Raw genomic sequence first — 57,671 nt, forward strand, 5'->3', positions numbered from 1 at the left:
AATAAAAAACGCCAGCAAAATGCTGGCGTTTTTATCAACTCGTATACTTATTAAAGGTTTTCTTTAAAAAGCTTATGAATACGTCGGTATTCATCTAACCAACTTGATGGTTGTCTAAAACCATGAGGCTCAACTGGATAGATTGCAGTTTCAAATCCTGTTTTCTCAAGTTCAATTAATCTTTGTACTAATCTAACAACATCTTGGAAGAATACATTGTCATCAAGCATCGGCGCATTAATTAGCAACTCATTTTTCAATCCCTGAGCAAAGTACATTGGAGAGCTTCTTTCATAAGCTATTGGGTCTATATCTGGGTGGTTCAAAATATTTGAAGTATAGCCATGATTGTAATACGCCCAGTCTGTAACAGGTCTAATTGCGGCACCGGCCTTAAACAAATCAGGTTGTGTAAACAAGGCCATAAATGTCATAAAGCCACCGTAAGAACCACCATAAGTTCCAACTGCTTCTTTATCAACATTGGTGTGTTCTACCATCCACTTAACCCCATCGGCTAAATCTTCAATTTCAGGCTTACCCATATGACGATAAATAGCTGTACGCCAATCTCTGCCATATCCTTTAGAAGCCCGATAATCCATGTCCATCACAACATAGCCTTCATTTGCTAATAATGAGTGGAACATAAACTCTCTAAAATAGTACGACCAACCCATATGGGCATTTTGCGTATAACCAGCACCGTGATTAAAAATCACTGCTTTACGCTTTTTGCCCGTTTCGCCCTCAACATAATCTGCGGGGTAATATACTCTAGAGTAAACAGGCTCATCACCATGGCTTGACGGTATAGCAACAATTTTGGGAGCAATCAGCTTTTTATTTAAAAATGCATCAGACACGGTATTTGTTAAACGTTTTGCAGCTGTATTGGGCTGAATATCTGTTACATATAATTCTTCTGGCATCATGACTTTTGAATGAGTCAGCAATAGCTTTTGCTCATTAGGACTTAAGCTGTAGTCTGTTACACCATCTAGGTTAGTTAACTGCTCACGTTCCCCTGTTTGTGTATTAACACGATATATTTCATAAATACCAGGGTGCTTAACGTTTGCTTTAAAATATATATGCTTGTCGTTTTTTGCTAAGGTCAAGTTTGAAACGACAAATTTACCATCAGTTAGCTGTGTCGATTTACCATTGAGGGGTTTGCTGTATACATGACTATAGCCACTTTGCTCAGACAAATAATAAAGCGTATTTGAGTGATTGAACCAACCAAAATTATTGTGGGTGTAATTAATCCAAGCATCGTCATGCAAACGATGTTGAGATACGAGCTTATTGTTGTCAAAGTCAACCGTGGCTACCCACCTATCTTTGTTATCCCACGCTTCTAGCATTAACGCCACTTCAGTGCCAGCACTATTCCATTGAACTGGATCTAGCCCCCAAGGTGGCATTAAATTAATGTCACGTGGTGATTTTTTTGATTTATAAGTTTCACCTTTTCGCTGTGCATTCTCTTTTTTGACCGCCGCCAATACGTCCTCATCAAAACCAGGTAATGTATTGTAAGCAAGCTCAGTTTGCTGCTGTGATGAAATATCAATAAATATCACGGTTGATGAATGGCTTTTAGCATCAGCAACCTTACGTCTGGCTGGAACCAATTCAATATGACCATCTTGACTGACATAATTAGGCATAATGTCACCGTCATCGCGCCAAGAACGAGTATCGCTTATTACTGCAATTAACTTATCTCCTGCTGGAGATAAGCTTGCCTCGATGAGCTGTTTGCCTTTTCCTAAATAAAAATGTGTATGAGCAATCGTACTGTTTTGCGACTGTAGAGCTTCTTGTCTTGACTGCGCATCAGCTTTATTTTTGTGCTGCAATGCAACAAACTCAATCAGCTTATGTTGCTCCTTGGCAATATAGCTGCTGGGCTCCTGTAACCCTAATGGCTTATCACTTAAGTGTAGTTTTGCAATTTCATGTGTACGCCCAGTTGATGGGCTCACTTTATAAAAAGTGTTATCTACTCGATACGCCAGTTCACCAGAGTTTAAAAACTGTAAGCTATGTTCACTTTTTGAACTATGGGTTAATTGGGTTATGCTGGATGTTTCTATTTCCTTTATAAAGATATTACCTTCAAAAGTATAAGCTTGATATTTGCCATCTTTTGAGTAAATCGCATTTTCAGCACCTATGGTATGAAGCTGACTAAGTATTACTTTGGCTGGTGCTGAAGTTTCGCTTACCTTGAAGGTATCACGTAATTCATTGCCAATTTGCTTTTGATTAAAAATAACAGCTTGGCTATTAGATGCCCAAAATGCGCTCTCTGGTTTGCGACTGATCCAATCTGGATGGGCCATTGCCTGCTCCATCGTAATTTTTTCACCACCAAAATCAACTGGTGTTTGCACAATGGGTTGAACCAGACTTTGCGTTTCTACTTTATTTTTTTTCAACTGACTGGTTGTTTGACAGCCCGTTAGTAATAGGCTCGATGCCACAGCAATTGAGAGGATAGATTGTTTGATCATAGCGATTCTTATGGGTTGTTGTATTGATAGCATTAAAGCAAATGTAGGCACACATATCGATAATTTTAAGATTAATCACCGAGTTTTAAGATAAAAAAAGGCCAGTAAATAATACTGGCCAAATACTCTCTGCGCTCACATAGTCGCTGATGGACAACGATTATGAAATGAGGCCTATCCACGCCTCAAAATATAAGACCGTGACAAATTAGAACAGTTCAATATAATTTTAAATTAATTTATCTAAAATAAGTAACAGCAGTACGCTACTTACAATGATCCACAATAACATCGCCATCGCAAAAGGACGCCACCCAGTTTGTTTTATAATTGCTTTTGAAACGCATGCACCTATTAAAAATAAAGTCGCCACAAGAATATGCTTCGCGCCAAAGTAGAGGTTTTGCCAAACCGAATCTAATTCAGGTAAAAAGCTATTGCACATAGCTGCTAATAAAAACCCAAATATAAACAAAGGAATACTGGTTCGCTCTTCGCTACGCCAAAATACCCCTGCTGCGGCAGTATACGGAATAATCCACATTGCACGTGTTAATTTAATCGTAGTGGCAATCCCAACTGCAACGGGGCTATATGCCGCTGATGCTGCAACCACACTGCTGGTATCATGAATCGCCAGTGCCGCCCATGTTGCAAATTGCTCATCGCTTAATGCCAACATACGACCAATCATTGGAAATAACACCAAGCCAATCGCATTGAGAGAGAAAACAACTGCCAATGCAACCGCAATCTCATGCTGTTTAGCTTTGATCACAGGTGCCATCGCTGCAATCGCACTGCCACCACAAATCGCGGTACCAAAAGAGATAAGCACACCAGTATTTCGATTTAGACGAAAAGCTTGAGTAAGTAACTCACCGAGTCCAATTATAGCTGTGATACTGACAATGGTAAGTACAATAGAACTTCGGCCTACTTCAATCACATCCATTATATTGACATTGAACCCTAACCCAATCACGGCAACTTTTAATAACCATTTGCTCAATGTGCTACTGTACTGTTGATATGGGTTACCAAAGAACCAAGCAAATAAGATTCCAAAAGCCAGTGCCAATGTCGCGCTTATCAAAGGCGTAAAGCTCACAACAAATAGACTAATAAAGGCAAGTTTAATTTTTTGCTGTGCTACCATTTTTTGCAGTTCCAATGCATAAAAAAGCCGAGCTAAGCTCGGCCTTTTAGGTTAAGCGTCTTTGAGACTTTGTGCTGTACTTGCAACCCCAGGGTAATCACGTTCACAAAGAAAGTGCGTTAATTTCTCTAAACGACTTCCTAACTGTGGTAAATCGTTTGCGGACACATTTATGTGACCCATCTTACGACCAGGTTTCGCAGCTTTAGCATACCAATGAGTTGTTGTGTCGCAGATACTGAGCACCTCATTTGGTATTGACGCTTGGCCTAGCACATTAATCATCGCTGTTGGTCTTAGTAATGCGGTTGAACCAAGGGGAAGACCTGCGACGGCACGCATATGATTTTCAAATTGGCTAACATGGCAACCTTGTTGCGTCCAATGCCCTGAGTTATGTACCCGTGGTGCAATTTCGTTTACCAGCAACTTACCTTTAACATCAAAAAACTCTATAGCCAGTACACCCACATAGTTAAGTTCATTAGCCAAGGCGTTAAATGCATCTTGCGCTTGTTGCTCAATTGCTGGCTTTGCTTTACCGGCGATTGATAATGTTAACACTCCATCGGTATGCTGATTTTCTGTTAATGAATAAGTTTTACATTGACCATTTTTATCACGCACTCCAATAATCGACACTTCTCTATCAAACGGGATCATTTGCTCAGCAATGATAGTATGAGGCAAAATATCTGTACCTGATTCTAAAAACGCTGCCATTTCTGACCAAATTTGTTCGATGTCATCTTTGCTTTTTACTCGCCATTGACCTTTGCCATCGTAACCCGCTTGGCAAGTTTTAACTACCATAGGCATACCTAAGTGCTCGATTGCACTTAGAAAATGACTTTTCTGTGTAATGAGTTGATAAGGTGCGCATGCAACTTTAGCTTTATCTAGCAAGCTTTTTTCAAGCGAGCGGTCGCCACCTATTGCTATTGCTTGTGCGCCTGGATAAAACTTACCACTTTGCGAACACAAAGAAAGTATATCGTGTGGAATATGTTCAAACTCAGCTGTAATAGCATGACTTCGCTCAATTGCTTGTTCAAGCGAAAACGGCTCAACGTTAAACGTTACTGGATTGATCACCTGCTTTGAACCCACGTCATATGCAAGCACGTGTAAGTCTAAATGAGTTGCAGATAAGCTCATCATGCGAGCAAGCTGCCCTGCCCCTAAAACTAGAATATTCATATTACTGCGCTGGATTTGGGTTAGCTAATATTGTCTCGGTTTGTTCTTTACGAAACGCTTCAACTTTGGCAAAAATCTCCGGTTGTTGACAACCTAAGATCTGTGCAGCCAATAAACCAGCATTTGCAGCACCTGCATCACCGATTGCCAATGTACCTACAGCAACACCTTTTGGCATTTGGCAAATTGATAACAATGAGTCAACGCCATTAAGTGTTTTTGATTTAACAGGCACACCTAGTACAGGTAAACTTGTGAAGGCAGCCGCCATACCCGGTAAGTGTGCGGCACCGCCAGCACCTGCAATAATGACTTTAATACCACGTTCTGCTGCACTTGATGCGTAATCGGCAAGCAATTGAGGAGTACGGTGCGCAGACACAACCTTTGTTTCATACGCGATGCCAAATCTGTCCAACATCTCTGCTGCGTGTGTCATTGTAGGCCAGTCTGACTTTGAACCCATGATAATGCCAACCGTCATAATAAATCCTCGGTGTTAAAATTAAACGATACGTTAGAGACTCATTGATTTGAGAAATAATAGGGGTAGCCAAATCAACATAATTTTTGCGCAGTATTATACCTAAAAAGTCGGCTAATACCATTATTTTCAGGCTTTGCAGGCCTAGAAACATAACCGTCAAAACGTTTCATAATACAACTTAAATTGCTAATGACGGATAAAAACAAAAACCGCGCATTGTGCGCGGCCTTTACTCAATTTTCTTTATTTAGCTTGTTCTTGCGTTGCTAAATATTCATCATAGCTGCCTCTGAAGTCGATCACCTTACCGTCTTTAATCTCCCAAACTCGAGTCGCCAATGAAGATACAAACTGTCTATCATGTGATACGAAAAACAAGGTGCCCTCGTACTGCTCAAGTGCTAAGTTTAATGCTTCAATAGACTCCATATCCATATGGTTTGTTGGCTCATCCATAAGTAAAATATTATGCTTATGCATCATTAGCTTACCAAAAAGCATACGGCCTTGTTCACCACCAGATAGTACTTTTACAGGCTTTTTGATGTCGTTTTGAGAGAACAACATACGACCAAGGAAGCTACGCACAACTTGCTCATCATCACCTTGTTGTTGCCACTGCTCCATCCATTCAAAAACATTAATATCTTTTTCAAAATCATCAGCATGATCTTGTGCATAATAGCCAATGTTGACGTTTTCAGACCACTTAAAATTACCGCTTTTAGGAGCTAAACAACCAGCAAATGTGTGCAATAACGTGGTTTTACCAACCCCGTTTTCACCAATTATGGCAATGCGTTCGCCAACTTCCACTAATCCTTCAAGGCCTGAGAACAATGTACTTTCATACCCTTGGGCAAGTGCATTCATCTCAAGCGCGTTTCTAAATAACTGCTTTGATTGTTCAAATCGAATAAATGGCGTTTGGCGAGATGATGCCTTTACTTCATCTAGTTGAATTTTATCCATTTGTTTAGCACGAGATGTCGCTTGCTTTGCTTTTGATGCATTAGCAGAAAAACGCGAAACAAATTGTTGTAGTTCAGCAATCTGCGCCTTTTTCTTGGCATTTTCACTTAATAGCTTTTCACGCGCTTGGGTCGCAGCGAACATATACTCATCGTAATTACCAGGATAAACTCGAAGCTCACCATAATCTATATCAGCCATATGCGTACATACGGAGTTAAGAAAATGACGGTCATGCGAGATAATTAACATAGTACATTCTCGCTGATTCAAAACATCTTCTAGCCACTTGATGGTATAGATATCCAAGTTGTTAGTAGGCTCATCAAGCAGCATAATATCTGGGTTTGCAAACAAAACCTGTGCTAATAATACACGAAGCTTAAAACCAGGCGCAATTTCTGACATTGGACCATAATGTTGCTCTGTTGGTATACCAACACCTATAAGCAACTCACCCGCTTTTGAATCGGCAGAGTAGCCATCCATTTCAGCAAACTCGGTTTCTAAGTCAGCGACTTTCATACCATCTTCTTCACTCATCTCAGGCAAAGAATAAATACGGTCACGTTCAGCTTTAACTTCCCACAGTTCTTTATGGCCCATGATAACAGTATCGATTACACTAAATTCTTCGTATGCAAACTGGTCCTGGTTTAGCTTAGCTACACGTGTATTGGGCGAAACACTGACATTTCCAGTGCTTGGCTCAAGCTCACCACTTAAAATTTTCATGAATGTAGATTTGCCACACCCATTTGCACCGATTAGGCCATAGCGATTACCGTCGCCAAATTTAACTGATATATTTTCAAAAAGGGGTTTTGCACCAAACTGCATGGTGACATTAGCTGCGCTTAAAATAATGGGCTCCTAGGAAAGTTCTATTGAGCATGCTGAAATAGGCAGCAAGCCCTAAACCTAAAAACCCAATTTTAAACTAATCTGACTAGTAAAACTATGTTAGTTCTGCAGGTTTATGAGATGTTTGCGTCTGTGCGGCTAACTTCATGTGTTTAAAGAACTCTTTTGGACCCATAATCAACATTAATACACACAACCCACCGGGGATCAAAGCACATTTCAAAACTGGCCCAAGTATAAAGCTGTAAAAATAGATAAAAGGTAGAAACAATACATATCCTAGTACATTCATAAAAACACTCCATATATCAAAAGCACCCAAAATTGAGCGCGCTCATTATTAAATATGAGCGCGCTCAATTTCAAGTAGTATGTGTGTTTTTCTTCCATTATGCTAGACTCTTTTGCTCTAACTCACTGGTGAGATTATGAATAAAAAATCATCAACAAAACAAAAAATACTTGATGCAAGCTGGCAATTGTTTACCGAGTATGGCTATGCCAACACCACTACACGACAAATATCTAAATTAGCCGGCGTTGCTACAGGGACCGTTTTTTCTCATTTCCCTACTAAATTAGATATTTTGAAAATGGCAATGCACGAACAAATAGAGCAAGTTCTTGTTGAAGCAGCCGAAAGTGAAAAATTACATACGCCACGCCTTAGACTTAGGCATTATGCTAAATTCTTATATGAATTTTACTTAAACAATAGAGAATTCAGTAAAGAGTTACTTTCAGGTATTATTTGGCAACAGGCTTATTTTTCCGATCAGTTAGAATCTTTTAAGCACACACTTTTTGCAGGTCAACCTTATGATGTGCATAAAGCAGATATTATGATGGATTGCTACTTCATGACCCTGCTTATTGGATTAAACGATGAAACGTCGAATGTAGATTCACTAGTACGATTGCTGAGTAACAAGCTGCAATCCATTCAATAGTATGATGTGTTCCGGCTGTGTTATTAATGTTAAAGAGCTATTGTTTTAACATATTTATTGTCAAGGTGCTTTATAAAACCCAATTGAGCTAGCAATTTTATTGAACGTGCGTTTTGCGGTTGTACCTGCGCTATCAAACGAACACTACTTTTCACATCAATTAGCTGCGCTATGTTATTTAAAATACAATTAATTGCTTCGCGCATAAACCCTTGATACCAATACGCACTTCCCAACTCAAAACCAATAAACACATCACCTAATTTACAGTCAAAGTCATATAAACCAATACTACCTTTCATAGTCCCATTGTGACTATTTATACTTAACCTTTGCCCTAAGCCAAGATAGCTTTGCTCCAAATCCCACTGGATCAAAGCCCTTACTTCTGATTTTGAGATTTTATAGCCATAATCATTAAATTTAGCCACTAATGGGTCATTTAAAATTAAATGTAGTGAGTTCATATCACGGTAGGTTATTGGCTTGAGTAACAACCTAGGTGTGTAAAGTCGCATATATGCAGGCTCTCAATTGGCAATTTGCAAAAATAGTATAAACTAGCATGTAAAATTAAGTCTAATCTGGAGTTGAGTATGTCAGACGAGTTTAAAGTTATTCCCCCAACGACGAAAGTACTGTGCCCTGAATTAGGTGAAGGCTGGACTTTAACTGGAATAACGGGCATGCAAGAACAAACATCAGTGATGTTCAGTGGTGTACGACATACCATTGCAGCTAAAAAAATAGTTGAGGAGCTATTGCCCAATTACCTAAAGCAACAAGCAATAGCAGAATAAGCCGTCCTTGGACGGCTAAATCCGTCGTTTTAGCTTTGCAGATTAATACCAAATAAGTCTGTTAAAGCTGCATATATTTGCAGCTTAGCTTGCTCTTCACCAAACGGCGCTACAGCCAGTAAAGGGGCCTCTAGGCGTTTACGCAAGCTATTTAAATTGTCATCAAAATTAGCCATATTTGGGTCTATTTGGTTGGCTACCCAACCAACGCATTTAACACCTTGTGCTTTTAAAGTTTGGCTGGTCAATATTGCGTGATTCAAGCAGCCTAACTTCATACCAACAACTAAAATCACAGGCAACTGCTCTGTTTTAACCCAATCATATAGATATTGTGAATCATTAATGGGTAAAGCCCAGCCACCAGCACCTTCAATCAAAGTAAACTCTGCGCCCAATGTTGCTAACTGGTGATAGTATTGACTTAATTTCTCTAATGTAATCTCAACACCGGCTTGCTGCGCTGCAATATGTGGCGCAATAGGCGGCTCAAAACAAATTGGGTTGATTTGCTCATATTTTCCATGCACAGAAGACGATTCCATTAATGTTAATGCATCATCATTAACCAACTGCCCAAACGCCTCCTCAGCGCCAGCGGCGATAGGTTTAAAGCCAATCGCTTTGCGTTTATGCTGGGTCAAAAATTTAAGTAACAATGCCGTTACGTAGGTTTTACCAACCTCTGTATCTGTGCCAGTAATAAAAAATGCGCTCATAATTTAATTAGATCCATAATGGCTACTTCATAGCTTACTAACGCTTGGTTATTTTCTAAGGGGTAGCCTGATAATAGCTTTTCATAGCGTTTTTTGCCCATCAAACCAAACTGCTTGTTGTTTTGGTTTTGTATTTGATTAGCACCAATGTTTTTAACCGACTTCAATGCCTGTTGTGGGTTTTCAAAGCTATCTTTTAAGCATACTTGTTTAGATAGATTAATACCAAACCCTGCATCTTTAGCAAACTGTTCAAGTTCGTGCAGAGCCAAAAAGCTATTTACATGACAACGATTATCTAAACTTCGCCACGCCTGAGATATTTCTTTTAAGGAACCATCAAGCACTGATGAGATAACAACCTGAGCATCAGGCTTACACACGCGAGCTAGCTCTTTGAATAGCTGTGCCGGTGCACTACTCCATTGAATCGCAAAGTTTGAGAATATGCAAGAGACACTGGCACTTTGCAGTGGTAGTTTATCCATGTCAGCACACACCCGCCAAGTATCACTTTGTCCTTGTTGTAACATGCCATGACTTAAATCGATATGTAACACACTTGCTGCATGTTTTATCAACTGTCCACGATGCAATAGTGGTCCAGCGCCTAAATCAAGTAAACAGTCTTGTCCATTTTCTAACAATAAAAATAAACGGCTAGCTACTTGCTGTTGAACACGGGCGTGGGTTTTATACTGCTTAGCAGCTTTAGAGAATCGCTCTGCTGTATTTTGCTTTACCATCGAATTTGAGAGGCCGACATTTTTTGCTATTGCATTCATAATTGCACCTCAAGCTGCTGTACTAAATTATGAATATCTTGTGCTTGATGAGCCGCTGTTATAGTGATCCTAAGCCTTGCTGTATTAGCAGGCACCGTTGGGGGGCGAATCGCACTTAACCAAATTCCACTTTGTTGTAATTTACTTTGTACCTGCAATACATTTTCAGCACTTGCCAGTACCACGGGTTGAATTGGCGTATTTGATGGCATCACAGCAATATTCGCAGCATCAGATAATTGCTTAAACAAAGCTATATTTGTGCGCAACTGTGCACGCTGGTCATGGGCTTTTAATAACCGCTCTAATTGAAAGCTGGCAGCGTTTACCATCAATGGTGACATCGCTGTTGAGTAAATATAATCGCGATTATATTGCAGCATATAATCAATCAGCGTTTTACTACCAAGTACTGCAGCTCCTTGGCTTGCCATTGCTTTACCAAAAGTGACAACTAAAATATCCGGTTTATTTTGATGTAATTGACACGAACCTAAACCATCTTTACCCAACACACCAAACGCATGTGCATCATCTAACATTAACCAAGCATCGTGTTGTTTTTTAAGGGTATAGAGCTGCTCAAGTGGCGCTGAATCGCCATCCATTGAAAATACCCCTTCACTAATGATTAGTTTATTTACTGCAGCAGACTTTTCCAGCCTTGCGCGCAAATGGCCCATATCATTATGATTGAAACGAATATGTTTAGCGCTACTTTGCAACGCACCATCAATTAAACTGGCATGATTCAGTTTATCTTGAAAGATAGCGCAGCTTTTTGCTGAGCTGGCATCATTAAACAATGCTTTTAAAATACTTGAGTTTGCACTAAATCCCGTACTAAATAACAAAGCAGATTGATAGCCGAGCAAATTACATAAACGCGCTTCAAATTGCCTATGAATAGCCTGATAACCCGTTACTAAAGCTGAACTTGTGCTACCGGTAGCAGCCGATTGCATATCCAACTGGGTATCAGCCAACCCAAGGTAATCATTACTGGCAAAATTTAGATAGGTTTTACCTGCAATTTCAATAAAACGCGCATTGCCATTTTGTACACAAACTCGGTGCCTAAACAATGCTTGTTGCTTGCGCGTATTTAAGCTTTCTTGTAGATACTCAAAAGCCATTAATTTGCTTCGTAAAATAGCTCTGAGGTTGCCTTGTCAGCGATAGCAGATGACAGTGATGCTTCGTAAGCTTCATCAGAGTAATCGTGACGCTCTTCAGGCTTCATACCTAACTTTTTAAGTAAGTTCATATCCGCATCAGCTTCAGGGTTTTCTGTAGTAAGTAACTTGTCACCATAGAAAATTGAGTTGGCACCGGCAAAAAAGCACATAGACTGCATCTGTTCATTCATTGCTGTACGTCCAGCAGATAGTCGAACATAGCTCAATGGCATCATAATTCGTGCCACAGCAATAGTGCGCACAAATTCAAAGTGGTCTAAGTCTTCAACATCTTCAAGTGGTGTGCCCTTCACTTTTACCAACATATTAATTGGCACACTTTCCGGTTGTTGAGGCAAATTTGCTAATTGCATTAACAAACCAAATCTATCAGCTGCCTGCTCACCCATGCCAACAATACCACCGGAACATACTTTCATACCTGCATCGCGCACATTGTCGATAGTATCGAGCCTATCTTGATAGGTTCTTGTGGTAATTATCTGCTGATAGTATTCAGGCGAAGTATCTAAGTTATGATTATAATAATCCAACCCTGCATCTGACAAAGCATGGGCTTTATCATTGTCTAGCATACCCAAAGTCATGCAAGTTTCTAAGCCAAGCTCCTTTACTTCTTTAACCATTTTTGAGATATAAGGCATGTCTCTGTCTTTAGGGTCTGACCACGCAGCACCCATACAAAAACGAGTCGCGCCTTTTTGTTTTGCTAAACGTGCTTGCTCTACCACTTTTTCAACTTCCATTAAACGCTCTCGTTCAAGATCCGTTTTATAATGTCCTGATTGCGGACAATATTTACAATCTTCTGGACAAGCACCCGTTTTGATGGAGAGCAAAGTTGAAATCTGCACTTCATTGGGTTTAAAGTTCTCACGGTGAATACTGGCCGCCTTAAATAGCAAGTCATTAAACGGCATTTCAAACAATGCTCTTACTTCTTCATGTGTCCAATCGTGACGAACTGTAGCCATATTCTATTCTCTTTTTTATATGATTCTGCTCAAAAATAATGCAGTTAACTTGACGTTGATTGGCTTAGTCTACTTCCTGATGTAGTATTGTCAACGCCAACCAGTTACCCGGGGTTTACCAGTGACCAAAAATAACACTATTGATAAAAATTTTGACAAGAAACATATCTGGCATCCATATACCTCTATGCTCAACCCTCTTCCATCATACGGTGTGACTCATACAGACAAAAACAAAATCCACCTTGATACAGGCGAAATATTGATTGATGGTATGGCATCTTGGTGGAGCGCAATTCACGGGTATAATCATCCAACTCTTATATCGGCGATTCATCAGCAATCTAATACCATGAGCCATGTCATGTTTGGCGGGATTACCCACGCCCCTGCTGTAGAACTTTGTAAAAAGCTAATTACTATTACACCTGAAACACTAGACAGAGTCTTTCTTGCCGATAGCGGTTCAGTGAGTGTTGAAGTGTCGATAAAAATGGCATTACAGTATTGGATTAGTAAAAACGAGCATGGCAAAAACAAGCTTATGACTGCAAATAAAGGCTACCATGGTGATACCTTTGCCGCGATGAGTGTATGCGATCCTATTAATTCAATGCACAGCATGTACCGAGGATTTTTGCCTGAACATATTTTTGTGGATGCGCCAAAGGCTAAATTTGGAGACACTATTGATCAAGATGAACTCGAAACACTCGAAAGTGCCTTTGCTGCTCATCACCAACAGGTCGCAGCATTTATCATTGAGCCAATAGTCCAAAATGCCGGTGGTATGAATTTTTATAATCCAGCTTATTTATCCAAGCTAAGACAACTGTGCGATAAATATGATGTATTACTCATTCTCGATGAAATTGCAACAGGCTTTGGCCGAACCGGAAAACTATTTGCCTGTGAACATGCCAATATTGCCCCTGATATCATGTGTATTGGTAAAGCATTGACCGGTGGCACGATGACTCTATCGGCAACCTTAACCAATGAAAAAGTTGCCATCGGGCTCAGTGAAGGCGAAGCTGGCGTGCTGATGCATGGCCCCACATTTATGGGTAACCCCCTCGCATGTGCTGTTGCATGCGCAAGCATTGACCTACTTTTTGAAAATGACTGGCAAGCTCAAATTAAACGCATAAACACGGCGATGGGAGCACTTAAGCGTTGTGAAAGCTTAAATGCCGTTAATAATGTGCGGATACTGGGCGCAATTGGCGTTGTTGAAATAAACGCCACCGTCGATGTAGCAAAAATACAGCGGTTTTTTATCACTAAAGGCGTTTGGATCAGGCCATTCGGTAGGCTCATTTATATTATGCCACCTTACGTTACTTCAAATGACGACATAGAGCTTTTGGCTGATGCAATATATCAAGCGATAGACCAACAAGCATATTAATAGCCTGCTGAGTGAATTTGCTCAGCATTTTATTAATATTTTATGTCATTGTTGCCAATTCAACTACAAAGGTCGTCATTTTGAAACAAAACCTGTTATAATTTGTCGCTTTTGCAATATTAGTTAGTAAAGTTACGAGGAATTATGCAACAAACCGTTCAGTTACAGCCTGCACAGGCATATCAAGCGCCAAGGTTTACCGTTTATCAACACCGTCAAATTGATAAAATCGAACAACTCGATAAACTTCCTGAGCATTTGCGCTTTGAGATGAAGGTCGTTGCTAATGTTTTTCCATTTCGCGTTAATAACTTTGTTATTGAAGAGCTAATAGATTGGCACAAAGTACCAAATGATCCTGTCTTTCAGCTTACCTTTCCACAACGCGGAATGCTTGACGATGAGTCATATGAGCAAATGGCCACCTTATTAAAGAGTGAGCATACGCCTGAAGAGGTATTTAACTTAGCAACTGAAATTCGCCACAAGCTTAACCCTCATCCTGCCGGTCAAATGGAAAAGAATGTACCCGAGTATGATGGTGAGCGAGTTGAGGGCATTCAGCACAAATACAAAGAGACCGTATTGTTTTTCCCATCTCAAGGGCAATACTGTCACTCTTATTGTACTTTCTGTTTTAGATGGGCACAGTTTGTAGGTAAAGCAACCCGTTTTAACAACAATGATGAAGACCTACTACATAATTACTTAGCTGAGCACAAAGAAGTCACTGACTTGCTGATGACCGGTGGTGACCCGATGGTGATGCGCACAGTTAAGCTGCGTAAGTATTTAGAAGCACTAAAAGAGCCGCGTTTTGATCATATTAAAACCATTCGTATCGGCACTAAATCCCTCACTTTTTGGCCATTTAGATACGTCACAGATCCAGATGCAAAGGAACTCTTAATACTTATTAAAGAACTTGTGGATGCAGGTAAACATGTTTCAATCATGGCGCATATTAACCACAAACAAGAGTTACGTACTGATATCACCAAAGAAGCCATTCGTCTTATTCGTAAAACGGGTGCTCAGATCAGAACGCAAGCACCTTTGCTCAATAATATTAATACAGACCCACTTATGTGGAGTGAGATGTGGAAAGAGCAAACGCAAATGGGCATGATCCCTTATTACATGTTTATCGAGCGTGATACAGGCGCTAAACGCTACTTTGAATTACCACTTTATAAAACATGGGAAATTTTCCGTGAAGCCTATAAAAACGTATCAGGTGTTAGCCGAACGGTACGTGGCCCTTCAATGAGCGCAGGCCCAGGTAAAGTTGAGGTTTCAGGTGTGACCGAAATTCATGGCGAAAAGGTATTTGCACTGCGCTTTATTCAAGCACGCAACCCTGACTGGGTTCAACGCCCATTCTTTGCTAAGTTTGATGAACATGCTATGTGGCTAAATGATTTAAAACCGGCCTTTGGCGAAGAAAAATTTTTCTGGGAAGATGAATATAATACCATGTAATAAATAGTCACCGTAGCCATTGATACTACTGTGACTATTTAACTTTGATTGGCCAGTTAATAAGGTATTAACTTATACCTGTGCAATTGGCCTTATCATCGTTTGTGAAGCCTGTTGTATTGTTAAAGTTCTATCAAATCCGATAAATAATACCACCGCATTTTCATCCTTAATTACAATTTAATTATAATAATGGCTTATAACGTTACTTTAAAAAACTTTCTATCAATAGAACAATCACTGAACCTAATTACACAAATTTTTAATTACTCACCAATACCGAATAAATACACAACCAAGCACTAAAAAGGTCAAAAACAGCCATAACTTGATATAGCGCCACTTAGTTTGTGCATTGTGTAAACATTGCTCAGGATTGTGCGGGTCAATGTATATAAAAGTTGCCTTTTTTGCTAAAAATGACTCGTATAAACTCGGCCTAAAAGCAGTTTGACAACAATGTTTCTCACCTTGATAAGTAAATTCAATCAATATACTTGACTGTGCTAATACCTCGAGTGATCCAACTGTATGCTGCTTAACTCTTGTTATACCTTCAACTTGAACTTGTCGCCATGTACGCTTTTTTATTTTATATCTTAAAAGTACATATATATTTATTATTAACAGCAGGGCTAAAGTGCCATAAATAATCACTAACAGTTCAGCCTATATACAAGCCCAGCCGATAGTAAATCACTAAGCGCCATGCCAACTGACTTAAATAAAGTAATTTGTTCTTTATCTCTTACGTAGTTTAATTGGTTCATTTCACTGAGTTGCGCGACCACATTGCGCGCATCAAATTCACCCTCAGAAATTGGGATCAGTAACTCTCCAGCTTCGTTTAGTACATTCACTTTACTATCTACGAACACGGCTGAGCGCGTGATTGTGGCACTGTCACACTCTCTGGCATTTTTATGGTGATTACCAATTAAATCGATATGTGCGCCCGGTGAAAGCCAAGCTCCGTCAAACAAAGGCGTTGCTGAACCGGTTGCGCAACTCACAATATCTGCGCTTGCTAGTGTTTGTTCATCAGAGACACCCAAAAAAAACTCAACATCTTTGTATTGTGTTGATAAACAGCTGCACAGTTGCTCTGCTTTTTTAGTATTTCTGGCAATAATTGTTACTTTTTCAATCGGCCTAACACTTATATGCGCTTTAATCATATATTCGGCTAAATTGCCTGAACCAAAAAAAACCAAATGTCGCGCATCTGTTCGAGACAAATACTGGCTTGCAAGTGCCGATACAGCAGCGGTGCGCCAAAGCGTTACACTAGAACCATCGATAAGTGCTAAAGGTTCACCAAAGTCGCGTTTAAATAGCATTAGCTTTGAATATAAACTTTTATAGCCTAGTTCAGCATTATTAGGGAAATATGTAAATGCTTTCACTGCAATATATTGCTCGTTCCAAGCGGGCAATACAGCAAAAGCATCATGAGTTTTAGAGTCAAGTTCATAAACATGTCGTGGGGGCGTGCCTGCTGGCATAGAAAAGCCAAGTTTAAGTGACTCAATAAGTGTTTTGAAACTTAAGCATCGATGTACTTGCTCTTCGGTTATAACTTGCATTTATTTTCCTTATTACAATAAAAATATGTTGCTGTTTTTAGGTAATACCAATTGAGTTAAATAAATGACCAGACGTTGCGACAGATAAATGACTTAGTTACCAGACAAAAATTTCGGTATGTAATTATTCTACATAAGTAATTTTTAACGTAGTTTATAAGGCATTTAGCTCACTAGAATGATTAATATTTTAATAAAATTGATATAACTGACCTTTTATGCTCTTAGTGCACGTAGCTATTCAGCAATACAAATAATGAATAACAATTGATCATGCTTAAACTCATAACTGATTTCATAGCACATTTGTACAGTGACTTAACCGCTTCATATCTTGTGGCTCTAATGCTGATAAATTAGATACTATACCGTCCTAAAGGTTGATTTTCTCAAACTCTATACATAATTCTGCCTTGGTGCGACTCATAGGTTGCTTGTTCATTATATCGGTATTCAGTGGTTAAAAAGTTTCCTGAAACGGTCACTATTAGATAAGCGGGATTACTATAAAAACCGCACAAGTAGCGGATATTATTAACACCTAGAATGATAATACTTTGAAGGCCACATTTATTAATGGATAAATGAAAAGCCTTAAATTTAGAAAGGTAGATAAAGTCCATAGATACGTTATGTTATTGCCTTTAGTATTAGAACAATAACATAACGCAAAAATAAATTGCATACAATATTAAATATTCAAAATCTAATTTTCACCCTGCTCAATCTTAATTAGCAATTGTTTAATATCATCCTTAGCACCCGTAATATGCTTTTTCAAAAACACACAAGCCTGTTCAACTTCTTTACGTTTGCATAGTTCCAGTAATGTTCGATGCTCTTCAGGTGCTGTTTTGATGCCACCCGCCAATAAAATATGCATTCGAACATAACGCTCTGAATTTTTACTATATACATCAACTAATTCAGCCGTTTGTGGCCGCTGTGCTTTACTGTAAAGCTTGGAGTGAAATTGGGCATTAAGCTTGCCTGTTGCTGATTGTGTATCACCTGCTTCGGTTGCTTCTTCAAGGTCAAATAGAATCGCTTCGGCTTCAAGCAAATCCCTTGGAGTTAAGTTATTAATTGAGTGACTTAAAAGTTCAGCTTCCAACAAGGCTCGCAAATCAAATATTTCATCTATTTGCTCGGCACTCAACTGCGTTGCTGTCGCACCTTTGTGTGCCTCAAAATTCACTAACCCTTCAGACTCTAATTGCAATAAAGCTTCTCTAACAGGGATACGACTCACATTAAGTTCGTCAGCAAGTGCTGCCTGACGCAAAGGCTCGCCTGCCTTTATTTCTCCAGATAGAATTTTTTCTCTTATCGCTTCCGCAACTAATTGCGTGCGCGTTTTATGCTCAATTGCCATAACGGTCTCTAAAATTGCATTTGGAATACATTATACATACACAGCTGATTTTCGCCATGTTTATCACGATATTGACACTATTACTTTACCCATATTCTCATTATTGTGTAGCATTGCATGTGCTTGTTCAATTTCGCTGAATGCGAAAGACTTATGTATAGGAATGCGCATGGTTTCAGTAAAAAGCTGTGTACCAAAACGCGAAATAAAATCAGCCACTAGCAGTCGTTTGTATTCAAGTGCTCTATTTCGCAATGTTGAGCCATGTAAATGAACACGTTTTGAGAGTACTTTTGCCATATCCAGTTCACTGTAACGACCACCGAGCATTGCCAGCACAATGCAATGGCAGTCCATGGCTGCAACTTTAATATTTTTATCAACATATTCGCCTGAAATTGGGTCGATAATCACATTTGCATACAAACCTCGGGATTTCATCACTTGTGAAAAACACTGCCTATTGTAATTAATCACTAAATCTGCACCAAGCTGCTTGGCATATTGACACTTTATTTCGCTACTTTGGGTAGCAATCACATATGCACCTAATGCTTTACCTAAACGAATGGCCGCACTGCCAACTCCTGACGCTCCACCATGCACTAAAAGAACGTTATCGGCACACAGTTGACCGGTTCGCACAACGGCATCGAAAGCCGTTAGGTAAACTTCTGCAAAACTTGCTGCAGCTTCAAAAGTCACATCATCAGGTATTAGCATAAGCTGTTGTGCATCAATACACACATATTCAGCATAAGCGCCGCCTTGCGTTAATCCAAACACCCTTTTATTGAGCCACTGACATTGTGATGGCGCAGCACATTCAACGACAATACCAGCAGCCTCTAAGCCAAGGATCAGGCTGTCATGTTCAGGTGGCGGATATTTACCTTGCTTTTGTAATAAGTCAGCTCGGTTTACACCAAAAGCTGCAACTTTAATGAGCACTTCATGGCTTTTGGGTTGTGCCATAGCGGTTTTTTCGATAGTCAACACGCCATTATCAGCATAATTGATATAGTTCATCAATTTCAATTGCTTACTCTTTCCCATATTTCTGCTTCAACAAGCTTGCCATTTTCATGTAATGTATGATGCCATAATTGACCTTCTATTTTATAGCTAAATGCCATTGTTTTACCCTGTAAAGAAGGAACATTTCCATACGCGAAGGTCTCATAGAAATATTTATCATCAAGTTTGTAAGGCCCACCCCCAGCATATAAAAAATCACCGTCTTTTTGTGTTATGTAGCTAAAGTGCGTTGGCGAAATTACTTTCACTGAACTTAAACTTGGTGCTTTCGCACTTACATAACCACTCTGGGTTGCATATTTACCCTCCACAAACTGCCAAGTACCTAGTAATGGATTTGCCTCACTTTGTGTGCAATACAGTAGTATGACTAATAAAATACTTTCTTTTTTCATTATTTTTCTCATCATGTTTATGTACTTAATTAAAATTGAGTAAATCATAAATAGCCAAACAACTCACTTGAGTTAATTTCAACAATTACAGTAACGTGTGTAATTGTTTTGATTTTTTACGGTCTACTATAAAACACAGCGAACAATGAAGTAGAAATATATGTACATGTACGGTTTACTTGTTTTGATTTTAAGCATAACAATCAAAACCTCTCTTGCATTTGAAGTAACATATGTAAACTTAGAAAAACTAAATACTCCTCAACAGAATAAAGTAAAAAACTGGGTTGCTCATGGCATAAACAGTACCTTTAAAACACTTGGGCCACTCACACAGCAAACTCTGCCCGTTATCTTAAAACCGCGTTATTTTGCTTTTGAGCCAGTGCCATGGGCAAGTGTAAAACGAGGTATTGATGATAATATTTATGATGCTATTGAATTACATTTTCACCGTTATGCCAGCGAAAAAGCATTAATATATGACTGGAGTCTGTATCATGAACTTTCGCACCTATATCATCCTTTATTTGCCTATAAAGACTTTTGGCTAAGTGAAGGCCTAGCAACTTACTTGCAAAATATCATTATGTTAGAAAACGGCATCATTAATCATAATGAATTTAAAGCCCGGCTTAAAGCAGGATTAAAACGAGGCCAGCAACAAACAAATAGAATAAAAGGCCCTTTGAATCAAGTAGCTAACAACATGTGGGCACTAGGGGCGCAACAGCGTGTATATTGGAGTGGTGTGGCTTTTTTTATCCATGCACAGTTAGAACTAAAAAAACACACAGGTAAATACAAAACAATTGCCGATGTAATACGACAATATCAGCAATGCTGTAAACGCAGCACTCATTCAGCAAAACAATTTCTCGCGCAATTAGATAAGCTCTCTAAAAGTGCGGTATTCTCCACACTTTATCACCAGTATTCATACCGCATGGATTTTCCGAATATAAGTACTAAACAACTCAATCAACTGCTATTTTAGTGTGATGATAAACGCCACATTAGTGACCTTTTATGGGTATAAAGTCTAAGTATACATGTCGTCCAGAGCTTGTTTCTTTACTTGAATAGTACCAGCTATATTGTGATGTTAAACGCTGAGTCAGTTCAAGACCAAGTCCAAAGCCAAGTTCGTTTGATTCATATATAGGCGCGGTATCAACGTTAGTGATCGTTACCTCATGACCTGACTGATTTATGATGACAAGTCCGTGGTTAGTATGCACGAATGCGTTTCTAATAATATTACTCAAAACTATACGGCATACTGTTTCAGGTAATGGATAAATACACTTATCGGTATTAATACGAACTTCGACTTGCTTATCTTTGACGAGATAATCTAGTTCAGATGCAACCTCTTTAACTAGCTTTGCTAAACAAAGATCTGTAACGGTAACCGCCATTGTGTCGTCACGGTTAAGCCAAAGTAAAGTTTCAGTGAGTGCCCCCATTGTTAGTACAGCACGCTCGATACGCTCTAGGCCCAATAATTGTTTTTCTTTTACAAAATCACCATTTACCAACTTCAATAACAAATCCGTATTGGAGCGGATAACTGCAATTGGCGTGTGCAATTCATGGCTTGCATAAGCCAAAAATTTTTGTTCTCGCTCTACGCTTTGCTGAACGCAATGCAAGCTGTCACTGACCATTTGTGCAATTGAGTTTAACTCACTAAAGCGAAAATCAGGAATAACCTGATTTAAGTTATTTCTCTCAAGTTGCCCCGCCCAAACTTTTAAACGCTCTACCGGTCTTGTTACTTTTTTCAGAACTACCATTAAAATCACCACAAAAGCTAAAATTGATAAAATAGCAATGACTATAATTATAACAAAATGAGGAACTTCAGGAGCGAGCATGAGCATTCGTTCATCAGGTATAAATATGCTTGATACATATACAGTCTGTGTTTTATTTCGTACTTTAATGACAAAAAAGCCTGCTTTTGGTGGTGTAAACCAAGTTCCACCTACCATGTGCTTCTTTAGTGTATTGAGTGGCAGATCTGTTTTATTAAAATGACTTTTGATATTTTCAGGCAAATCTTGCCACTGAGACGCAATAACATATTGCTGGCTTTTAATTGGCGTACCATTGGTGACCGTATATTGCTGTGCTTGTGCATACATGCCTCCTTGCATAGCTACATCCATTCCCGTTGTAAAGTACTGCATACTTAATGCCGACAGCAACACAATACTACTGGTGCCTGTAAGCAGCATTGCCATTAATACATATATACGTAAACTAATTCGTATCTTCATTACTGTTCATTTGCTTAATGGCAAACCCTTTTGACGCAACTGTATGGACTAATTTTTGACTATGTTCTGCATCTACTTGTTTTCTAATATAAAACATATGCACTTTTAAGCTATTACTATCTGGTGGGTCTTCTGCCCACACAGCTTGAATGAGCTTTTTACGTGATACCACATTTGGGCTTTCACGCATAAGTGCCTCTAGAATTTTTGTACCTATAGGAGACAAGCTCAATAATTCACCCGCTCGATAAGCTTCTTGTTGTTTAACATCCAATTGCAAATCGCCCACTGTCAACTTAGCAACTTGCCCACTCTTTCGCTTTGCTAAAACTTGGGTTCGTATGGTTAATTCTTGCATCGCAAAAGGCTTAACCATGTAGTCATCGGCTCCTTTTTCAAACCCTATTAGCTTATCTTCTAATGTGTCTTTTGCAGTTAACATTAATATGGGTGTATCAATGCCTTTATGCCTGACTTGCTCGCATACCTGCAATCCATTAACTCGTGGTAAATTCAAATCAAGAATGATCACATCATAGCTGTGCCTTAAAACTAAATTTAACGCAAGCACACCGTCACTGGCATGGTCACAGTGCACATTTTCAAGTGCAAAATAATCTATCACGGTTGCTGCTAGGTCACGGTCATCTTCAACTAATAAAATAGTTAGATTATTATGTGCCATCCCGTTGCTCCTTACTCATCGCCTGTGTACATTCAACTTCGTTTGGCTCTCTTTTACGCCAGATACGTTTTATGCTTCGATTAAAAAAGCACGTGATATCTTGTTGTATTAATAATAGCGTGGGTATCAGTAATAAAGTAATGAATGACGCAAACAAGATGCCATAACCTAACGCTGCTGCTGCTGGTATTAAAAACTGAGCTTGTAACGATGTCTCACTTAATAGCGGAAATAAGCCTGCAAAAGTTGTTACTGACGTCAATATTATAGCTCGAAGCCTAGATTGGCCAGCTTCTATAATTGCTTCTTTTATATCGTACTTTCCTATTTTCATCAGTTGATTATAGCGCGATACAAACAACAAACTATCGTTCACGACAACACCACTTAACGCTAAAATACCATTTAAAGACAATATACTTAACGTAAGCCCATTAAACCAATGTCCCAAAATGGCACCTACCACACCAAACGGAATTACAGCCATTATTATCATTGGTTGTACATAGGACTTAAGCGGTATAGCCAACAACGCATAAATTGCAAATAAGGCGAGCGCAAACATCTGTATCATTGAACTGCCTGTTTCTTGTTGTTGCTGTGCCTCCCCTGCAAACTCAACCTTAACGTCAGGGTAACGTTCTGTAAGCTCTATCAAAGTCGACTGACGCAAACGCGTAATGATGTCGCGAGGTGATATAACGTTTTTATCTATCACAGCACTAATATATATCGAGCGCTTACCAGCAATACGCGTAATTTCAGCACTTTGGTATTGGGTATGTACATTAGCTATATCACTTAATGGCAAAGTAATTCCAGACGGCGTTCTAACAAAAGCAGCTTTAATATCAGCGAGAGTTTTACGTTTGTTTTTTGGGTAGCGCACTCTGACTTTGATTTCATTGCCACCGCGCTGAAAGCGCTGAACCACATCCCCTCCAAAACTATTGAGGACCTGAGTGGAAAGGGCCCTAGTATCTAAACCAAGTTCGCGGCCTTGTTCATTAAGCTCAAAATAGTACTGTGATTCCCCCAAATCCATATTATGATCTATCCCGCTGGTGCCTTCTATGGATTGTACTATATCAAGTAAATAGGCTCCCGCTGCATATAGAGAAACAACGTTATTCGAGTTAAGTTGCATGTTAAAGTTATCAATCATGCCACGTTTGGCTAATATTTTAGTCTTCTTGACCCCCTCAAGTGTACCAACATGGTTACGCCACAATTGTGCAAACTCACTGGCATTAAAATCATTTTGCTTATTGAGTTCTAAAGTAACAGAACCTTGTGATGCTCCTTCGGCCAAAACTTGTATACTGCTTATATATGAATTATTAGTCACGTCATCTTGTAACTGATATTTTTTACGAAGCTGACTGTCTACTTTTATCGCTAACAGCTCCAACACTTGAAGATTTTGATATGCTTGCCCTGAACTTGCATCACTATACATTGTAATGCTGGCACTAACTGTATCACCTTGAACATCAGGAAAGAATGCAACCCTTACAGCGCCGCTAAACGGCAAAAATAGAACCCCCACCATCACACTTAAAAATATACCTGTGATCTTGATATAATTGTTCAGTGCGTATTTTAATGTGGGAAGATAAATTCTGTCGTTAAATTGATTCAGTAATGTGTCTGCATATTTTCTAATCTGCTGCCAAGCGCCTAGTTTTGAAGGTTTGGACGTATCCAAATATGCTAAATGAGAGGGTAAAATAAGTTTTGACTCAATTAAAGATAACACTAAGGCTATTGCAACGATAGTACCAAACTGAGCATATACTTGACCTAATCGTCCCTGTACGTTACTCAGTGCAGTAAATGCCACCACCGTTGTTAACACACCAAACATAGTCGCGGTTGCAACCCTTTGAGTGCCTAAAACCGTATTGCTAATGTGATCTCCATTGTGTGATCTTGTGTGGTAAATACTCTCACCAATTACAACTGCATCATCAACCACGATACCTAGTGCCATAATAAAGCCAAAAGTTGTCATTTCATTAAGACTAAGGTCAGCGAAACTCTCCGTCATAAAAAATAATGTGCCACAAAACACAAATGGCAATCCCATCGCAACCCAAAATGCAACTCGCAAATTTAAAAACAATGCAAGTATAAAAAATACCAAGGCGACACCTGTCAATGCATTTTTTACAAGTAGCGATAACCGCTCAGTGATGAGTGTACTTTTATCTAACCAACTCGTGATCATAAGCCCTTTGGGCAAATATGACTCTGCCTGCCATTTTTCTACCACACGATTTGCTTGCTCAACAATATCAACTACGTCTCCATTGTCATCCATAACAAGTTCTATTGCAGCCGCATTATAGCCATTGTAACGAGATAAGTTGTATGAGCTGTCTGCAGCCTCAAACTTAACAACTGCAATGTCGTTAAGTTTTATTTCCCCTCCCATTTTGAAACTTTTAATAACGATAGCTTTGAAGTCAGCAACATCATAAGCTTGCTCTGAAACTTTAAGTCTGACTGATTTATCTTCATCATAGAGGCTAGTACCTATCTCATATGATGACTCTCGATTTATTGCCTCTACAATGTCATTTATACTAATGTTATAAGCTTGTAATTTTGCTTCATCTACTTCTATAGACATCTCCCACTGTGGTTTTGCTTTTATTTCTAGATCTTTAATTGCACTTTGCGACATCAGCGCTTCTTTCAGACGGATAGCCCAAGTATCAAGTAGTTGACGGTCTACATCGCCATACAATTGTAACCATAAAGCATGCTCTTGACGTGTGGCTTTAGTTATAACTGGGGGCTCAGAGCGTTTTGGTAAGTTGTTAATTGCATCTACCTGAGATTTTATATCTTGATAAAGCGCCTCTATATCATAACCATTTTCCATCTCGATATTAACATAAGCACCTTGTGCATTAGAGGTTGTGGTTATGCGCTTGATACCTGCAACACTCTGCAGCGCATTTTCGATTTTAATGGCTACTCCCTGTTCAGCCTGTACAGGTTCACCACTTTCAAACACTACAGACACTGATACCGTATCTGGTTCTAAGCTAGGGAATGCCTCTTTGCGTAAACTATTTATTGACAACAACCCCATGGCAATAACAGCTAAAAAAAGTAGGTTTGCCGCTACGGGGTTGTAAACAAACCAAGCAATTACACCTTTATCAGAGTCTGTTCCATTCATAGTAATGTTCCTTTAATTGCCAACACCTGCATCCCTTGCTTAAAGTGACTAAGGGGGCGTTTAACAATTTTTACAGGGCTGTCATTGATGGATTTAATATAGATATAGCCGTTCTGTGCAAACTCATTTTTTATCGTCTGTTTTTTCAACTTGCTTTTGTCATCAACTAACCAAATATCGCCATTTTGAGATACCGCCGATGCAGGAAGTTGATATAATGAATCGTGAGATTCACCTTTGATAATCACTTTAACAAAGGTGCCACTATACATTGGTATATCTTGTTGTAAGGGGTTTTCAACGCTTATAATTACCGAACGTTGACGCGTATCATCGTTAAAGTGACGCTCTATACGTTCAACCTTGCCTTGCCAAAAAGTTAAAGAGTTTGTAGTACTATAAATAGTAACAGGCCATGTCATATTCTGAGCTTTGTCAGACAAGAGTTTTGACAACTGTTGCCACTGTAGTTCTGACAAAGGCACGCTTATTTCAGCTTTTGAAGTACTATAAAGTCTCCCCATTGCTGACCCGATTTGAATATAACTACCTGGTTGTATAAGTGAACTCACCACAATAGAATCAAAAGGTGCCTTAATTTTAGTTTTTTCAAGCTCTTTTTGTGCTTTTGTTACAGCAAGTTGCCAATAGTCAAACTCTGCTTCTGCAGCTACCAATTGTGGTTCTCTCAAGATAAGAGGCGTCGCTTTTTGACCTTCATCTTTACTTCTGAGCCAGTCGTTGTAGGCAACCTCACCTTGTCTTTTTTCTTCTTGCAAATTAAGTAACGCTTTAGCTCTACTTGCTTTAGCCTGTGCTAAATTAACTAAATATGCTATATCGTCAATTTTTGCAATAACACTACCTTGAGTAATTAGAGAACCAGTAACAAAACGATCGCTAATGTCAATAATTCTGCCACTGATTTCACTTTTTATTTCTAGTTCAAACTTTGCTTTAGTTTCTCCAAACCCGATTACTGTTGGCGCATATTGACTCGCAGATACTTCTAAAATTTCAACTTGGGGTGCTAAATCCATCGTGCTATTTATACTTGTGTAAATCAATTTGGTTTCTGGATTAGACTTTTCTGCATTGAATACTTGGTTATATACAACAACACAAAAAAATGCACTAATACTAAGCATCACACTTAATAGTTTAAATCTCATGTTAGATTACCTCTAACAATAAAACTAAGCTTGCTTACTAAATAAATCGGTACTTCAAGGTAATTTAAAAACATCAAACACTTCTCCACTAACTGATGAGTGGAGTATAAATAGTGAGCGGTTAAAGGTAGGTTAAGACTTTCGTCTTGGATAATTTACAGTTTTCATGATTTATATCAATTGCATTAAATAAATGATCAGATATTAAGATAGATCAAAGGCTTAGTAACCAGAAAAAATTTCGGTATGTCGTTATTCTACATAAGTCATTTTTAACACAGTGAATGAGTCTTTTAGCTCGCTAGATTGGGCAATGTTTAATAGAATTGGTATTACAACAACAATTCTTTACCTTAAGGTAAGAATTGTTGTTGCCAAATAGAGTTACGCCAAGGATGCGTTAATTTCTTGTAAAGTTTGAACTGGGTTACTTGCTTGTGTAATTGGGCGGCCGATGACTAAATAATCACTACCAGCAGCTACAGCTTTTTGTGGTGTCATAATACGCTTTTGATCGCCAACATCACTACCTGCAGGGCGAATCCCAGGAGTAACTAACTTAAATGAATCACCCAGTTGAGACTTTAATAACTGAGCTTCTTGTGCGGAACAAACAACACCATCAAGCCCGGCTTCTTGGGCTAGCTTAGCTAAGTAAACAACCTGATCTTGAGGTGTTTTTTCAATGCCTAAACGCAATAACTGCCCTTGATCCATACTTGTTAGCACCGTAACTGCAATCAATAACGGTGCTTTGTCACCATAGTTATTCAATGCTTGTTTTGCTTTTTGCATCATTTCAAGACCACCGCTTGCATGCACGTTAACCATCCAAACACCAAGCTCAGCTGCGGCAGTAACCGCTTTAGCAACTGTATTTGGTATATCATGAAACTTAAGATCCAAAAACACATCAAACCCAAGTTCGATTAACTCTTTTACAAACTCTGGACCAAAATAGGTAAACATTTCTTTGCCGACTTTTAAACGACATTCTGAGGGTGAAAGCTGTTTTACAAAATTTATTGCTACTTGCCTATCATCATAATCTAATGCGATAAGCACTTTTTTTGTATCATTTTGAGACATAGTATTCCTAAGTTTACCGGCAGTTCAGAAATATAGAAGCGCGAACATTTTGCAGTATTATAACGGAAACTTTATGAATTGACCTGAGAATTTACGTAATTCGCGTTAATAGCCATCTAGTCCTTTACTTGGTCCTATCGTTTCCCAATGTTTACATGATGGGCATAACCAGTACAAAGTATGGCTACTAAAGCCACAATGCTGGCATTGATACTCTGGTTTAGTGGCAATATAAGATTTCACTAGCTTATCGATTTCTGACAACACTGTTTGAATTTTATTATTATTATTTCCCAATAACTGAAGCAAAAAGCTAAAGCCACGAATAGATGGTTCACGTTTTAAGCTATCAGTTAAAAAGTCAATTGCTTGAGGTAACTGCCCTTGCTCTAACAATGATTGGCAGTGCTTTATACGTATCAGTACACCGCCCTGTGGAAGCAGTTCTTCGATTAGATCATCAAATTGATTTTTTAAATTTAGTTCAATGTAACTTTGTTCTAATTCTTTAATATAAAGTGGTGCTGTATTAGTACAGTTAACAACCAACTTTCGCCAATAATAAATAGCCTTTACATGGTCATTTTTTGCAAAAGCATCTTTACCCAATTCATAATACGGTCGAATTATTTTTTGCTCAAACGCACACGCCAGTTCCATTAACTTAGGTGTGTCATCATTTATTGCCGCCTCACAATAAAAATTAGCAATTGCTGCAAAATGTTGAGGTTTAGTAAACAACTCACGATGCGATTCATACATATTTATACCCTTGCGCCATTCGCGCATTTGTGAGTACAAATTGATAATAGGATCTAAAGCTTCAACATTATGATTTTTGACTAAAATAACGAGGTGTTCTTCAGCACTATCTAATAATCCTGCAAGTACATAGTCTTTAGCAAGTTCCAAGCGACATGAAGCCATAACACTGGCACTTAAATTTGGTTGGTTTAGCAATAATTCATGAATTTTTATTGCTCTGTCTAATTCGCCTCTTTTGCGAAACAAAGTAGCTAAGGTGAGATAGTGTTCAACAGAGTCTGCAGATACTTCTAAAAGCTGAATAAGATGTTCCAAACCCTGATCTTCTTCGCGATCAAGTAGGAATTTTAGACCTTTACTATATTGAGAGGTAATTTGGCGATTGAGTTCAAGAGCTTGGTTTTTTGCACTATTTTTTCCCATTACGTAGCCATATGCAGCTGCAACAGGAAGCAATAAAAACAGCAACTCAGTCATAGTCAGCGTTCGGTGTCAGTTATCATTCGACGATTGTTTTTCTTCAGTCGATAGTTTTGCCATTTCAACTTTGAAAATACCGTAAAGCTAATTACACACCCAACTAATACACCAATAACAAAGCATACACTCATTAAGGTTGACAAGGGTAAAGTACTACTAGCAATAATATAATTAACATCAACTACTTCTGGGTTTTGAGTTCCAATAACAAATGCTAATAAAACTATAGCTAATGCCAATCCTTTTTTAACTACCTTGATCAAGTGTTACTCCATATATCAGGTTTTATTTAAGACTTTCATTTACGCGATCACGTAACTCTTTACCTGGCTTAAAGTGTGGTACGTATTTTCCATCTAACTCTACTGTATCACCTGTTTTAGGGTTACGCCCTGTGCGAGGAGAACGATAATGTAAAGAGAAACTACCAAAACCACGGATTTCAATACGATCAGAGCTTGATAATGAGCCTGCCATTTGTTCAAGAATTTCTTTAACTGAGTTCTCTACATCCTTTACTGGGATATGAGCATGTTGCTCTGCTAGTTGTTCTATCAATTCTGACTTTGTCATAATGTTTCCTTAGATATAAAAAGGAAGGGCTAAAGCGCCCTTCCAGTTAAGACTTGCATATTAGTCTTTTTGAGCGTTTTTGAAAGCTGCAGCCATTGCGTTTTCAAACGCAGGCTCTTCTTTCTTCAACTTCTCAAGAACTTCTTTCTCTTCAGCTTCAAACATAGCTTTAACTGAAAGGCTGATTGTACGGTTCTTACGATCAACACCTAAGTATTTAGCTTCAATTTCGTCGCCTACAGAAACAACAGTCGTTGCATCTTCGATACGCTCTTGAGCGATGTCAGCTACACGAATGTAACCTTCAACACCTTCGATAAGCTCAATCGTTGCGCCTTTAGCGTCAACTTCAGTTACCTTACCTTTAACAATAGCACCTTTTTTGTTTGCGTCTAGGTAGTTATTGAAAGGGTCAGCTTCGATTTGCTTAACACCAAGAGAGATACGCTCACGCTCAGGGTCAACTTGCAATACGATTGCTGTGATTTCGTCGCCTTTTTTGAACTCACGAACCGCTTCTTCGCCTGGAGTGTTCCAAGAGATGTCAGAAAGGTGAACAAGTCCATCAATTCCACCGTCAAGACCGATGAAGATACCGAAGTCAGTGATTGACTTGATCTTACCCGTAACTTGGTCGCCTTTGTTTTGAAGACGAGCGAATTCTTGCCAAGGGTTAGCAATACATTGCTTAAGACCTAGAGAGATACGACGACGTTCTTCGTCAATCTCAAGAACCATTACTTCAACAGTATCGCCAAGGCTAACTACTTTTGAAGGGTGAATGTTCTTGTTAGTCCAATCCATTTCAGATACGTGTACTAGACCTTCAACGCCTTCTTCGATTTCAACGAAGCAACCGTAGTCAGTTAGGTTAGTTACACGACCAGAAAGCTTAGCACCTTCTGGGTAACGGCCTGCAATTGCAGCCCATGGATCTTCGCCAAGTTGCTTAAGACCTAAAGAAACACGAGTCTTTTCTTTGTCAAACTTAAGTACTTTAACTGCGATTTCGTCGCCAACATTCACGATTTCTGAAGGGTGCTTAACACGCTTCCACGCCATATCAGTAATGTGTAGTAGACCATCAACACCACCTAAATCAACGAACGCACCGTAGTCTGTAAGGTTCTTAACGATACCTTTAACTTCTTGACCCTCGACAAGGTTTGCAAGAAGTTCTTCACGCTCTTGTGAGTTTTCAGATTCGATAACTGCACGACGTGAAACAACAACGTTGTTACGCTTTTGATCAAGCTTGATTACTTTAAATTCAAGCTCTTTACCTTCAAGGTGTGCTGTGTCACGTACAGGACGAACATCAACAAGTGAACCAGGTAGGAACGCACGAATAGTGTCAACTTCAACGGTGAAACCGCCTTTAACTTTACCGTTGATAACACCCATAACAGTCTCTTGCTCTTCACACGCTTTTTCAAGACGGATCCAAGCTTCGTGACGCTTCGCTTTCTCACGAGAAAGGATAGTTTCACCGAAACCATCTTCGATTGCATCAAGTGCTACGTCTACTTCGTCGCCAACAGCAACTTCTAGTTCACCAGCAGCATTTTTGAATTGCTCCGCAGGGATGGCACTTTCTGATTTTAAACCAGCATCAACAAGAACAATGTTGTTCTCGATTGAAATAACAGTACCTTTAACGATAGAGCCTTGCTCTGCTTCAAAACCCTTTAGGCTTTCTTCAAATAACTGCGCAAAATTTTCTGACATACTAAATACGTCTCATATATTAATATTCCAATTAGCAACCATGCTGCATGGGGTAGTTAAAAAAACACCAGCATCCTGCCAGCGCATAATAAATTTTTAGGCTAAACGTGATTTTTCGAGCTTTCCTGAAACCACTGCATCATCAAGTATTGATACTATTTTAGAAAATACTTGTTGAGCATCCAGTTCTGTCGTATCAATCACGATTGCATCGTCTGCTGGTACAAGCGGCGCAACTTTTCGATTCATATCTCGGTCATCGCGTGCTTTTATGTCCTCGAGCAGACCACTTAGTGTAACATCTAGCCCTTTAGCATTCAACTCTAAGTAGCGCCTATTAGCACGTTCTTGGGCACTTGCCGTCAAATACAGTTTGATTTCGGCTTCAGGGAAAATCACAGTTCCCATGTCCCTACCATCAGCGATTAATCCTTGTTCGCTTTTAAATGCTCTCTGACGGCGGAGCAAGGCTTCTCTAACACGAGGTAAAGCCGCTACTTTTGACGCCGCAGCGCCGACCTTTTCATCTCGAATAGTGTTACTTACATCTTCCCCTTCTAAAATTACTTTACTTTTTTTAGAACTTGAGTCGATGAGAAATTGTACATCTAAATTGGCTGCTAACGGCACCAAAGCTTCTTCATTATCAAGAGCAATTTGGTGGTGTAACGCAGCTAAAGACAACACGCGATAGATTGCTCCGCTGTCCAAAACATCCCAATTTAGTTTTTCAGCTAACAAGCGACAAACTGTTCCTTTGCCTGAACCACTTGGGCCGTCGACGGTGATAACTGGCATAGATGCCGGCATTTAAACCTCCTGAAATGCTCACCTGAAATAAATCGCGAGCATTATACGCAAATTAAATGAATTTTACCTTATTATCATGTAACTTTTTGTTAGATAGGTACTAAAATGAATAGTTTAGAGCTATTTTAGAAACAACTCTAAACTATTACAGCATGACTTCATTAGGTGTCACTAAGTACTAATTGAGGTAAGCACATCAAAATATGTTGGGAAAGTTTTGGCTGTGCAGCCAGGGTCGTTAATCGTTATTGTATGACCAGCCACTGCAACCATAGAAAAACACATTGCTATACGATGATCATTGTAGGTATCGATATCAGTTAGATTTATATTTTTCGGCGGTGTTATCTCGATGAAGTCATTGCCTTCTACCACTTCTGCACCAACCTTCCTCAGTTCAGTGGCCATAGCAGCTAATCGATCTGTTTCTTTAACTCGCCAATTGTAAATATTTCTAATCGCCGTAGGTCCTTTAGCAAACAATGCTACTGTCGCCAACGTCATCGCAGCATCAGGAATTGCATTGGCATCTATATCAACGCCTTGAAGTTCTCCTTTACGGACAACTAACTTCTCATCGTACCAATCAATTTGTGCCCCAACTTGCTCCATTACATTAGCAAAGCCAATATCACCTTGAACACTTTTTTTCCCAACACCGTTGATGACAACTTCACCTCCAGCAATTGCAGCCGCAGCAATAAAATAAGAAGCAGACGATGCGTCTCCCTCAACCATTACTCTTTTTGGAGATTGATAAACTTGCTCACCTTTAACACTGAAAGTTTGGTAGTTATCATTTACGACGTCCACGCCAAATTGCGCCATAACACCAATCGTGATATCAATATAAGGTTTTGATACCAAATCTCCTTTAATTCTGATCTTAGTATCACCAGCAAATAAAGGGGCTGCCATCAGTAATGCGGTTAAAAATTGGCTTGAAATACTACCATCAATTTCAACTTCACCGCCTTGTAAAGCCTTACCTTTAATCAGCAATGGTGGGTAGTCTTTATTCTTTAAGTATTTAATATCCGCACCTAAAGCTTGCATCGCATCTACTAAGTGCCCGACAGGCCGCTCTTCCATACGCGGCTCACCTATCAACTCAAACTCTCCAACTGTAGCAGCCAATACTGCTGTTAGTGGTCTATATGCAGTACCCGCATTGCCCAAAAACAGGGCATCTTTTGGTGAGGTGAGTCGACCTGCACAGCCATCAACAGTGGCAATCGTTTTATCATCATTGAGCGTAACACTTACGCCCATTTGCTCTAGTGCACCTAACATGTGACGAATATCATCACTGTCTAACAAGTTATGTACTTCAGTGGTGCCTTGTGCCAATGCAGCAAGCAGCAAGATGCGATTCGATAAGCTTTTTGATCCTGGTAAGGTGACAGAGCCTGACACCTTAGAAATAGGCCTTAGTGTTAATTGCTCCATCAGCTGTGCTCCTTTGCAAATTTCTCCATAAACGATACTAACGCGTTAATACCTTCAATTGGCATCGCGTTATAAATGCTAGCACGCATCCCGCCAACCAAACGGTGTCCTTCGAGTGCAACTAAACCATGTTGCTCAGCTTGCGCTAAAAACTTCGCGTTGAGACTGTCTTCTTTTAACCAAAATGGGACATTCATTAATGAGCGACAATGTTTTGCTACTTTATTAGAATAAAAATCTGACCCATCAATGTAGTCATACAAAATAGCTGCTTTGTTTTTATTATGTACTTCCATAGCTTGCACACCACCGTTCGCTTCTAAGTATTTGAATACTTCAGCTGCTAAATACCAGGAAAATGTTGGTGGCGTGTTATACATGCTGCCTTGTTTAGCTTCAATTTTATAATCTAGTATTGATGGGCAAGGAAGACCTTCGCGGGCTAACAGTGTTTTGCGAATTATCACAATACATAAGCCCGACGGACCTATATTCTTTTGTGCTCCAGCATAAATAACATCAAAATCATCCACATTTATCTCACGTGATAAAATCATTGATGACATATCTGCCACAATCGGAGCAGTTTTATGCTTAGGTACATCAAAAATTTCTATACCATCAATGGTTTCATTCGGGCAGTAATGAATAAATGAGGCGTTCTCTGGCAGTAGCCATTGATTGACTGGTTTAATATCAAATTGACCGTTATCATCGTTACGAACATTGATGCCTTCTACTGTTGTAAACCTTGCTCCCTCTTGGGTAGCTCCAGTAGACCAAATACCATTTTCAATATATACACCGGGTGCATTATCCAAATGTAAATTTAGGGGAACCGCCGCAAACTGACCACGACCACCGCCGTGCATAAATAGCACGTCAAACTCATCTGAGATTGCCATCAAACGGCGTAAGCTTGCTTCACACTCTTTTACCATGGCCAAAAATGGCGCAGATCGATGGCTAATTTCCATCACTGATACACCTAAATTTTGCCAATTTAAAAATTCTTGCTGTGCTTTATTCATGACCTCAGGGGGCAACATTGCAGGACCTGCACAAAAATTATATACCGTCATTTTTCCTCATTCCTAAACAACTTAGTATTTATTATAAAAAAAGCGGCCGGAGCCGCTTTTTTCACTTATTCACTGGGTGAGTCATCAGTACTCACTGGTGAGTCCTCCGATGTAGGTAATTCACTACCTTCACCTTCGGGAAGTTCTTCAACTGCTATTTCCTCGATACGTTGTAAACCAACTACTTGCTCGTCGTCAATAGTTCTAATCAAAATAACCCCTTGGGTATTACGACCAACCGTTGAAACTTCACTAACACGTGTTCGCACAAGCGTACTGCGATTAGATATCAACATAATTTCGTTGTTATCTTCAACTTGTACAGCACCCACAACACTACCGTTACGTTCACTAACTTTAATAGACACAACACCCTGAGTAGCTCGGCTCTTAGCTGGGTAATCTTCTAGCAAAGTACGTTTACCGTAACCATTTTCAGTTACTGTTAATATAGCGCCATCGTTTTTAGGTACAATCAGCGAAACAACTTTTACATCATCGGGCATCTTAATACCACGTACACCAGTTGCTGTACGACCCATAGGACGAAGTGCTAGCTGCTCTTCACCTGTTTCAGGGTCAATTTTTACTTCACCAGTTTCAGAGTCACGTAATTTTTCATTGAAACGCACTACTTTACCATGATCAGTAAATAGCATGATATCGTTACTGCCATTTGTGATATCTGCACCTATCAAGCAATCGCCTTCATTTAAATTAATAGCAATGATGCCGCTTGCGCGTTGACGGCTATATGCCGTAAGCGGTGTTTTCTTAACAGTGCCGTTAGCTGTTGCCATCAATACATACTTGTCTTCTTCGTACTCTCGAACAGGTAAAATTGTGGTAATACGCTCATCTGCTTCAAGTGGCAACAAATTAACGATTGGTTTACCACGTGCTGCACGAGATGCAAGCGGTAACTGATAGACCTTCAACCAGTACATGCGACCAGCGGTTGAGAAACACAAGATAGTATCATGAGTATTAGCAACTAATAGACGCTCGATAAAGTCTTCATCTTTCATACGCGTAGCAGCTTTACCTTTACCCCCACGGCGCTGCGCCTCATAATCAGTAAGAGGCTGATACTTCACATAACCTTCGTGAGATAAAGTAACTACAACGTCTTCTTCATTGATCAAGTCTTCTAAACTAATGTCATGCGCGGCTGCACTAATTTCAGTGCGACGCTCATCGCCATAGGTCTCTTTAATGACCACAAGCTCATCGCGGATCACTTCCATCAAACGTTCAGGTGTGGAGAGTATGTATAATAATTCTGCGATTAGCTCTAATAACTCTTGGTATTCAGCTAGAATCTTTTCGTGTTCAAGACCCGTTAATTTATGTAAGCGTAAATCTAAAATGGCTTGAGCTTGTTGTTCTGACAAATAATACTGACCGTCACGAATACCCAGTTCTGGCTCTAACCAATCTGGACGTGCAACATTATCTTCACCCGCTTTTTCAAGCATGCCTTTAACTGTACCCAGCGCCCAAGAACGAGCTACTAGTGCAGCTTTTGCCTCAGATGGGCTCGGTGATTTACGAATAAGCTCAATGATAGGGTCTATATTTGCCAGTGCAATCGCCAAGCCTTCAAGGGTATGTGCTCTATCGCGTGCTTTACGTAAATCAAATACGGTACGACGCGTTACAACTTCACGGCGATGAATAATGAACGCTTCAAGCATTTCTTTTAAGTTAAAGCATTTAGGCTGATTATTGTCTAACGCAACCATATTCATACCAAACACAGTTTGTAACTGAGTTTGTGCATATAGGTTGTTTAAAATCACTTCGCCTACTTCACCACGTTTGACCTCAATTACGATACGCATACCGTCTTTGTCTGATTCGTCACGAAGCGCGCTGATCCCTTCAACTTTTTTCTCTTTAACTAATTCAGCAATTTTTTCTATTAAGCGTGCTTTGTTAACTTGGTAGGGAATTTCATGGACGATAATAGTTTCTTTACTCGTTTTTTCGTCCACTTCAATTTCAGCACGAGCACGGATGTAAACTTTACCACGGCCTGTTTTATACGCTTGCTCAATGCCCTTTTTACCGTTAATAATTGCTGCTGTTGGAAAATCTGGGCCTGGAATATACTCTATTAAGTCTTCAATGGTTAGATCAGGATTTTGGATTAAAGCCAAACAACCATTGATCACCTCAGTTAAGTTATGAGGAGGTATGTTCGTTGCCATACCAACAGCAATACCTGAAGAGCCATTAACTAATAAAGCAGGTACTCTTGTCGGTAATACATCGGGAATTTGTTCAGTACCATCGTAGTTTGGTACAAAATCGACCGTTTCTTTTTCTAAGTCGGCTAACAATTCGTGAGAAATCTTAGCCATACGTACTTCGGTATAACGCATTGCAGCTGCTGAGTCACCATCTACAGAACCAAAGTTACCTTGGCCATCAACCAGCATGTAGCGTAAAGAAAATGGTTGCGCCATACGTACTATTGTGTCGTACACTGCGCTGTCGCCGTGAGGGTGGTATTTACCAATTACATCACCGACAACACGCGCCGACTTCTTATAAGGCTTATTCCAGTCATTTTTTAATTCGTTCATGGCAAACAAAACTCGACGGTGTACTGGCTTTAAGCCATCACGTACGTCAGGTAATGCACGACCAACGATCACACTCATCGCGTAATCTAAGTACGAGTTTTTGAGTTCATCTTCAATATTGACTGGCAGGATTTCATTGGCGAGTTCAGTCATTCGGTTCCACTTTCCTTCAGTGTCTAACCCTTTTATGTCACACTATCGCGTGACAAAGGGATTAAGTTATTATTAATTCTCAAACGCCATGCTAACACACTTTTAAACAGTTTACAGGCGCAAAATTTTAGTGATTTTAATCTGACCCCCTTTATAATGCGCTCAGATTAACGAGGAAGTTTTTTATGACCGAACATCAAAATGTAGACCCACAAGAAATTGCAAAGTTTGAACAAATCGCAGAACGGTGGTGGGATACAGAAGGAGAATTTAAACCGCTGCACGATATCAACCCACTGCGCTTAGATTTTATAAATGATAAATGTCAGGGTTTATTTGCAAAAAAAGTACTAGATGTTGGCTGTGGCGGCGGTATTCTTACAGAGAGTATGGCTAAACTAGGCGCAAAGGCTCATGGCATTGATATGGGTCAAGAGCCATTAAATGTCGCTAAGTTACATAGCTTAGAGTCTGGCGTAAAAGTTGATTATCAAAAAATACCTGCTGAGGACTTTGCCACCCAGCACCCTGAAGAATTTGATGTAATAACATGCATGGAAATGTTAGAGCATGTTCCAGAGCCCGCTTCTATTATCTCAGCAGTAGCTCAACTTGCAAAACCTGGTGCCAGTGTCTTTTTCTCTACACTCAACAAAACAACAAAAGCTTATTTAATGGCAATTGTTGGCGCAGAGAAAATCCTTAAAATTGTGCCTGAAGGTACACACCAACATGACAAATTTATTCGCCCTTCAACACTAATTAACTGGGCTGAACAAGTCGGTCTAAAAGTGCGCGCTAGTGCTGGTATTAGCTATAATCCGATTAGCAAAACATTCACACTAACTGATGATGTCAGTGTTAATTATCTTTTACATTTTGAGAAGCTAGCATGACCCAAGCTGTTATTTTTGACTTAGATGGGACCCTACTAGACACTTGTGACGATCTGGGTGCCGCGCTTAACTACACTTTACAGTTATATGGCCTACCTGAGGTATCAAAAGCAGATTATAGCCCCGCAATATCAAATGGCGTTAAAGCGTTATTAGAAGTTGGCTTTAAAGATAAGCTAACTGATTATGACGAACCCATACTAAAACAAAGTGTGCTTGATTATTATGAAAAAAACATCGCGGTTCATAGCCATTGTTTTAACGGGATCGCCCCTTTATTAGACATGCTTCGTAGTAACGGAATAAAAATTGGTATAATGACCAACAAACCGACCTTCTTAACTTTACCCTTGTTAAAGTTAATAGATGAATTAAAAGATATCGAAGTCGTCGTTTGCGGAGATACGCTAGATGAAGCAAAGCCTTCACCAAAACCACTCTTGCATGTTGCTCAACAATTAGCAGTTAAGCCTAGAGAATGTTTTTATGTAGGCGATGCAGAAAGAGACATAGCAGCCGCAAAAGCGGCCAATATGCGATCCGTTGCTGCGTTGTGGGGCTACATCCCCAGCAAAGCAACTGCACTCAGCTGGCAAGCAGATCTAAATTTAACTAACCCTGAATCGTTATTTTCGCATATCTAGTATTTTTGATTTCGACAAGGCACTATATCTTGTGCCTTGTAACTAAAAGGAAGCCAGATTGCGTATAAAAAAATCAGTTAGAATTTTTTTTGAATTTGATAAAAAAACCAGACTTCTTGGTTGATTTTTTTTAGGCTTCTTTAGCAGTGATTCCTCAAAGGTTAATGAATACTAACACTTGAAGATTATCCCTAAGTTATCCACAATTGTAGCCAAGTTGTTCTATTGCAAATTATGCTAATCCACACTATCTTGTGATCCACGGTAAGCCTATCACCATATATAGTGGTGAATAGATAATCAAAGTGTGAACCGTGCGTTTACCACAAAAATACAATTCCGAAGGAATACAGGCGCAACTATGAACCAACAGCTATCTGTCAGCAAACGAAATGGCCGTAAAGAGCCGCTTGATCTTGATAAGATCCATCGCGTGATCACTTGGGCCGCAGAAGGTCTAAATAATGTTTCTGTATCACAGGTCGAATTAAAGTCTCATATTCAGTTTTACGATGGTATTCGTACTGAAGATATACATGAAACTATTATTAAAGCCGCTGCTGATTTAATAGATAAAGACTCTCCTGATTACCAATATTTAGCTGCGCGCCTTGCAGTGTTCCATTTACGTAAAAAAGCTTATGGTCAATTTGAGCCGCCGCATTTATATGACCATGTAACTAAAATGGTTGAAGACAAACGTTATGACCCTCACCTTCTTGTTGATTATACCAAGCAAGAACTTGATGAACTTAATGACTATGTTGATCACAGCCGTGATATGAATTTTAGTTATGCCGCTGTAAAACAGCTCGAAGGTAAATATTTAGTTCAAAACCGTGTGACGGGCGAAATCTATGAGAGTGCCCAATTTTTGTATATTTTGGTCGCTGCAAGCTTATTTTCGGATTACCAAAAAGATACACGCCTAGACTACGTCAAACGTTTTTATGATGCGATCTCACTTTTTAAAATATCACTACCTACCCCGATTATGGCGGGTGTACGCACACCAACTCGTCAATTTAGTTCCTGCGTATTGATTGAGTGCGGTGATAGTTTAGACTCTATCAATGCAACTTCATCTGCTATCGTAAAATATGTAAGTCAACGCGCTGGCATTGGAATAAACGCTGGCCGTATTCGTGCATTAGGTAGCCCTATTCGCAATGGTGAAGCTTATCACACTGGTTGCATTCCTTTTTATAAGCACTTTCAGACTGCTGTTAAAAGCTGCTCGCAAGGTGGTGTTCGCGGTGGCGCTGCCACTTTGTTTTACCCGCTTTGGCATTTAGAAGTAGAAAACTTGCTTGTTCTAAAAAATAACCGAGGCGTTGAAGAAAACCGTGTCCGCCACTTAGATTATGGTGTGCAATTTAATAAAACTATGTACACACGTTTGATCAAAGATGGTTACATCACATTATTTAGCCCATCGGATGTACCAGGGCTGTATGATGCTTTTTTTGAAGACCAAGAAAAGTTTGAAACTCTGTACGTGCAATACGAACAAGATGAATCAATTCGTAAAAAGCGTATTAAAGCCATTGAGCTGTTTTCTATGTTTGCACAAGAACGTGCAAGTACCGGCCGAATTTACCTGCAAAATGTTGACCACTGTAATACACATAGCCCATTTGACTCAAAGGTTGCCCCAATTCGACAGTCAAACTTGTGCCTTGAAATTGCGCTACCAACTAAGCCTTTAAACAATGTGAGCGACCCTGATGGTGAAATTGCACTATGTACCTTATCAGCATTCAACTTAGGTGCGCTCGAATCATTAGACGAGCTAGAGGAATTAGCTGAACTTGCCGTAAGGGCACTTGATAACCTATTAGATTTTCAAGACTACCCTGTACCTGCTGCACAAAATGCAACTATGGGACGTCGAACCCTCGGTATTGGCGTTATTAACTATGCTTATTACCTCGCCAAAAATGGCGTTAAGTATTCTGATGGCAGCGCGAATGGTTTAACACACCGTACTTTTGAAGCAATTCAGTTTTACTTAATGAAAGCATCAAATGAGTTAGCTAAAGAGCGTGGTGCTTGTCCATTGTTTAATGAGACTACGTACTCCCAAGGCATTATGCCAATTGATACATACAAGCGTGATTTAGATAAAATTTGTGAAGAACCCCTCCATTTAGATTGGAACGGTCTTCGCGAGCGTATTCAAGAACATGGTATGCGCAACTCAACGCTATCAGCATTAATGCCATCAGAGACATCATCACAAATATCAAATGCCACAAATGGTATTGAACCACCTCGTGGTCATATCAGCGTAAAAGCCAGTAAAGATGGTATATTAAAACAAGTTGTTCCTGAGTATGAGCGTTTAAAAGACAGCTATGAATTACTGTGGGATATCCCTTCAAATGATGGTTACTTAAGCTTGGTTGGAATTATGCAGAAGTTTGTCGATCAAACTATCTCTGCAAATACAAACTACGACCCAAATAAGTTTGAAGGTGGCAAAGTTCCAATGCAGCTGCTGCTTAAAGATTTATTAACTGCATATAAGTTAGGTGTAAAAACACTTTATTATCACAACACCCGAGATGGCGCTTCTGACTCACATGATGAGCTTAAAGTACAAGCGGAAGATGATGATTGTGCAGGCGGCGCTTGTAAAATATAAGTATTAGCGGGTCATAAGATCCGCTGTTTTTGGTATCGAGTATATAAAATATGTCTTATTCTACTTTTAGCAGAACTCATAATGATCAGTTAAAAGAGCCAATGTTTTTTGGCCAAACCGTCAACGTTTCTCGTTTTGACCAACAAAAATACCCTATTTTTGAAAAGTTAATTGAAAAGCAGCTATCTTTCTTCTGGCGCCCTGAAGAGGTTGACGTAAGTAAAGATAGATTAGATTTTCAAGGCTTACCTGAGCATGAAAAGCACATTTTCTTAAGTAATTTAAAGTATCAAACACTATTAGACAGCGTACAAGGCCGCTCTCCTAACGTCGCGTTGCTCCCTATCGTATCTTTACCTGAACTTGAAACATGGATCGAAACTTGGGCATTTAGTGAAACTATTCACAGTCGCTCATACACACACATAATTCGTAATGTGACGCAATCACCAGAGTTAATTTTTGATGACATTGTAACTAATGATCGTATTAATCAACGTGCTGATGCTGTAACTCGTTATTATGATGAACTTATCGAGAAGGTTTCTCTTTATAACCTATATGGTGAAGGTAAGCATGAAATAAATGGCAAAACGGTAGTTATAAACCAGTTTGAATTGAAGAAACTGCTGTACCTTTGCATCATGTCAGTAAACATTTTAGAAGCTATTCGCTTTTATGTGAGCTTTGCCTGTTCATTTGCATTTGCAGAACGTGAGCTAATGGAAGGTAACGCAAAAATCATCAAGCTGATTGCGCGTGATGAAGCATTACACCTATCTGGCACACAGCATATGCTAAACATCATGCAAGATGGCAAAGATGACCCTGAAATGGCAATTGTTGCTGCTCAATGCCAAGAGCAAGCTATTGCAATGTTTGTTGAAGCAGCAGAACAAGAAAAAGACTGGGCTGAATACTTATTTAAAGATGGCTCAATGATTGGCTTAAATAAAGATATTTTATGCCAATATGTTGAATATATTACAAATGTTCGCATGACAGCTGTCGGTCTACCTACACAGTTTGAGAACAAGAGTAATCCTATTCCATGGATAAATGCTTGGTTAGTGTCTGATAACGTTCAAGTTGCCCCGCAAGAAGCAGAGATAAGTTCATACCTTGTTGGTCAAATTGACTCTGAGGTTGATGCTGCAGAATTTGGTGATTTCGACTTGTAATGAGCGATAAGCACTGCCATAAGGTTACTCTTAATAACCAATCTGAGCCGCTAGATTTTGCGGCTCAATCACCTTCTCTTCTTGATACTCTAGAGCAAGCTAATATTGAAGTCGCTTATCAATGCCGGGAAGGGTTTTGCGGTGCATGTCGTGCCAAACTAGTGCAAGGAGAGGTTTGTTATAACCAAGAACCTTTAGCATTTGTCCGTGATGGTGAAATACTTCTATGCTGTACCAAACCTTTAACTAATATAAAGCTCACCCTGCTGTGAACACACTTTGCATTTTTATAATACACTCTATTTAATTAACCACTGCTCTGAATAGGCAAATTAGTTCAATAATCTATTTTTTAATTCAGGGCGTTGGTTTCACTCACAATAACCAAAATATCATCATTCGTTCGCAAATATTGAGAGTTTACAAAGTATCTCTTCAACCCCCTTATAAAACATCAGGAAAAGGATTCTAAAGTAGCTTTAATACATTGGTTTCGTAATATTCAGTTTTATCGCTCACACTAATTTGGTTTTGCTCTATAACAATATCCCAATGCAAACTCCGGCTCAATGCTTCACTTAAGGAATCTAAAAAATCCTCTTCCAACGCAAAAATACTGGTATTTTCTACGTAGCTTAATCGCTCTTTAACAGAGTCAAACCACTCGCTATCTTCTTTGATAAGTAACACAAGTTTTTTATACTGCTTAGCTATGCGAATAATATCGCCTAACTCCATAACGCCCGCAAACAACGCAACGGTTATATGGCCTTGTTTATCTTCTAGCCAGACGTCTGGTTTTTGCTTTTCAGATAAATTATTGAGACAAGCAGCTTGTTCATAAGATAACGCACAATACCCTAACATTTTTAATACAAAGTGCTCTAATGTCTCTGCTTTTTGCAATGCAGTGGTAAACACTTCTTGGTGGTTGGCATGATGAAATAGGTCTGCAACATTCAATCGTGCCTTGAAAACAAAAGGTTTACTCATAAGAATTACCCAAAATATAACATTCTCTGTAACTATAGGAGTTATGATCACATTATCAACAAAATTAAGAGTTACAATATAACATTGTTGAATCATTAAAAATGCGGTGTTATATTATAACAACACTAACACTCATACTCTGAACAAGTTAAAAATTATGATCAAGCAGTCCTTAATTAGCAGTGCCATTGTTTCCGCTTTATTTTCATCTTATGCATTTGCAGGTGATGTGAAAGGTAAAGTAGTTGATCACAATAACCAACCTGTAAGTGGTGCTAAACTTCATTTGCATGGTAAGTCACAATCTGTCAGCACTGACAAAAATGGCCTTTTTACTATTTCGGTTGATGCAAACTCGCAACTTCATGTCTCAAAAAACAACTACATTGATGAACGAATTAATGTAACTGAAAACAATGGTTTCGTAACAGTAAAACTCAACCCAAGTGCAGTTGATAGCATTGTTGTGTTTGCATCGGCTCTGCATAAAAACAATGTTGAAATGGCAGCACCGGTATCAGTGTTAGGCGGTGATGAGCTAAAAAATGCAGCGAAACCTACTCTCGGTGAAACATTAAAAGGCATCCCTGGTATCAATTCGAGTTATTTTGGCCCAGTTTCTTCAAGCCCTATAATCCGAGGTTTAGATGGTCCGCGCGTCAAAATCATGCAAAATGGTTTAGATAGCAGTGATGCATCTCGTGTTGGACCTGACCATGCTAATACAAATGACAGTTTATCAGCACAGCAAATTGAAGTGTTACGTGGCCCTGCAACCTTGCTGTATGGCTCAGGTGCCATTGGTGGTGTCGTGAATGTGGTTGATAACCGTATTCCTAGAGATGTAATAGAAACCCTAAGTGGTGCTGCTGAATATAGCCATGACAGCGTATCTAATACCAACACTTATGCTGCCCTGCTAGAAACCGGTAACGACGGGTTCAACTTTCACTTTGATGGTGTAAGTCGTAAAGGTGGCAACTATGAAACCCCAACTTTCAAATTACCTGAAGACGAGCACCATGATGAGCATGACGCTCACGACGACCATCATGAAGAAGAGCACCACGATGAAGAACACATGGATGAGCATGAAGAACATGCTGAATTTGCCAATCAGGTAGATAATACCTTTATTGACTCTCAGCAATTCAATATTGGCTCAAGCTATGTCAATGAGCATATGACCATTGGCTTATCTTTCGGTCGGATTGATACTGACTACGGAATTCCCGCACATAGCCACGCGCACCATGAACATGATGAACATGATGAACATGATGAACATGATGAACATGACGACAATGTATTTGCCCGTGTAAAACAAGACCGTTGGCAAGCGCTATTTAATTACGCTTTGCACAACCAATGGATTGAATCAGTGAGTGTACGCGCAGGCTATACCGATTATAAACACAGTGAGATTGAAGGCGAGCAGATTGGCACAACTTTCACTAACAAGTCATCTGAATTACGTGCCAGTTTAGAGCACAAGTTAGGTAACTGGCACGGCATCCTTGGCTACCATTTCAGTGATAGTGATTATGCTGCACAAGGTGAAGAAGCGTTTACACCAGCCACACAAACTAAAATTCACTCTCTTTACTTACTCGAAGAGCGCAACTTTGGTGACTTTACATTAGAGTTGGGTGCACGAGTAGAAGATTACCAGCTTAGCAGTCGAATTAGTGCTCACGAAGAACATGAACATGAACATGAACATGAACATGAACATGAACAACATGCTGAAAGTGACGTCGATTATCAACTTGATATGACCAATATCAGTGCGTCTATCGGGGGGGTTTACGAGTTTGTCGACGGCCACAATGTTGCACTTAACCTCTCCCGCTCTGAACGCGCACCATTAACAGCAGAGCTATTATCAAATGGTTCACACATCGCGACTAGCACTTATGAATTAGGGTTAGGATATCACTTAGAAGACGGTGAAGCCCACTTTGAACCAGAAGATATAAAACAAGAAACCGCAACCAATATTGATTTGAGTGTTCGTCGCTTCATTGGTGATTTTGGTTATACCATTAACGTGTTTTATAACGATATCAACAACTTTTACTATCAAAAGAATACCGGCTTGATGTATAGCCACGCACACGGTATTGAAGAGGCAGATCATTTTCATGAAGGGTCTCAGCCTGTTTTTCAATTTACCAGTCAAGATGCTGAACTTTACGGAATAGAATTGGACGCGCATTATCGTATTAATGATAAGAACCGTTTCAAGGTGTTTGCTGATTCGCTGAGCGCAAAACTTAAAAATGGTAATGCGTTACCGCGTATTCCTAGCAACAAGTTAGGCGTGAAGTACGAATATGCTTATGAGGGTTTTCAAGCCAACATGACCGTGACACGCTACGCTAAGCAAGATGATATTACCACCTATGAAACCAACACAATGGGCTACACCCTTGTTGATGCGAGTGTTCAATATGACTTTAGTCAAAGCGGCATTGATTTCGTTGCATATATGAATTTAGACAACCTCACTGACGAACTAGGCTTTGTGCATAGTTCGTTCATTAAAGATCAAGCCCCACTTCCTGGACGCAACATTAAGCTTGGTGTTCGCGCCTACTTCTAACGCTCCAATGCAATGTTAGCGCTCAGCAAATGCTGCCTAACATTGCATTTTCTCCTAACTTGTAATGCCTTGTAATAGCAAACACAACAATAAGTAACTATTATTTTACATTTACTGTTGCAAGGAATATCAATGAGCAAGTTATATTTAGCCACCACACTCGGTATTATTGGCCTTTTTGCCATCGTAGGCTGTAGTACAAATCGTCATACTGCCCCTTCAGAGCCAATTGCAATCACACCTGAAAAAGGAAAAGTACCAAAACGTACATGGCTTGACCAAGGTTGGAGTAAAGAAATAAGCGAAAACTTTTGGTTTACAAACCAAGGCTCACAAATAATACCTTACAACTGGTTCGTTTGGCTTGAGCAAGCTGATAGCACCCAACTGTTCCGTCATACCGAACATATGGAGTCTTTACGTTATTTACCAAGCGAAGCCAGCACAAAAAACCCGGGCGGGTTACCAATTGGCTTTGCTCTGCACAGCAACCAAACAACGGGTGAAAATTGGGTTGGTATGACCTGTGCTGCTTGTCATACTAACCAAGTAGACTACCAAGGTACAAAAATACTCGTTGATGGCGCGCCCACTTTAGGTAACTTTGTACTCTTTTTTGATCGCTTAGTTGCTGCACTTAACACCACACTCAATGATAATGCTAAATTCGATCGTTTTGCGCGTAATGTTCTTGCTTCAAAATACAGCTCAAGTAATAAAAACAACCTTAAAAAGCGCTTGCAAAGTATTGCATTACAAACAGCAGATCGCCAACAGGTAAATGCATTACCCGAAGACTTTCCAAAAGACTTTACAAGTTATGCGCGACTAGATGCTTTTGGCAACATACAAAATGCAGGTACCGCTTTTGCACTTAATGATTTAACAAACAAAAATGCGCCTACAGGCCCAGTATCATACCCCTTTTTATGGGGAACACATCAATCTGACGTGGTTCAGTGGAATGCATCGGCGCCAAACACACCTATTGTTGGTCCACTCGTGCGCAATATTGGCGAAGTGGTGGGAGTATTTGGTGAGCTTGCAATCAAAGAAGCACCGTTTTGGCAACGCCTTTGGGGAAAACATGTTCGCTATAGTTCAACCGTTGATATGATAGGCCTTGGCAACTTAGAGTCTTGGGTAAAAACATTAAAATCCCCCCAATGGCCTTTAGAGCACTTCCCTGCTGTTGATACAGAAAAAGCTGCCAAAGGTGAGCTGTTATATAAACAACAATGCGCGAGTTGCCATAAAATTGTGCCCCGCGACAAAGAACATGAAGATTATACCGCCAATCAAACTTTAATTAGTGAATTGGGTACTGATCCTGTTACCGCTAATAATGCATCTTGTCATATGGCTAACACACTGATATTAGAAGGCACCAAAGAGCACATTTTAATTGGCTCTAAGTTTCAGGCAGAAGACAATGCTATCGATATACCCGTCAATGGGGTAGTTGGTTTAGTGCTAAAAGACCTACCTCTGGCACTTAAAGCTGGTAATATTCCTGAGCGCACAGGCGTTGACGGTGAGAAAATTAGCGCCATAAAAGAGCTTGAAAACTTAGTTGTTCATCACCTGAAAAAACGTGGCAAAAAGGCCGATGAAGTTGAAGCTGATTGTGCCGATGGCGTGTACGATGGTGGTGTTTATAAAGGCAGGCCACTTAATGGTATTTGGGCAACGGCTCCTTACCTACACAATGGGTCAGTACCTAACCTATATGAATTAATGCAAAAGCCAGAGCAACGCGTAACACAGTTTTGGGTAGGTAATCGAGAGTTTGACCCTGTGAACGTTGGCTATGTTACAACCGCGGGCTTAAATATGTTTAAGGTTAACAAACCCAATGGCGAAATCATGCCAGGAAACTCAAATAGAGGTCACAGCTACGGCACCGATCTAAATGATGAGCAAAAATGGCAAATTATTGAATATATGAAAACACTTTAACTACTTAGTTATACCAATTGCATTAAATAGACGACCAGATAAATGGCTTAGTAAGAAGGTAAAATTTCGGTATGTAGTTATTCTACATGAGTGATTTTTAACTCAGGTACTAGGTCATTTAGCACACTTGAGCGATCAATATTTTAATAAAATTGATGTTGTTATAGGGCCTCGCAGGGCCCTTTTCATATTACTCTGATATATAAACTCTCCTAAAGCGTCGCTGTTTAAAAGCCAATAATACAAACGTTCACTTGATTTACTAAGTACGTAAAAAAATACTATTCAAACACACGTATTATCTGTGCCTAACCTGAACGTAATGCGAGTATTTTAGATATATCATCATTTTCACTGAACAAAGAAAGAGCTTTGTTCTGTGTTTCTATAGCCACAATAGACATTCTGTCAGCCAATTCATTACCTTCAATGCCCACATGTCCATTTACATGATATATATGAATTTTTTCAGCAACTTCTTGGTAAAGCATATAAGCAGACTTAATTATATCGAGATTTTTGATTTCGCCACCAGCTTTAGTCCAGCCTTTTTTCTCCCAACCGGCGGCCCATTTTGTAACACAATCAATGGAATACTTTGAATCACAGAAGATCACCACAGAAAAATTAGAAGCAAGGTACTCTTTTGCAAGTAACAAGGCTTGAGTTAAACCATGAAGTTCGGCTGTATTATTAGTGCCAATAGCTTGATACAAACCATACCAAAGTTCACTTAATTCATTTTGTTTATAAACAGCTAACCCTGTACCAGCCTTTCCCGGATTGGGGTCACATGCACCGTCTGTATATATTTTTATATCAAATGGCATGGCATCTATTTCTTTTTGGCACAGCGACATTATAGTTGATTTATTAGTTTTAGCTCTTTGCTTTGCTTTTAAGGGTGTTAAACTTAATTTACCGCTAAATGCTGACTGAGCTTCTTCTAGTGAGGAATATGATTTATATTTAGCTCCAGCAAAACCATCAACTAATGATTTACACTTATCCCACGTCGTAAAAATACCCGTTTCACGGCCTGTCCAGATTACGTAATACTTTTTAGCCACACGGCCTCCAAGTTAAAATTAACAGCTTATATTATATAATACTCTTTTTAGCTAAAAAGTTATTAGATAGCAACAGAAAGTGTTCGCATCGCGTAGATGATGATCAGATAAACATTTCAGCCACACTTCTAAGCTGATTCCCACTGTTACCGACCAAAAATCAGCAATAGATGCCATTGGCGTCACACGTCAACGGTGCTGAAGATCGGAGCGTTTGCTTGACGGGAAGGAACGGTATGAAAGAAAAAAGTGCCAGATTTATCAAAAAATGACGCCGAAAATATGGCTATGCAAAACAATTGGCATTGAATATCTTGAAGCAGGAACCGTCTAAGTTCAATATTCCCAAGACATGGATGAAAACCTTGTACTTGGAAGAGATATTAACTGAAAGCTTGAAACATGACTAAAAACATTTATGCGGCTACCCTGCGTTAAAAGTAATTCATGTAAAACAACTATATACCGTAATTTTTGCTTGCATATCGTACCATTTATCTATCTTAATATCTGCTCATTAACTTAATCAATTGATACAGAATACAATCAAAAACTAGAATCAAAGATCTTGGTAAAAATAAAAAGCCCAACTGAAAGCTAGGCTATATAAACTACTTAAACGTAATAAGCCTATTTAGTATAGGCATGAGGCAATGCAGAATCTGTAGTGTAACGATCACGCAATTTATCATGACGTGACTGCGTAGAAACTTCCTCACCGTTGATCCACACTTTTTCTACGTGCGTACTTAACTCAAATGGGTCTGCACTCCAAAGTACTAAATCTGCACGTTGTCCAACGGCAATTTTACCACCATCAATAGCGAATGCATCAGCTACATTGCTAGTTACAGCTTTAATTGCATTGTCAAAACTCATTCCGTTCGATACCGCGATACCAGCATCATATCGCAATTGATACAAGTTATGACTGCCATCACCAAACACTGACAACAATACTTTTACGCCTGCTTTTTCTAATTTACCTGCATTTTCTAAACTTGCATGCATTGCATCAAAGTCTGAAGGCAAGTTTGAAACACCGCTGACAATAACCGGTATTTTTGCTTGCGCGATTTGATCTGCAATTAATACTGCATCAGAGCCGCCACGAATAATCACATCTAAAGAGAACTGTGCTTTGAGCTTAATGACCTGCAAAATATCAGCAGCACGATTAACATCAATTACTAATGGCATTTTTGCCTCTAATAATCGCGTTAAAGCACGCTCTTCGCCACTAGGTTTATCTGCTTTTTTGTCTTCTTTTTTATCTTCGCTTTTTTTAAGCTTAGCTTGCTGACCTTCTAACTTGTCTACAAGTTGCTGAAAAGACAGTGCACGTGAACCTTTACTTCTAGCACCAAGATCAATTACTAATGCAGTATGTTTGTCAGTAACGCTCTCAAAACTACCACTTAAATCCGCAGTAAATGCAAGGCCAGAGTAAACACCGTCCCAATTTATCGGCGCAACAACATTTTGTGTTATGCCACCTTTACGAGCATATGAAATAAGTGAAGAGCGAGGATTGAACGCATAACTTGGGTCAAAATCCAACCCAGCTTTTTCATCAGATGCATCGCGCGAGCGAGCAACTGCACCTACTTCGACAAGGCCTAATTGGTTCATTGAACCAATAAACCCTGGGGTTAACACAAGCCCTTGTGCAGGTATTGTAATGTCAGCAGCCATGTTTTGAGGATTAATTGCTTTAATTTTTCCATCTTCGATAACGACAGTCGCATTAGTGATAGTGCCCTGTTCAGTTGCAGTATGCACCGTTGCTCCTGTAATGGCTGTAACTTGTGCAAATACCGCTGAACTTGCCAGTAAAGCGCCGGTGATCATAGATAACTTAAATTTAGTCATGGTGTGCGCTCCTTATTTTTGGCCTAACATAAAATCACTAACAGCATGATACTTTTCATCATTACGGTCATACACTTTAGCACCGTCGATATATACATGCTCAGCTTTGGCATACACACTAAATGGGCTTTTATCCCAAATGACAATATCTGCTTGCTTGCCCTTTTCAATAGAACCTGTTTTATCAGCAATACCTAAAGATTTGGCCGCATTGTAGGTGATCCATTGGATGGCATGCTCTTCTGAAATATCAAAACCGTTCTTATTCGCACTATACATTACCTTACCCGCTTCTTGGTTTAAGCGCTGAATAGTGGTGTCAGAGTCAGAGTGAACAACAGCACATGAATTTTTAACCGCATCAACAATCGCTACGTTTTCTTGTACCATGTCATAGGCTTCCATTTTAAAGCCCCACCAATCTGGCCAAAGTGCCGCACAGTTACCATTTTCAGCAAGAAGATCTGCCACTTTGTACGCTTCTATACCATGATGAAATGTACCAGAATGATAATTAAACTCTTTTCCTAAATCTACCATCATCGCCATTTCTTCAGCTTTGTAGCAATGGTTATGAATTAAGATTTCACCATCTAATACGCCACGTAATGTATCAAGTTTAATATCACGCTTTGGTGCATCTGGATTCATGCCGGCAGCGTATTCTTGTTCATAACGCTCCCAATCACGTTTATACTCTGACGCTTCAACCCATGCTTCACGGTAACCAGCCATATTACCCATACGTGTTGAAGGCGCGACTCCTTTTCCACCATAAACACGTTTGGGGTTTTCACCACATGCCATTTTTAAACCATATGGTGCTGCTGGAAATTTCATTGCTTGCATAGTATGTGCAGGTACATTTTTTAGCGTGACGCTACGTCCACCAAACAAGTTTGCAGAGCCAGGTAGTATTTGTAGCGTTGTAATCCCCCCTTCACGCGCACGGTTAAAACCAGGATCTTGCGGCCATACTGAGTGCTCTACCCACACTTGTGCTGTGTTAGGGTTAATCATTTCATTGCCATCTTGGTGAGACTCCACCGAAGGGCTTGGGTAAGCTCCAAGATGCGAATGCACATCAATAATTCCAGGCGTGACCCATTTACCTTGTGCATCAATGGTGTTATCAGCATTTACAGTTAAATCGATGCCAACTTGACTAATTTTACCATCAACAAGGTAAACATCGGCGTTATCTAAGCGCTCACCTGTACCTGTTAGTACCGTGGCATTAGTGATTAACGTTGTACTAGCAGGAAGGGCTTTATAAGTACTTGGGTAAGGATTTTTTTCAATGGTTACTTTTTCTTTTTGCGGGCCTGTATCTTGGCAACCCGCTAGTGCTGCAGTCAATGCTAGCACCAAAACGGAAGGGGCAAATTTTTGCATTGTTTTATCTCTATTGTTTTTATTTCTTAATAACTGTAACGAAACTCAAGCAAAAATGCGAAATAAATACCTCAAATTACATTTAAATGCGATGAATTTCACGTACTCTTTAGTTATTACGTGCATTTAACGCGCAATATAGTCTTGATAGAGCTTAGCAAGTGCTCCGTCTATGTCTAACTTTGTGTCTTTTTTCATAAATTGCTCTGTTGCTCTGGCAACAAAGTCTGAGTTTTGCTTATGTTGTTTAGCAAATTGCTTAATTTTATTTTTTGCTAAATCTATCGTTTGCGGTTTGCTATAGCGGTGCAAATATTGGCTTAGAGCCCTATCAAAATCTCCTGCATACTCTTTTACAAGTAAATCATAAAACTTACTTTTATTTACACCATATTGTTCACAGCAAAATGTCATTGCCTCATTAAAACTAGAAAATGTGTTCTGCGCCACAGCAAAACTTTGCCTTGGCATTGGTTTTATAGAGCCGGCATCGTCAGTCTCAAGTGAAAATGGCCTAAACTCAATACGCTGTGAAGCTTCATGTCCCAAAGCCATCCCAGCAGTAATGCTGTGACTAAATTCTGGGCTCATATCTTCAAGCTCTGATTCATGCCACATATTATAAACCTTAAGCGCTTTACTATATTTATTTGCCAGTTTCGCTTTTAACTTTTTAACTCGCTCATCTAAATACAGTACACGTTCATTATGCAACAGCGCATAGCACTCATAGCAGGCCGGTACGCAAATAAAGTCAGCACTTTCTGAAAATTCGATCACAAGCTCTGCATGTTGCAATGGAGGACAATAATCTCGCTCAGTTGCTTCGCAGCCACAATAGTAGCAAGACCTTGCATTTTCAACTTGCTTGGCAGCGCCTTGTTTATAATATTTTTTAAGTAATTTTATATGCATCTTTTATCTGCATCTCTTCATGACGTTATTTTTAACCATGTATTTGAAAACCAACTTTTATGATGGTGAAAACAAAATGTAAAGCGTATAAAAGCCAGAAAAAAATTTATAATAAGTGTGTCAATACTATGCTTATTTTAGTATATATTTCATGATATTAAGTATTTACAGTTACATTATAATACTTGCTTACATTCTCACATTGTTACTTTACAACATCTTTTTTTAACTAGGTCATAATTAGTTTGAACCCAGACAAAACCCGTGGAGAAACATTATGAAAAAGCTAACTACATTTTGTGCATCAGCTACATTATTAGCTGGCCTATTAACTGCAACTGCACACGCAGAACAATTTGTTGCAGCAGACAATACAATTGAGACAGACTTATGTATGGCAATAACTAAAAATAACTCTTTTAATCTAAATAAAACGATGAGAGAGTATCGTATCAGGCTTGTAGTTGTTCAAAACAAGCTAAATTGCAACAATATGTCAACTAACCAATTTGTTAGTAAGCATGGCTTCGATAATTCCGCACGCTCATTGGGCTTTGACATAGATACCGAAACACACATTAAAGACTTAAGTGCCAGTACAAACAACCATACTATTGTAATATCAGGCTCTTAGATTATGAGTTACAGAATCAAACAAAAAAGTGTGCTATAAATTAACGTAGCGCACTTTTCACCTAACTACCGCAGCAATAAGGCCAAATGCTCCCCCAAACACGCCACCCCAAACAACTAACCAACCTAGGTGAGTTTTAATCATATTCTGAACAATATCTTTGACCATATCTGGTGTTAGTTCTTCCAAACGGTGCTCAACAGCATTTTCTATTATTGTAAAGACCATTTCTGCACTATGACCCCTACTTAATTCATCACTCATTAACTTTTTAAATTTTTCTTCTTCTGTGATTTCTATTAAAGCGTCTTGCATTTTGTTCACAAACGACTCTTTCATTGGTTGTAATGCTTCATTACCACCAAACATATTTAGCATAGCGCCAAACTGCGATGCTTCTATTACCTGTACCAATTTATCGAATGCGGGTGACAGATCGACTTTTTTTATAACCGGTGTCAGGTCAATCGCGTTTTGTTGTTTTACAAGTAGCATAGCGACTTTTTCCTGACTAAAAAATTCTTCAAAGATAAGCACACGAATCGATGCTTTAAATTCCTTAAACTTGAGCTTAATAACACCTGAACCATATAAAAATGGCACTTTTTCAAACAGCATATGAATTGCAAGCAAGTTTGTCATAGCACCAGATAGCGCAAATATACCTATTGAAAACAACAATGGCTGCGCTGAGAAATAACCAACGAGAACAGCAGATACTGCCAATGTATTAGTAACATAGCTTTTATTCACTCAAACCTCCAGATTTACAAACCGAGGCATTTTATACCCTATTTTCATCAAAATATAGCATCCAAAAAGTTATTGTTTATATCCATTGAGCGCATATATTTTATAGAATGCTTCCCGAACGCCTGAGATCCGCTATATTTAAACCACTAGGTAGTCTATACCCAAGGTGACTGTAATGTGGAATGCCGTTAATCAGCACATATCTGATGCTTTGCATAAGCCCTTCGTGTTAACCCATAAAGCACAACTTGCTAGCTTCGCAAATGAAAAACAATTTCATATTTCAAACGGCGAACAGCACTATATCGTCAAAGTCGATTTGCTCAGTGCACTTGAGCGCTTTGAAGCACAAAGCAAAGCGCGTGATTTACTAATAAGAGACAGTGATTTTTTAGTTGCAGATACCATTACCATAGGAACAACCTTAGAGTTCAGTTTTATGGTTATTGAGATGCTGCCACGCAATCACACTCAAGAAAACTGGCAAGAATGCGGTATTTTACTGGCTAAAATGCACTCTCGTTCTGAGCAAGAAATGTATGGCTTAGAAGAAGACTCTTTTATACAACAATTGGTTCAACCAAACCAATGGCATAGAAAGTGGGAAACATTTTATGCTGAAGAGCGAATCGCCTGGCAACTACAGCTTTTGAAAGAAAAAGGTATCACTCTGGTCGATATTGATGAGTTTGTGATCACTGTAAAATCTTTACTTGCGCACAACACCAAGCCGTCACTACTTCATGGAAATTTAAGTACAAGTAACATTTTTTTGTTGGTGGTAAGCCATGTCTTGATAGCCCTGCTTGTTATTATGGTGACCGAGAAGTTGATTTGGCAATGAGTGAGTTATTTACGCCTCTGCCAGGTTCATTTTATAGCGCATATCGAGATGTATTAGAATTACCTTCTGGATACGAACTACGCAAATCCGTTTACCAATTATATCCTCTATTAATACATGCAAATTTGTATGCAGGTAACTACCTTGAGCAGGCTAAAAATAGAATTAACGAGATTTTAAAATAAGTGTAATAAAGCTTTCATAGTTGCATTTACTGCTATAATTATGTAAGTGCAATGGCTATAGGCACCTGCCTTTTTGGAGAGCTAAATGAAAGCGCTGTATGATCAAAGAATAACGTGTCCACATTGTGGTCACCATGTGTACGTCAGCCTTGATGCAAGTGATGGAGATCAAGAGTTTTATGAAGACTGTGCTGCATGTTGCAACCCTATTCACTGCAATATGCACATAGACCAATCAAACAATAAACTTGAATTACATATTGACAGTGATGACGAGCAAATATTTTAATCTAGAAGCTTTGCCTAAAATTGGCAAAGCTTCTTTTTTATAGTCATTCACTCAAACTTTGCTTACGTAAATAGTTCTCAACCGTGTTCACTATTGTATATGTTTGCTGGTCTACCTCAATATTAACCCAGCCACCTTCAGTCAACCGACCTATGTTAGTGATACTGAGTGTTTCTGGAATAAGATGTAACCAAAAGCCGTTTTCATCTACTTCACCAACGGTCAAGCTTGCTCCATTGACACAAATAAACCCTTTATACTGAATATATTTCAACCACTTCGTTGGCAGTGCTAAATATATTTTGCAATTGTCTCCTTCATGAGAAATATGCTGTGCTTGCGCTGAACAATGAATATGACCAGATACAATATGCCCACCTATTTCAGTACCAAAACTAACCGAGCGTTCATAATTCACTTGTGTACCTTTAGATAAGGCTCCTAGATTGGTCAAATCTAATGTTTCGTCAATGACATCAAAATATACTTGTCCTACAACATCATGCCGATTTAGTTCATATTCGACCACTGTTAAGCAACAGCCATTTATTGCAATGCTGGCACCAATATCTAAATGACCTAAGTACTCGACCCCGACTGATATACCGAGTTTAAGTACACCATCCTTTTGGCTAGTACTTATTACTGTGGCTTGCGTTTGTACAATACCTGTAAACATACATACCCTTGCAAAACTAAATTTTGCTCATCATACAACATTAAAGTGAGCGTCTAAAGCTTGCATGAACTGTGGCTTTAGCGAAAGTTATTTCATTCAACGCCTTTTCTCGCTATACGCAATAACAAAAGGTT

The 57,671-nt window shown here is 39.3% G+C and carries 52 protein-coding genes; 16 read left to right on the forward strand and 36 right to left on the reverse strand.

Annotated elements, in window-relative coordinates:
• Positions 1-50: 50 nt before the first annotated feature.
• The 6 genes from SANK73390_RS04520 to SANK73390_RS04545 form a co-directional block, all read right to left on the reverse strand.
• On the reverse strand, positions 51-2,525 hold the full coding sequence (locus tag SANK73390_RS04520) for a S9 family peptidase (protein WP_462764063.1): 2,475 nt from the start codon (positions 2,523-2,525) through the stop codon (positions 51-53).
• A 229-nt stretch (positions 2,526-2,754) separates the two neighbouring features.
• Positions 2,755-3,684, reverse strand: a complete 930-nt coding sequence (locus SANK73390_RS04525; RefSeq protein ID WP_462764066.1) for a YeiH family protein — start codon at positions 3,682-3,684, stop codon at positions 2,755-2,757.
• A gap of 51 nt (positions 3,685-3,735) precedes the next feature.
• A complete protein-coding gene (locus SANK73390_RS04530; RefSeq protein ID WP_462764068.1) occupies positions 3,736-4,884 on the reverse strand; it encodes a 5-(carboxyamino)imidazole ribonucleotide synthase in 1,149 nt (382 codons plus the stop codon).
• A gap of 1 nt (position 4,885) precedes the next feature.
• On the reverse strand, positions 4,886-5,368 hold the full coding sequence (gene purE, locus SANK73390_RS04535; protein WP_261593020.1) for a 5-(carboxyamino)imidazole ribonucleotide mutase: 483 nt from the start codon (positions 5,366-5,368) through the stop codon (positions 4,886-4,888).
• A 246-nt stretch (positions 5,369-5,614) separates the two neighbouring features.
• On the reverse strand, positions 5,615-7,207 hold the full coding sequence (locus SANK73390_RS04540; RefSeq protein ID WP_462764240.1) for an ABC-F family ATPase: 1,593 nt from the start codon (positions 7,205-7,207) through the stop codon (positions 5,615-5,617).
• A gap of 94 nt (positions 7,208-7,301) precedes the next feature.
• Positions 7,302-7,499, reverse strand: coding sequence for a hypothetical protein (locus SANK73390_RS04545; protein WP_462764072.1), 198 nt, complete (start codon positions 7,497-7,499; stop codon positions 7,302-7,304).
• Between the two features lie 136 nt (positions 7,500-7,635).
• On the opposite strand from SANK73390_RS04545, the gene SANK73390_RS04550 reads away from it, so the two are divergent.
• A complete protein-coding gene (locus tag SANK73390_RS04550; protein ID WP_462764075.1) occupies positions 7,636-8,157 on the forward strand; it encodes a TetR/AcrR family transcriptional regulator in 522 nt (173 codons plus the stop codon).
• A gap of 29 nt (positions 8,158-8,186) precedes the next feature.
• Here the strand turns inward: SANK73390_RS04550 and SANK73390_RS04555 are convergent, their stop codons facing one another.
• Positions 8,187-8,675, reverse strand: a complete 489-nt coding sequence (locus SANK73390_RS04555; RefSeq protein ID WP_462764078.1) for a GNAT family N-acetyltransferase — start codon at positions 8,673-8,675, stop codon at positions 8,187-8,189.
• Between the two features lie 78 nt (positions 8,676-8,753).
• Here SANK73390_RS04555 and SANK73390_RS04560 point away from each other — a divergent pair, with 78 nt between their 5' ends.
• Positions 8,754-8,957 carry a hypothetical protein gene (locus SANK73390_RS04560; RefSeq protein WP_462764081.1) on the forward strand — a complete coding sequence of 68 codons (204 nt, stop codon included), beginning with the start codon at positions 8,754-8,756 and terminating at the stop codon, positions 8,955-8,957.
• Between the two features lie 29 nt (positions 8,958-8,986).
• Here the strand turns inward: SANK73390_RS04560 and bioD are convergent, their stop codons facing one another.
• The 4 genes from bioD to bioB are packed head-to-tail and all read right to left on the reverse strand — an operon-like array spanning position 8,987 to position 12,634.
• Positions 8,987-9,676: a dethiobiotin synthase gene (gene bioD, locus SANK73390_RS04565; RefSeq protein WP_462764084.1), complete on the reverse strand. Its 690-nt coding sequence runs from the start codon at positions 9,674-9,676 to the stop codon at positions 8,987-8,989.
• Entirely contained in the window at positions 9,673-10,461 is a 789-nt protein-coding gene (locus SANK73390_RS04570; RefSeq protein ID WP_462764086.1) for a methyltransferase domain-containing protein, read from the reverse strand. The genes bioD and SANK73390_RS04570 overlap by 4 nt, the downstream gene beginning before the upstream one ends.
• Entirely contained in the window at positions 10,458-11,597 is a 1,140-nt protein-coding gene (locus SANK73390_RS04575) for an aminotransferase class I/II-fold pyridoxal phosphate-dependent enzyme (RefSeq protein ID WP_462764089.1), read from the reverse strand. The genes SANK73390_RS04570 and SANK73390_RS04575 overlap by 4 nt, the downstream gene beginning before the upstream one ends.
• Positions 11,597-12,634, reverse strand: a complete 1,038-nt coding sequence (gene bioB / locus SANK73390_RS04580) for a biotin synthase BioB (RefSeq protein ID WP_261593012.1) — start codon at positions 12,632-12,634, stop codon at positions 11,597-11,599. Before bioB ends, SANK73390_RS04575 begins: the two co-directional genes overlap by 1 nt.
• Before the next feature lie 121 nt (positions 12,635-12,755).
• Here bioB and bioA point away from each other — a divergent pair, with 121 nt between their 5' ends.
• Together bioA and SANK73390_RS04590 are read left to right on the forward strand one after the other, a co-directional pair.
• On the forward strand, positions 12,756-14,045 hold the full coding sequence (bioA, locus tag SANK73390_RS04585) for an adenosylmethionine--8-amino-7-oxononanoate transaminase (protein ID WP_462764093.1): 1,290 nt from the start codon (positions 12,756-12,758) through the stop codon (positions 14,043-14,045).
• 144 nt (positions 14,046-14,189) lie between these two features.
• Complete coding sequence (locus SANK73390_RS04590; RefSeq protein WP_462764096.1) at positions 14,190-15,527, forward strand: KamA family radical SAM protein; 1,338 nt, start codon at positions 14,190-14,192, stop codon at positions 15,525-15,527.
• A gap of 656 nt (positions 15,528-16,183) precedes the next feature.
• Here the strand turns inward: SANK73390_RS04590 and lhpI are convergent.
• The 5 genes from lhpI to SANK73390_RS04615 all read right to left on the reverse strand — a co-directional run bounded on the left by lhpI (position 16,184) and on the right by SANK73390_RS04615 (position 19,921).
• The gene (lhpI, locus tag SANK73390_RS04595) at positions 16,184-17,113 is read right to left on the reverse strand and encodes a bifunctional Delta(1)-pyrroline-2-carboxylate/Delta(1)-piperideine-2-carboxylate reductase (protein WP_462764098.1); all 930 of its coding nucleotides are present in this window, start codon (positions 17,111-17,113) and stop codon (positions 16,184-16,186) included.
• A gap of 389 nt (positions 17,114-17,502) precedes the next feature.
• Positions 17,503-17,736: an aminopeptidase P family N-terminal domain-containing protein gene (locus tag SANK73390_RS04600; RefSeq protein ID WP_462764101.1), complete on the reverse strand. Its 234-nt coding sequence runs from the start codon at positions 17,734-17,736 to the stop codon at positions 17,503-17,505.
• Positions 17,737-17,819: 83 nt separating this feature from the next.
• A complete protein-coding gene (locus tag SANK73390_RS04605) occupies positions 17,820-18,488 on the reverse strand; it encodes a GntR family transcriptional regulator (RefSeq protein ID WP_462764104.1) in 669 nt (222 codons plus the stop codon).
• 63 nt (positions 18,489-18,551) lie between these two features.
• A complete protein-coding gene (locus SANK73390_RS04610; protein WP_462764107.1) occupies positions 18,552-19,544 on the reverse strand; it encodes an NAD(P)H-quinone oxidoreductase in 993 nt (330 codons plus the stop codon).
• On the reverse strand, positions 19,523-19,921 hold the full coding sequence (locus SANK73390_RS04615) for a hypothetical protein (RefSeq protein WP_462764110.1): 399 nt from the start codon (positions 19,919-19,921) through the stop codon (positions 19,523-19,525). Before SANK73390_RS04615 ends, SANK73390_RS04610 begins: the two co-directional genes overlap by 22 nt.
• Before the next feature lie 160 nt (positions 19,922-20,081).
• On the opposite strand from SANK73390_RS04615, the gene SANK73390_RS04620 reads away from it, so the two are divergent.
• Positions 20,082-20,918, forward strand: coding sequence for a M61 family metallopeptidase (locus tag SANK73390_RS04620; RefSeq protein ID WP_462764112.1), 837 nt, complete (start codon positions 20,082-20,084; stop codon positions 20,916-20,918).
• Between the two features lie 19 nt (positions 20,919-20,937).
• Here the strand turns inward: SANK73390_RS04620 and SANK73390_RS04625 are convergent, their stop codons facing one another.
• The 13 genes from SANK73390_RS04625 to gyrA form a co-directional block, all read right to left on the reverse strand.
• Positions 20,938-22,206 (reverse strand): sensor histidine kinase, encoded by a 1,269-nt coding sequence (locus tag SANK73390_RS04625; RefSeq protein ID WP_462764115.1) that lies wholly within the window; start codon positions 22,204-22,206, stop codon positions 20,938-20,940.
• Positions 22,190-22,891: a response regulator transcription factor gene (locus tag SANK73390_RS04630; RefSeq protein ID WP_462764118.1), complete on the reverse strand. Its 702-nt coding sequence runs from the start codon at positions 22,889-22,891 to the stop codon at positions 22,190-22,192. The genes SANK73390_RS04625 and SANK73390_RS04630 overlap by 17 nt, the downstream gene beginning before the upstream one ends.
• The gene (locus tag SANK73390_RS04635; RefSeq protein WP_462764122.1) at positions 22,881-26,084 is read right to left on the reverse strand and encodes an efflux RND transporter permease subunit; all 3,204 of its coding nucleotides are present in this window, start codon (positions 26,082-26,084) and stop codon (positions 22,881-22,883) included. The genes SANK73390_RS04630 and SANK73390_RS04635 overlap by 11 nt, the downstream gene beginning before the upstream one ends.
• Complete coding sequence (locus SANK73390_RS04640; RefSeq protein ID WP_462764125.1) at positions 26,081-27,256, reverse strand: efflux RND transporter periplasmic adaptor subunit; 1,176 nt, start codon at positions 27,254-27,256, stop codon at positions 26,081-26,083. The genes SANK73390_RS04635 and SANK73390_RS04640 overlap by 4 nt, the downstream gene beginning before the upstream one ends.
• Positions 27,257-27,640: 384 nt before the next feature.
• Positions 27,641-28,345: an orotidine-5'-phosphate decarboxylase gene (pyrF, locus tag SANK73390_RS04645; protein ID WP_462764128.1), complete on the reverse strand. Its 705-nt coding sequence runs from the start codon at positions 28,343-28,345 to the stop codon at positions 27,641-27,643.
• Positions 28,346-28,450: 105 nt separating this feature from the next.
• On the reverse strand, positions 28,451-29,587 hold the full coding sequence (locus SANK73390_RS04650) for a lipopolysaccharide assembly protein LapB (RefSeq protein ID WP_462764131.1): 1,137 nt from the start codon (positions 29,585-29,587) through the stop codon (positions 28,451-28,453).
• 2 nt (positions 29,588-29,589) lie between these two features.
• Entirely contained in the window at positions 29,590-29,853 is a 264-nt protein-coding gene (locus SANK73390_RS04655) for a lipopolysaccharide assembly protein LapA domain-containing protein (protein WP_462764134.1), read from the reverse strand.
• Between the two features lie 22 nt (positions 29,854-29,875).
• Positions 29,876-30,163: an integration host factor subunit beta gene (ihfB, locus tag SANK73390_RS04660; protein WP_261592997.1), complete on the reverse strand. Its 288-nt coding sequence runs from the start codon at positions 30,161-30,163 to the stop codon at positions 29,876-29,878.
• Positions 30,164-30,223: 60 nt separating this feature from the next.
• Entirely contained in the window at positions 30,224-31,891 is a 1,668-nt protein-coding gene (rpsA, locus tag SANK73390_RS04665; RefSeq protein ID WP_462764137.1) for a 30S ribosomal protein S1, read from the reverse strand.
• A 96-nt stretch (positions 31,892-31,987) separates the two neighbouring features.
• The gene (gene cmk / locus SANK73390_RS04670) at positions 31,988-32,701 is read right to left on the reverse strand and encodes a (d)CMP kinase (RefSeq protein ID WP_462764141.1); all 714 of its coding nucleotides are present in this window, start codon (positions 32,699-32,701) and stop codon (positions 31,988-31,990) included.
• A 171-nt stretch (positions 32,702-32,872) separates the two neighbouring features.
• Positions 32,873-34,150, reverse strand: a complete 1,278-nt coding sequence (gene aroA, locus SANK73390_RS04675) for a 3-phosphoshikimate 1-carboxyvinyltransferase (protein ID WP_462764144.1) — start codon at positions 34,148-34,150, stop codon at positions 32,873-32,875.
• Entirely contained in the window at positions 34,150-35,232 is a 1,083-nt protein-coding gene (gene serC / locus SANK73390_RS04680; protein ID WP_462764147.1) for a 3-phosphoserine/phosphohydroxythreonine transaminase, read from the reverse strand. Before serC ends, aroA begins: the two co-directional genes overlap by 1 nt.
• A gap of 65 nt (positions 35,233-35,297) precedes the next feature.
• Positions 35,298-37,976, reverse strand: a complete 2,679-nt coding sequence (gene gyrA / locus SANK73390_RS04685) for a DNA topoisomerase (ATP-hydrolyzing) subunit A (protein WP_462764150.1) — start codon at positions 37,974-37,976, stop codon at positions 35,298-35,300.
• A 185-nt stretch (positions 37,977-38,161) separates the two neighbouring features.
• On the opposite strand from gyrA, the gene ubiG reads away from it, so the two are divergent.
• The 5 genes from ubiG (at position 38,162) to yfaE (ending at position 43,616) form a co-directional block, all read left to right on the forward strand.
• Positions 38,162-38,872, forward strand: a complete 711-nt coding sequence (gene ubiG, locus SANK73390_RS04690; RefSeq protein WP_462764153.1) for a bifunctional 2-polyprenyl-6-hydroxyphenol methylase/3-demethylubiquinol 3-O-methyltransferase UbiG — start codon at positions 38,162-38,164, stop codon at positions 38,870-38,872.
• Positions 38,869-39,516: an HAD family hydrolase gene (locus SANK73390_RS04695; protein WP_462764156.1), complete on the forward strand. Its 648-nt coding sequence runs from the start codon at positions 38,869-38,871 to the stop codon at positions 39,514-39,516. The genes ubiG and SANK73390_RS04695 overlap by 4 nt, the downstream gene beginning before the upstream one ends.
• Positions 39,517-39,877: 361 nt before the next feature.
• Complete coding sequence (gene nrdA, locus SANK73390_RS04700; protein WP_462764159.1) at positions 39,878-42,163, forward strand: class 1a ribonucleoside-diphosphate reductase subunit alpha; 2,286 nt, start codon at positions 39,878-39,880, stop codon at positions 42,161-42,163.
• Positions 42,164-42,213: 50 nt separating this feature from the next.
• A complete protein-coding gene (gene nrdB / locus SANK73390_RS04705; protein ID WP_261592987.1) occupies positions 42,214-43,344 on the forward strand; it encodes a class Ia ribonucleoside-diphosphate reductase subunit beta in 1,131 nt (376 codons plus the stop codon).
• Positions 43,344-43,616, forward strand: a complete 273-nt coding sequence (gene yfaE / locus SANK73390_RS04710; RefSeq protein WP_462764163.1) for a class I ribonucleotide reductase maintenance protein YfaE — start codon at positions 43,344-43,346, stop codon at positions 43,614-43,616. Before nrdB ends, yfaE begins: the two co-directional genes overlap by 1 nt.
• Positions 43,617-43,812: 196 nt before the next feature.
• Here yfaE and SANK73390_RS04715 read toward each other — a convergent pair whose 3' ends face one another.
• A complete protein-coding gene (locus SANK73390_RS04715) occupies positions 43,813-44,337 on the reverse strand; it encodes a YaeQ family protein (RefSeq protein WP_462764166.1) in 525 nt (174 codons plus the stop codon).
• A gap of 157 nt (positions 44,338-44,494) precedes the next feature.
• Here SANK73390_RS04715 and SANK73390_RS04720 point away from each other — a divergent pair, with 157 nt between their 5' ends.
• Together SANK73390_RS04720 and SANK73390_RS04725 are read left to right on the forward strand one after the other, a co-directional pair.
• Positions 44,495-46,942 carry a TonB-dependent receptor gene (locus tag SANK73390_RS04720; protein ID WP_462764169.1) on the forward strand — a complete coding sequence of 816 codons (2,448 nt, stop codon included), beginning with the start codon at positions 44,495-44,497 and terminating at the stop codon, positions 46,940-46,942.
• Positions 46,943-47,074: 132 nt separating this feature from the next.
• Positions 47,075-48,901 carry a di-heme-cytochrome C peroxidase gene (locus SANK73390_RS04725; protein WP_462764172.1) on the forward strand — a complete coding sequence of 609 codons (1,827 nt, stop codon included), beginning with the start codon at positions 47,075-47,077 and terminating at the stop codon, positions 48,899-48,901.
• Positions 48,902-49,209: 308 nt separating this feature from the next.
• On the opposite strand, the gene SANK73390_RS04730 is transcribed toward SANK73390_RS04725, so the two are convergent.
• From SANK73390_RS04730 to SANK73390_RS04745, 4 genes are all read right to left on the reverse strand, one after another.
• The gene (locus SANK73390_RS04730) at positions 49,210-49,971 is read right to left on the reverse strand and encodes a ribonuclease H1 domain-containing protein (RefSeq protein WP_462764175.1); all 762 of its coding nucleotides are present in this window, start codon (positions 49,969-49,971) and stop codon (positions 49,210-49,212) included.
• A gap of 630 nt (positions 49,972-50,601) precedes the next feature.
• Entirely contained in the window at positions 50,602-51,843 is a 1,242-nt protein-coding gene (locus SANK73390_RS04735) for an amidohydrolase family protein (RefSeq protein ID WP_462764178.1), read from the reverse strand.
• Positions 51,844-51,855: 12 nt separating this feature from the next.
• Complete coding sequence (locus tag SANK73390_RS04740; protein ID WP_462764181.1) at positions 51,856-53,238, reverse strand: amidohydrolase; 1,383 nt, start codon at positions 53,236-53,238, stop codon at positions 51,856-51,858.
• Between the two features lie 126 nt (positions 53,239-53,364).
• Entirely contained in the window at positions 53,365-54,153 is a 789-nt protein-coding gene (locus SANK73390_RS04745) for a hypothetical protein (protein WP_462764184.1), read from the reverse strand.
• 277 nt (positions 54,154-54,430) lie between these two features.
• On the opposite strand from SANK73390_RS04745, the gene SANK73390_RS04750 reads away from it, so the two are divergent.
• Positions 54,431-54,787, forward strand: a complete 357-nt coding sequence (locus SANK73390_RS04750; RefSeq protein WP_462764187.1) for a DUF3718 domain-containing protein — start codon at positions 54,431-54,433, stop codon at positions 54,785-54,787.
• Positions 54,788-54,844: 57 nt separating this feature from the next.
• On the opposite strand, the gene SANK73390_RS04755 is transcribed toward SANK73390_RS04750, so the two are convergent.
• Positions 54,845-55,540, reverse strand: a complete 696-nt coding sequence (locus SANK73390_RS04755; RefSeq protein ID WP_462764189.1) for a DUF445 domain-containing protein — start codon at positions 55,538-55,540, stop codon at positions 54,845-54,847.
• Positions 55,541-55,715: 175 nt separating this feature from the next.
• Here SANK73390_RS04755 and SANK73390_RS04760 point away from each other — a divergent pair, with 175 nt between their 5' ends.
• The 3 genes from SANK73390_RS04760 (at position 55,716) to SANK73390_RS04770 (ending at position 56,858) form a co-directional block, all read left to right on the forward strand.
• Positions 55,716-56,384, forward strand: coding sequence for a fructosamine kinase family protein (locus tag SANK73390_RS04760; RefSeq protein ID WP_462764192.1), 669 nt, complete (start codon positions 55,716-55,718; stop codon positions 56,382-56,384).
• Positions 56,381-56,569 (forward strand): fructosamine kinase family protein, encoded by a 189-nt coding sequence (locus SANK73390_RS04765; protein ID WP_462764195.1) that lies wholly within the window; start codon positions 56,381-56,383, stop codon positions 56,567-56,569. The genes SANK73390_RS04760 and SANK73390_RS04765 overlap by 4 nt, the downstream gene beginning before the upstream one ends.
• Positions 56,570-56,654: 85 nt before the next feature.
• Positions 56,655-56,858, forward strand: a complete 204-nt coding sequence (locus tag SANK73390_RS04770) for a CPXCG motif-containing cysteine-rich protein (RefSeq protein ID WP_261593770.1) — start codon at positions 56,655-56,657, stop codon at positions 56,856-56,858.
• A gap of 43 nt (positions 56,859-56,901) precedes the next feature.
• Here SANK73390_RS04770 and SANK73390_RS04775 read toward each other — a convergent pair whose 3' ends face one another.
• Complete coding sequence (locus SANK73390_RS04775) at positions 56,902-57,537, reverse strand: riboflavin synthase subunit alpha (RefSeq protein WP_462764198.1); 636 nt, start codon at positions 57,535-57,537, stop codon at positions 56,902-56,904.
• Between the last annotated feature and the right edge of the window lie 134 nt (positions 57,538-57,671).

This window comes from Pseudoalteromonas sp. SANK 73390 (assembly GCF_054966645.1).

What these genes read in the sequence shown, in the direction of transcription:
- ihfB (WP_261592997.1), bottom strand. Translation starts at nt 30,163, where the DNA reads ATGACAAAGTCAGAATTGATAGAACAACTAGCAGAGCAACATGCTCAT.
- lhpI (WP_462764098.1), bottom strand. Translation starts at nt 17,113, where the DNA reads ATGCAAGTTATAACCGAAGAGCAAGTACATCGATGCTTAAGTTTCAAA.
- purE (WP_261593020.1), bottom strand. Translation starts at nt 5,368, where the DNA reads ATGACGGTTGGCATTATCATGGGTTCAAAGTCAGACTGGCCTACAATG.
- SANK73390_RS04615 (WP_462764110.1), bottom strand. Translation starts at nt 19,921, where the DNA reads ATGAAAAAAGAAAGTATTTTATTAGTCATACTACTGTATTGCACACAA.
- SANK73390_RS04570 (WP_462764086.1), bottom strand. Translation starts at nt 10,461, where the DNA reads ATGAATGCAATAGCAAAAAATGTCGGCCTCTCAAATTCGATGGTAAAG.
- SANK73390_RS04605 (WP_462764104.1), bottom strand. Translation starts at nt 18,488, where the DNA reads ATGGCAATTGAGCATAAAACGCGCACGCAATTAGTTGCGGAAGCGATA.
- SANK73390_RS04715 (WP_462764166.1), bottom strand. Translation starts at nt 44,337, where the DNA reads ATGAGTAAACCTTTTGTTTTCAAGGCACGATTGAATGTTGCAGACCTA.
- gyrA (WP_462764150.1), bottom strand. Translation starts at nt 37,976, where the DNA reads ATGACTGAACTCGCCAATGAAATCCTGCCAGTCAATATTGAAGATGAA.
- SANK73390_RS04725 (WP_462764172.1), top strand. Translation starts at nt 47,075, where the DNA reads ATGAGCAAGTTATATTTAGCCACCACACTCGGTATTATTGGCCTTTTT.
- SANK73390_RS04775 (WP_462764198.1), bottom strand. Translation starts at nt 57,537, where the DNA reads ATGTTTACAGGTATTGTACAAACGCAAGCCACAGTAATAAGTACTAGC.
- ubiG (WP_462764153.1), top strand. Translation starts at nt 38,162, where the DNA reads ATGACCGAACATCAAAATGTAGACCCACAAGAAATTGCAAAGTTTGAA.
- SANK73390_RS04695 (WP_462764156.1), top strand. Translation starts at nt 38,869, where the DNA reads ATGACCCAAGCTGTTATTTTTGACTTAGATGGGACCCTACTAGACACT.
- SANK73390_RS04620 (WP_462764112.1), top strand. Translation starts at nt 20,082, where the DNA reads ATGTACATGTACGGTTTACTTGTTTTGATTTTAAGCATAACAATCAAA.
- SANK73390_RS04630 (WP_462764118.1), bottom strand. Translation starts at nt 22,891, where the DNA reads ATGGCACATAATAATCTAACTATTTTATTAGTTGAAGATGACCGTGAC.
- SANK73390_RS04760 (WP_462764192.1), top strand. Translation starts at nt 55,716, where the DNA reads ATGTGGAATGCCGTTAATCAGCACATATCTGATGCTTTGCATAAGCCC.
- SANK73390_RS04650 (WP_462764131.1), bottom strand. Translation starts at nt 29,587, where the DNA reads ATGACTGAGTTGCTGTTTTTATTGCTTCCTGTTGCAGCTGCATATGGC.
- SANK73390_RS04550 (WP_462764075.1), top strand. Translation starts at nt 7,636, where the DNA reads ATGAATAAAAAATCATCAACAAAACAAAAAATACTTGATGCAAGCTGG.
- SANK73390_RS04530 (WP_462764068.1), bottom strand. Translation starts at nt 4,884, where the DNA reads ATGAATATTCTAGTTTTAGGGGCAGGGCAGCTTGCTCGCATGATGAGC.
- bioD (WP_462764084.1), bottom strand. Translation starts at nt 9,676, where the DNA reads ATGAGCGCATTTTTTATTACTGGCACAGATACAGAGGTTGGTAAAACC.
- SANK73390_RS04720 (WP_462764169.1), top strand. Translation starts at nt 44,495, where the DNA reads ATGATCAAGCAGTCCTTAATTAGCAGTGCCATTGTTTCCGCTTTATTT.
- rpsA (WP_462764137.1), bottom strand. Translation starts at nt 31,891, where the DNA reads ATGTCAGAAAATTTTGCGCAGTTATTTGAAGAAAGCCTAAAGGGTTTT.
- pyrF (WP_462764128.1), bottom strand. Translation starts at nt 28,345, where the DNA reads ATGTCTCAAAATGATACAAAAAAAGTGCTTATCGCATTAGATTATGAT.
- SANK73390_RS04740 (WP_462764181.1), bottom strand. Translation starts at nt 53,238, where the DNA reads ATGCAAAAATTTGCCCCTTCCGTTTTGGTGCTAGCATTGACTGCAGCA.
- SANK73390_RS04520 (WP_462764063.1), bottom strand. Translation starts at nt 2,525, where the DNA reads ATGATCAAACAATCTATCCTCTCAATTGCTGTGGCATCGAGCCTATTA.
- SANK73390_RS04600 (WP_462764101.1), bottom strand. Translation starts at nt 17,736, where the DNA reads ATGGACTTTATCTACCTTTCTAAATTTAAGGCTTTTCATTTATCCATT.
- SANK73390_RS04770 (WP_261593770.1), top strand. Translation starts at nt 56,655, where the DNA reads ATGAAAGCGCTGTATGATCAAAGAATAACGTGTCCACATTGTGGTCAC.
- bioB (WP_261593012.1), bottom strand. Translation starts at nt 12,634, where the DNA reads ATGGCTACAGTTCGTCACGATTGGACACATGAAGAAGTAAGAGCATTG.
- SANK73390_RS04610 (WP_462764107.1), bottom strand. Translation starts at nt 19,544, where the DNA reads ATGGGAAAGAGTAAGCAATTGAAATTGATGAACTATATCAATTATGCT.
- yfaE (WP_462764163.1), top strand. Translation starts at nt 43,344, where the DNA reads ATGAGCGATAAGCACTGCCATAAGGTTACTCTTAATAACCAATCTGAG.
- SANK73390_RS04555 (WP_462764078.1), bottom strand. Translation starts at nt 8,675, where the DNA reads ATGCGACTTTACACACCTAGGTTGTTACTCAAGCCAATAACCTACCGT.
- SANK73390_RS04745 (WP_462764184.1), bottom strand. Translation starts at nt 54,153, where the DNA reads ATGCATATAAAATTACTTAAAAAATATTATAAACAAGGCGCTGCCAAG.
- SANK73390_RS04640 (WP_462764125.1), bottom strand. Translation starts at nt 27,256, where the DNA reads ATGAGATTTAAACTATTAAGTGTGATGCTTAGTATTAGTGCATTTTTT.
- cmk (WP_462764141.1), bottom strand. Translation starts at nt 32,701, where the DNA reads ATGCCGGCATCTATGCCAGTTATCACCGTCGACGGCCCAAGTGGTTCA.
- SANK73390_RS04545 (WP_462764072.1), bottom strand. Translation starts at nt 7,499, where the DNA reads ATGAATGTACTAGGATATGTATTGTTTCTACCTTTTATCTATTTTTAC.
- SANK73390_RS04575 (WP_462764089.1), bottom strand. Translation starts at nt 11,597, where the DNA reads ATGGCTTTTGAGTATCTACAAGAAAGCTTAAATACGCGCAAGCAACAA.
- nrdA (WP_462764159.1), top strand. Translation starts at nt 39,878, where the DNA reads ATGAACCAACAGCTATCTGTCAGCAAACGAAATGGCCGTAAAGAGCCG.
- SANK73390_RS04590 (WP_462764096.1), top strand. Translation starts at nt 14,190, where the DNA reads ATGCAACAAACCGTTCAGTTACAGCCTGCACAGGCATATCAAGCGCCA.
- SANK73390_RS04635 (WP_462764122.1), bottom strand. Translation starts at nt 26,084, where the DNA reads ATGAATGGAACAGACTCTGATAAAGGTGTAATTGCTTGGTTTGTTTAC.
- serC (WP_462764147.1), bottom strand. Translation starts at nt 35,232, where the DNA reads ATGACGGTATATAATTTTTGTGCAGGTCCTGCAATGTTGCCCCCTGAG.
- SANK73390_RS04735 (WP_462764178.1), bottom strand. Translation starts at nt 51,843, where the DNA reads ATGACTAAATTTAAGTTATCTATGATCACCGGCGCTTTACTGGCAAGT.
- SANK73390_RS04765 (WP_462764195.1), top strand. Translation starts at nt 56,381, where the DNA reads ATGAGTGAGTTATTTACGCCTCTGCCAGGTTCATTTTATAGCGCATAT.
- SANK73390_RS04560 (WP_462764081.1), top strand. Translation starts at nt 8,754, where the DNA reads ATGTCAGACGAGTTTAAAGTTATTCCCCCAACGACGAAAGTACTGTGC.
- SANK73390_RS04750 (WP_462764187.1), top strand. Translation starts at nt 54,431, where the DNA reads ATGAAAAAGCTAACTACATTTTGTGCATCAGCTACATTATTAGCTGGC.
- SANK73390_RS04525 (WP_462764066.1), bottom strand. Translation starts at nt 3,684, where the DNA reads ATGGTAGCACAGCAAAAAATTAAACTTGCCTTTATTAGTCTATTTGTT.
- nrdB (WP_261592987.1), top strand. Translation starts at nt 42,214, where the DNA reads ATGTCTTATTCTACTTTTAGCAGAACTCATAATGATCAGTTAAAAGAG.
- aroA (WP_462764144.1), bottom strand. Translation starts at nt 34,150, where the DNA reads ATGGAGCAATTAACACTAAGGCCTATTTCTAAGGTGTCAGGCTCTGTC.
- SANK73390_RS04625 (WP_462764115.1), bottom strand. Translation starts at nt 22,206, where the DNA reads ATGAAGATACGAATTAGTTTACGTATATATGTATTAATGGCAATGCTG.